Below are 44,966 nucleotides of genomic sequence, written 5' to 3'. Positions count from 1 at the left end.
GTACAATTCCATAAGGCACCTCCTTGGGTTGAGACTGGTTTGTTTCCCTGAGCATACCAGAAAAACCCTTTGCCGGTATGCTCAGGAGGTGCCTCTTATATGAGTATCAGGTCTCGGCTTCAGTCTTTCCAAGGGTTTCTGCTGCAAATTCAGGGGACTTTGCCTTGGGAGGAGACTGAGACGGGGGATTGCTTTGTTCTCTTCCTGCCTGTCGGTCGATTTTGTGATGGGAGAAAGACGTCCCTTTGATAGAAGTCACGCGATGGGGCGGATTCGCCCCACCGACGGGTCTCTTTTGATCATAGTCCAACTTCTCTCCTTTACTCCCCCGTCAACCAGCAACCGGTTCCAACCAAACAACCAAACTTCCCATAGCTGTAACCCTTACCAGAGGGGGATACCATGTCTGGGTCAAGTCCCAATTCCGGGCAATAAATCTGTTGAATTCAGAAGGAGATCCGTTTATAATCAAGGCTATCAGGGATCGTATGTCTGAAAGGGGGATTGCTTATGGCTAGAAGACTGGTTTTGTTTCTCTTTGTGATTGTGTGCATCGGTTTGGTGCTGGGGCAGCCTGGGTTTGCCAAAACCAAGGTGGCTTTTGCCCTGCTCTGGACCATCGACGACATGGGATGGACTACGGCTCACTACCGGGGTATCGAGTACCTCAAGAAGCAGTTGGGTGACAAGATAGAAGTCTCCTACACCGAGAAGGTGCTGGCCGCCAATGCCGAGCAGGTCCTGCGGGGATACGCCAAAGCAGGATACAACATCATCTTCGCCACTACCTTTGAACACATGGATCCATGCCTCATAGTGGCAAGGGACTTCCCCAACGTGGTCTTCGAGCACTGCTCCGGATACAAGAAGAACGACAAGAACATGGGCAACTACTTCGTGCGCATGTACCAGGCTGAATACCTGGCGGGCTACATGGCCGGACTGATGGGGTACAAGAACGTGGGAACCGTGGCCACCAACCCTATCCCGGAACCGATTCGGGGCATCAACGCCTTTACCATCGGGCTCCTTAAAGGGCTGAAAGAGGCGGGCATACCCCATGATCCCAAGAAGGTCAACACGGTGGTCTGGCTGAAGAGCTGGCGCGATGCTACAAACGAGACTCTCCTGGCGGAAACCCTGGCAGGCCGAGGCCACGACCTGATTCGGCAGATGGCCGACACCCCGGAGTCGAGTGTGGCGGCATGCAGAAAGGGCGTTCCCGCCATCGGATACGGCATCGATGTGAGTTCCCAGGCTCCATGCGCCCTCGTATCCACCGAGTGGAACTGGGGGGTCTACTACGTAGACGCCGTCAAACGGGTCATGGCGGGTACCTGGCGGCCTGCCGAGGTCTGGTGGGGATTCGAGAGAGACGGCATCAAACTCTCTCCCTTCCACCCCTCCGTACCCCAGAAGGTGAGAGAGAAGGTCCTGGCCGAGAAGACACTCCTTAAGGAGGGAGTGGACAACATCTTTGCGGGACCTCTCAGGGATCAGTCCGGTAAAGAGGTTATTCACTCCGGCCAAAAGGCGGCCGACGGAGACCTGCTCACCATGAGATGGCTCGTGGAAGGCGTATCCGGGCAGATACCGGATTAGAGACCCCCCCTTTTTTGAGGGGATCCCTGGCAGAAGGCTCCGGAGGCGCAGCACCTCCGGAGCCTTCTGCCAATGTACTGCGATTTCCAGGACGGTCGCAGCTTTCTCAAATTGGGAGGAGAGTCATGGAAATTCCTTTGAGCTCTCTCGAGACAGGGGAGAAGTATCTCTTTGAAATCCCTGATCTCGGCTTCAAAGCAGAACTCCCTTACGTCCTGCTCCGCGCCGCCGGGGGCTTCATGAAGATCGCCTCCCTCAATCTGGTGGGGATGATCGAATGGAACCGCATCTTCGGCCGCGCCCTGGCTCAGAGAATTCGAGAGAAGATCGGCAATCTCGAGGGCGTTGTCTTCCTTACGGCCGTCGAGAAGTCTCTCCAGCTGAGCCAGGTCGTCTGTGAGGAACTCGGTTTGCCCATCATGGCCGTGGCTTACAACCGGAAGAAGCCTCACATGGAGATCGAAGTAGGTAGAAGACGGCCCTCCATACAGGTCGGAGGGGGTTCTGTCACGAGCGGAGACAAGTATCTCGTCATATACGAGCGGGACTTCAACCTGCTGAGCGCTGCCAGGAACGGGGTAGTGATCATTGATGACGTGGTCAGCACAGGGGGTACGATCGCCGCCCTGGCCACAATCCTGGACGAGATCGCGGAGAGGAAATCACTGGACAAGGAGGTTTTGAGGATCCTGGGCATCTTCTGCGTGGCCCGTGAAGGCGAGATGAAACCCCTTTACAAGGGCCTCTCCTACAAGATCGATTGGCTGGGCAACCTTCCCGCTCCCCAGTTCCTGGCCGACGAATCCGGGGTTGGAGATGCCTGACACTTCTCCAGAGAGCCCACCGGCCATCCTCATGAAGGGGATTGTCAAGAGATTCCCGGGCGTCGTGGCCAACGACGCCGTTGATTTCCGGATCCTGAAAGGAGAGATCCACAGTCTGCTCGGTGAGAACGGCGCGGGCAAGACCACCCTTATGAACATCCTTTCGGGCTTTTACAGGCCCGACGCTGGGGAGATCCTCGTAGATGGCCGGAGGGTCCTCTTCCACTCTCCCAGGGATGCTCTGGATCACGGCATCGGCATGATCCACCAGCACTTCCAGCTTGTCCGCAACTTCACGGTAGCAGAGAACATCGTCCTCGGTATGCCTGGACCCGCCAGGCTCAGCATGGACCTCCTGCAAAAACGGGTGGCGGAGCTTTCCCAGAGATACGGCCTCGCCATCGACGGCCGTGCACGGATCTGGGAGTTGTCCGTTGGCGAGCAGCAGCGGGTTGAGATCCTGCGCATGCTTTTCCGGAAGGTGAGGATCCTCATAATGGATGAACCTACCGCCGTGCTTGCGCCTCAGGAGATAGAAAGGCTCTTTGCCACCATGAGGCGGATGAAGCAGGAGGGGAGATCCGTCGTCTTTATTACCCACAAACTCGAAGAGGTTCTCGAGGTCTCCGACTACATTACCGTCCTCCGAAGGGGCAAGGTCATGACCACTGTCAGGCCCGAGAAGGTGAGAGAAAAGGACGGTGTGGTGAGCACCGAACTGGCCCGCATGATGGTCGGCCGGGAGGTCATTCTGGAGGTGGGCAAGAAGTCGGTCAAGGCCGACCGCGTCCTCCTCGATGTTCAGGGTCTCTCTGTGAGGGGTGACAGAGGGGAACTCGCCGTAAAGGATATCTCCTTCCAGGTCAAGGTGGGAGAGATCTTTGCCGTGCTGGGGGTGGCAGGAAACGGCCAGCGGGAGCTCGTAGAGGCTCTCGTCGGACTCCGGCCCATAGAGAGGGGACGGGTCCTGTTGGAAGGCCGGGACATGGTCGGCCGCCTCGACAGGGTGGCCTATGTCCCGGAGGATCGGACCGGCCGGGGAAGCATCCCCGACATGAGCCTTCTTGAGAATTTCGCCCTTACCCAGCGGGACCGCTTCTCCAGGGGTCTGCTCTTCGGTTGGAAAGCCCTGAGGCAACACGCAGAGGACGTGATCTCCAGGTTTGAGATTGCGGCTCCCACCCTCTCCATGAAGGCCCGGCAGTTGTCGGGAGGAAATCTCCAGAAGCTCATTCTCGCACGGGAGTTTTCCAGAGAACCGTTTCTCCTCATAGCCGAGCAGCCGACCAGGGGGCTCGACATCCGCGCTACGGAGGAGGTATGGCGAGCCCTTTTGGACCAGAGACGGCGGGGAGGCATCCTCTTGGTCTCCGGTGATCTGAGGGAGGTTCTGTCGCTGGCCGATAGAATCCTTGTCATCTTCAGGGGAGAGGCCATGGATACCGTCTCCTGCCGTGACGAGGCGGACCTGGATGATATAGGGCCTCTCATGGCGGGAGTGAGAAAGAGAAGATGAGAATCACCCTCAGAAAGCGACTGAGTCCCTTGCCGTGGCCCAGGTACTTTATCACGCCTGCGTCGATCCTGGTGGCCCTGGTCCTCGGAGTCTTTCTCTTTCTCTGGATCGGGGTCAATCCTGCTCGGGCCTACCTGGAGATGGTGGCGGGTGCCTTTGGGAGTCTCTACAATTTCTCGGAAGTGCTCGTCCGCGCCACCCCCCTGATCCTCTGCGGCCTTTCGGTTGCGGTGGCTGGAAAGATGCTGATCTGGAATATCGGGGCCGAAGGTCAACTCGTCATGGGAGCAGTCGCAGGGGCCGGAGTGGCCCTGTTTCTCTCTCCGCACATCCCTTCCTCCCTGGTTATACCCGCCATGATTCTCGCGGGCTTTGCAGGAGGTGCCTTCTGGGGCCTCATCCCCGGTTTTCTCAGAGCCAGGTTTGAGGTCAACGAGATCATCACCTCCCTGATGCTCAACTACGTGGCGATCCTGTGGCTGGAACACCTGTACTTCGGGCCATGGCGCGACCCTGCAGGACGGGGTTTCCCGGGAACAGCCATGTTTGCGGAGGCAGCCTGGTTCCCCCGTTTCTTCGGGACCCGAATCCATCTGGGCCTGCCCATCGGCCTTGTGGCAGCCGCTTCGATCTGGTTCGTCCTGGCCTATACACGGTGGGGTTACGAGATCAGGGTGGTTGGAGCCAGTCTTAGGGCCGCCCGATATGCCGGGATGAACATCCCTCGGAATATCCTTTGGGTCATGCTGATCAGCGGCGGCCTGGCCGGCCTGGCCGGGATCGGAGAGACGGCCGGCATTCACTATCGGCTCCAGCAGGGGCTGGCCGTAGGCAACGGTTATGTGGGCATCGTGGTGGCTTGGCTGGCACGGCTCCGACCGGAGTCGATCGTACTGGTTTCGGTCCTTCTCGGGGGTCTCATGGTTGGGGGAGACCAGATTCAGATCAGCATGCATGTTCCCTCGGCTATAAGCCTTACCCTGGAAGGGGCGATCCTCTTCTGTGTCCTGGGCGGCCAGGTCTTTCACGATTATCGGCTTCACATAGAAAAAGAACCGCCCCAGAGCGGGGATCGGAGATCCGGGTTGAGCCAGGTGGACGGCACGTCTGAGAGCGGGAAATCGAGATCGGGAAGGTCCGGGTGAGCCATGGAATCCGGAGCGCTCTTTATCGCAAAGGTCACCATCACCTCTTCGATGGCCGTCCTCTACGCCACTCTCGGCGAAATATTCACAGAACGCTCAGGCATTCTCAACCTTGGAGTCGAGGGAATGATGCTCATGGGAGCCCTGACGGCCGTCGCAACCACCCAGTCCCTTCACTCTCTTTGGGCCGGAGTGGTAGCCGCCATGTTGGTGGGCGGAGTTTTTGCCCTTATCCACGGTTTCTTCTCCATCACCCTCAGGGTGAACCAGGTGGTCTCCGGTCTCGCCCTGACCCTTTTCGGCATCGGCCTGAGTAGTTTTCTCGGTAGACCGCTCATCGGAAAGGTCTCCTTGAAATTCGACGCCTGGGCCCTCTTCCCCCTGGACAGGATCCCCATCGTGGGTGAGATCCTCTTCAATCACCCCGCCCTTGTCTATCCGGCTTATCTGCTCGTCCCCGGAGCGTATCTCTTCTTGTACAAGACCCGCTACGGCCTCGAGCTGAGGGCCGTGGGGGAGAATCCCTCGGCTGCCGACACGGTGGGAATCAATGCTTCAGGTCTCCGATACCTCTACACCTCCCTGGGCGGATCCCTTGCCGGGTTTGGAGGAGCCTATCTCTCCCTGGCCTACACCCCTGGTTGGAAAGAGCAGATGACAGGGGGGCAGGGATGGATCGCCATCGCCCTTGTGATATTCGCCATGTGGGATCCCCTGAAGGCCGTGGCAGGAGCGCTCCTTTTCGGCTTTATCAACGCTTTCCAGTTCTATTGCCAGGCGGCCGGCCTCACCCTTGTCCCGAGCTACGCGTTGAGAATGCTCCCGTACCTGTTTACCATCGGCGTGCTGGTACTGATCACCCGGTGGGAGGCAGCCAGGAAAAGAGTCGGAGCCCCTGCAGCCCTGGGGGTCCCCTTCGAAAGGGAGCAGTGAAGCTCCCCATGGCAAGCCGCGGGGCATCCATGCGAAGGCGAGTGAAGCCGCTGGAGCCTCTTGAAGCAGACGATGTCTCTCCGGGGCTTGCTCTTTCCCCTTTCTGGTGTTATAGGAGGAACATCTTGAAATCCGATCTGCAGGGGGAAACAACAGAACAAGGGCTGGTGGAGAGACGGCGTGGAAAGGACCGCCGCCATAGGCCCACCCCGATGCTCAGCAGACAGAGCTTCTTCAGGGGAAGACGGTTCAAGGCCCGTCGAGAGGAGGACCGCCGGGGGGGATACTACGTCGACCGGTACGGGTGGTGGCCTTTCGTTCTTTTCATGCTGATCATCCTTCTCAATGCCCTGGATGGTCTTCTCGCCTTTTACACGCTCCGTGCCCTCGAAGGGGTCAACAATCTCCCCCTCAGAATCATCCGCGATATGGGGGCCGAAACCTTCATCCTTGCAGCCTTTGCCCTCGCCTCGGTGTGCACCCTTTTTCTGTTCATCCACAAGAACTTCCCTGTGGCACAACTGGCCATCGGCGCTGTCGTTCTGCTTCAGGCCCTTACCATCTCCGCCCAGTTGATCCTGATTCTCTTCTCTCATACCCCATGACCGGCTCCGAACCGGGGAGGGGGCGGGAGAACCCACCTGTTGTTTCAAGAACGTAATCCCAGATGCGTTTCGGCAACCACAGCCTCGGGCCATCCCCTCGGGATACCCTAGATCCCAATATTTTCGGTCAATTATCTCTGCCACGTTCTTGGTACGGCCATTGCTCAATTCAGGGATGAGCAGTGAGCGAGAAGGAGGAGACGAAGATGAGAAAGGGAGTGTTTGTCGTCTTCATACTGGCCTTGACGGTCCTCTCGGCACCCAGCCAGTCATGGGCCAAGCCGTGGAGGATAACCACCCGCAGCCGTTGCTGGCATTACGGCTTCATAGGGTTGATTCTGCACCAGACCCTGGATCCGGGGGGCCTCTTCCAGTCGGATCCAGACCTGGAGAGAAAAGTCACAGACCTGGAGAAACAAGTGGGCAGCCTCCGGGTTTCGGTGGAGGTGCTCCAGTCCGACCTCGACCGAGCCGGCCAAAGGATTGCAGAACTCCAGAAGCAACTCGAAACAGCGGAGCAGGCCGTCTCCGATTACGGAGAGGCCCTTGATCTGGCGCAGAAAACCATAGGCGAGCTGAACTCTCGCCTGGCTTCGGCAGAGGACAGCCTGGAAAGGGTGCAACCCCTTGTCGCCCTGGCCGATTATGTGACCGTGGTGGAGGACGAAAGCATCAACGGTCTCAAGGGACCCCATGTGATCTTCACGGGTGTCAACGTCCATGTCCGCAGCGGCTCCGGCTATACGGATGACGGCGGTAGCCCTCAGGGCCTGGGCAATGTCATAATCGGTTACAACGAAGAACCCGACAGTGGCCTCGATGCCGGAGGCGAGGACCGCTCAGGGTCCCACAACCTGATAATGGGTCCAAAACACCGCTACTCGGGTTGTGGAAACCTGGTTGCAGGGTCTGCCAATACCGCGAGGGGATCGTACACAGCCCTTGTGGGGGGGCAGTCCAACACGGCAAGCGGCGACATGGCAACAGTTACCGGCGGGCTCGGCAACACGGCCAGCGATTACTGTTCGACCGTCTCCGGAGGAAGGCAGAACAGGGCGGGCGCTTACTATGCCGCTGTCTCCGGAGGCCTGGGCAACCAGGCCGTCGGCTTCTACTCCAGTGTCTCGGGAGGCCAATCCAACACGGCCAGAGGTGTCGCCTCGACAGTCGCCGGGGGATCCTTCAACACGGCAAGCGGTGAGGCGTCGAGCATAAGCGGGGGCAGGGGCAGAGGCGTATGGGAGAGAAACACATGGCGGGCCGGCAGCCTTGTGGAAACCTTCTAGATCCCGGGCCGGGGTGATCCGGTTCAACCAGGATCACCCCGGCCGCCACCATCCTCCCTGAAAAAGACAATCGACGCATAACTCACCGAGTTTACATAGTCACCTGTGATATCGCCTGACAGGCGGTACCGGAGGAGCCTCCCCATCACATCCGGTCGAAGCATCTGAATAAGCACGGCGATCGGTCTAAACCCACAGATAGTGGCTCCGGTCCGGTTCCTGTAAGCCAGGAAACCCTGCCAGTCCTTTTTCAGAATCAGATCAATGGCCCCGTGATCGAGTCTGGATATGTTCTCTCTCAGGTGGTCCACAAAGGGCACGTATCCGAAGCGCGGCCCGAAGTGGGTGAAATCAGAACTGGCTATTACAAGCATGTCCGCTCCCCCGAGGGTTTTCAACTGCTCGCTCACCACCCGGTACTGGTCCCCCTCCAGCTCGCCGACCACGATAGGAACGAGAGTGAACTCCTTCAGGGTTCTCTGGAGAAATGGAAGCTGGATCTCGACGGCGTGCTCCCTCTCATGAGCCTGGGTGACGGTCCTGAAAGGAGATTTTGCGAGGAGAGAATCACAGGCATTCCTGTCCACCCTCACCCTGCCGAGCGGGGTTTCGTAAAACTCAACCCGTGGAATCGATACCCCCTCAAAGGAAACATAGTGGGAAGGGGCCAGGATAATCACCCGCCGAAAAGGTACGCCCGCCAGGTTCCTGTAACCCCACGCGGCGACCGCTCCTGAATAGGCATATCCGGCATGGGGAGAGATCATGGCCACCACTCTCTCCCCCTCCACGCTGGGAGACGCCTGTCTCAGAAATCCGTCCACCTCCTTCATGAGGGTCCCCCTGTCTGCGGGGTACCACGACCCGCTCAGAGCAGACGGCCGGACAGAGGGGGATCCGGAGAAAACAGCCGATCCAACGCCCAGGAGCAATGCCATCAGGCCTGCCACGGTGAAAAACCCTCTCATCTCCTTGTTCCCTTTTTCCGCCATTCTATTTGACTTTTCTCCCTTTTTCAATAAGAATTAAGAGATCGAAAAATCTCACGGGTGCGCGGAGTGTCCGAGTACCATCAAGGTCACAGGAGGCAGATATGAAAATCGGGGAGAGAGTTACATTTCCCTTCGGGAAGGGAGAGATGGAGGGCGTTGTTAAACGGGTCTTCGAGAAGACCGTCTATATCACGGCTGACTTTCCCAGGCACAAGGGCAAGATCGTCAGACGATCGATTTCCGACCTGAGCAAGGGGAAAACGAAGAGCTCAAAGGCAAAGTCAAGAAAGACCCAATGAGCCTGCCGGCGGGCAGAAAGTTACAGGGGCATGGACCAACGGGCATGGGCAGGGTCAGAGAGAAAGACCAGCCGAGCATTCCTCTGAAGCAGGCCCTCGGGCTTGAGGAGAGAGAGACTATCAGCCTGGTGGGGGCCGGGGGCAAGACTAGTCTCCTCTTTCTCCTGGCAAGAGAGCTCAGCAGCTCGGGATACCGGGTGATTACGACCACGACGACGAAGATCTTTGAGCCCGCTCCCGGGCAGACGCCTTTTCTCTCTCTCGGCGAAACGAGTGAGACCATCCTGAGGAGGGTTGCCAGCCACGGTCATATCACCGTTGCTTCCAAGAGGGTGGCCCATGGAAAGCTCCAGGGCATACCACCCGACCAAGTGGAGGAACTCCGGGAATCCGCTCTTGTCGACTACATCATAGTCGAGGCCGATGGGGCGGCCCAGAGGCCCTTGAAGGCCCCTGAATCCTATGAGCCTGTCATCCCCGGCTGCACCGGGACAGTCGTAGGCCTGGTGGGGGCCGATGCCTTCGGCGTGCGGCTCACCGAGGCCACCGTATTCAGGTCCCATATCTTCTCCCGAATCACGGGGCTGTCCCCTGGGGCGGAGATCACCTGCGAAGCGGTCTGTCTGGCATTCACCCATGCCGAGGGGATCCTCAAGGGGACGCCCCGGTCAGCCCGTGTGGTCATCTTCTTCAACAAAGTGGACCTCGACGGAGGACTCGCAAAGGGGAAGGAATTTGCCGCCAAGATCCTCGGTTTTCCCGGTTCCACGGTGGAGAGGGTCGTTCTGGGACACCTAAGGTCAGAGCGCCCCGTGGTGGAAGTTGTCTCCCGCGGATGGTAGAATTGAAAGGTCCCGTTTCAGTGACAGAACAAGGAACGCCCGGCTTTCCGGATATTTCCCGGCCAGGGGGGTGAAATGGTTTCGATTGAAGAAGAGATCGTCAGGGAACTCTCTCGGAACAGCGTTTCGGCTCTAGCTACCGTGGTCTCCCGCGCCGGGTCGGCACCTCGTGGGGTGGGTGCGAAAATGCTCCTCAGGGCGGACGGTTCATCCGCAGGTACGATAGGAGGAGGGAGTGTCGAGGCAAAAGTCGTCAGAGAAGCGGCACACGTCATCGAGACACGAGAGCCCAAGACCCTCCATTTCGAATTGAAGGCCAAGGACTTGGCCGAAGAGGGCGCCATCTGCGGGGGCGATGTCACCGTCTTCGTGGAACCTCTCGCGCCGGACAGTTCCGACCTTCTGGAGATCTATCGAACCATAGGGGCGATAAGGAGAAAAGGGGGGAGGTCGGTTCTGGTAACCCTGGTATCGGCCGACGATCCGCATTCCGCGGAAGAAACCGCCAAGGCTCTGTTCGGCGACAAGGGCCTCCTGGTCGGGTCTCTCCCAGATGATCAGGATCTGATCCAGAGGCTCAGGCCGGAGATAGACCGGGTGCTTGGGGAAAACAGGACCGAGGTCCTCACCGTCCAGAGGGCGGGCGGAGAGGTCCGGCTCCTCCTGGAGCCTGTCGTTTCGGACACCACCCTGTTCATCTTCGGCGGCGGTCACATAAGCACCTGCCTTGCTCCCCTGGCAAAAAACGTGGGATTCAAGGTGGTGGTCATCGATGATCGACCCGACTTCGCCAATCCTGACAGGTTCCCTCAGGCGGACAGGGTCCTGGTAGATGGCTTCGAGGGGCTCCTGGAAAAACTCGAGATCGATGAGAACTCCTATCTCGTCCTGGTGACGAGGGGCCACCTGCACGACAGAGTCGTCCTCGAACAGGCGCTTCGGACAGATGCCAGGTATATCGGCATGATCGGAAGCCGGAGAAAGATCAGGATGGTTTACGAAAGGGTCGTGAAGGACGGGATCTCCCCTGAGTCGCTTGAGAGAGTCCACGCCCCGATCGGACTCGATATCGGAGCAGAAACCCCGGAAGAGATAGCCGTCAGCATCCTGGCCGAACTCATTCAGGTGAGGGCCGGGAAATAACCGCCGTGCTCACTTCCCCTTCCCGATTCCCATGTAGAGAAACCCCGCCTTTTCGGCTCTCCTCCTGGCGATCACGTTCCTGCCATCCACTATCACAGGTGTCCGCATGAGCCTCTTTGCCTTTGAGAGATTCAGGCTGAAGTACTCCCTGTGCTTCGTGACGATGGCCATACAGTCGGCCCCTGAGAGGGCCGAGTCGAGGTCTCTTGTCAGGTCTACCTCCGGAAAATCCCGAACATGTGGATCATGGCCGACCACCTCCGCCCCTTTCGACTCCAGGTCCCTAATCACGGCATAGGCCGGTGTATTCCGCGTGTCGTCCGAGTCTTCCAGATAGGCCACTCCGAGGATCGCTATCTTGGCTTGCCTGAGGGAGACTCCTTTTGTCTTGAGTGCCTCTTCGACCATCTCGGCCAGGTGGCGAGGCATGTAGTCGTTGATCCGCCTGGCGAGGCAGATAAACTCGGTCTCCATGGGTTTCGAACCATACTGTTGCAGCCCGTAACGGAGAAGCCACGTGTCCTTCGGGAGGCAGTGCCCCCCTACCCCGGACCCGGGCAGATGCATGTGTCTTTCAGAACGGGAATTTATCAGTTCCCGGATCTCGAATACGTCCACTCCGAGATTCTCGCAGATCAGCCCCATCTCGTTGGCAAAGGCGATGTTCACGTCCCGGTAGGCGTTTTCCATGGTCTTGGACGTCTCCGCGGTCAGGATGTCGGTGGAATGGATCTCGTCCTTGACGATCTTCCTGTAGAGATCGACGGCCAGCTTCTCGCTCTTCTTGTTTATCCCTCCCACTATCCGGGGAAGGTTTTGGATATACTCTATCAGCTTCCCCGGCATTACCCGCTCGTAGGAATAGGCCAGATAGAAATCCCTCCCCGCCTTCATCCCCGACTTTCGTTCGAGAATGGGCTGAACCACGTTCTGGGTAGTCCCCGGAGCCACCGTGGACTCGATGATGACCAGAGATCCCCTCTTCATATACTGGCCCACGCGCCTGGATACCTCCTTGAGGGAGAGATAGCTCGGCGTGTGATCCGAACTGTCGGCGGGTGTCTGCACGTCGATCAGTATCGTATCCATTTCCCTCAGGACAGAGAAGTCGTCTGTAACCCGGAAGGTTCCCTTCTTGACGACCCGGGCGATCAGCTCCTCAAGACCCGGTTCGTTCCCCTCGATGGGAGACCTCCCCGAGTTCAAGACATCGATCTTCCAGCCCGACCTCTGGCTCCTCCGCTGCAGACCCGTGACGTCAAACCCCGGAACATCGGCCAGAAGTGCCGCGGCCGGAATGCCCACATACCCCATTCCGACAACCGCGATCTTTCTTTTGTCCATAAGGGCATTCCCCCCGGCCCTGCCACTTGTCGGAAGGGCCTTCCAATCCCTGTAGAATAATTCGAAAGGTCACATCGAATTCCAATGACTAATCGTCAAGAGTTCGAAATTTGTTGAGCGGAATCGTTAGATACTTTGGGGCATGAAAGACTCAAGGACGCAACCAGTCGACCGTACTCCTCTCTCTGTTATCTGACATCGATTGAAACTCTGAGATTTCTCACTCGGCGTTACGACCCTTTCCCCTCTTTCTCCATCAAGGCTCTCAGGATTTTTTCAGGCGTTATGGGCAGGTCCTTTACCCGCACCCCTATCGCGTCATAGATCGCATTGGCGATGGCCGGTGCCGAGGGGACGCACCCCGGTTCCCCGATCCCCTTGGCCCCGTAAGGGCCTTCCGGATCCACAGATTCGACAATGACCGGCTCAACGGGGATCACGTCCTTGGCAGTGAGGATCTTGTAGTCTCTGAAGTTGGGATTCATCACCCTTCCCTTTTCAAGGATAAGCCTTTCTGTCAGCGCATATCCAGTACCCATGGCGGCAGCCCCGTAAATCTGGCCCTCAAGCAGCATGGGATTGATGGCTCTACCCACGTCGTGGGCGGCGATGTATTTGAGGATCCTCACCTTGCCCGTCTCTCTGTCCACCTCCACTTCGACTCCATGAGTCCCGTAGGCATAGGTCATGGAGAGGTTTCCCTTGAACTCCCTGTCGAGGTTCTCGTTGTCGGGATCGTAGAAGGACTCGGCCATGATCATGGTTCCTCCCCGGCTGTAATGGGCCCCGCGAAGAATCTTGGCCAGGGGGATCTTCTTGTCTGGTTCCTTGGTGGAGTAAACCATCCGGTCCTTGATAACGAGGTTCCTCGGGTCCGGGTCGAGCCTGACCTCGTGCCGGTTCCCCTCTTCGTCCTTCCACCGATCCACATACCCCGCGGCTATTTCGAGAATCTTCTCCCTCACTTTTCGAGCAGCCATGAGCGCCGAGTTCCCAGCCACGAAGGTGGTCCGGCTGGCATGAACGCCCACATCCCATGGGCATGAATCGGTATCGTTGTCGGTGAGGTTGACATCCTCGGCGAGAACCCCGATTTCTTCGGCCACCATCTGGGCGATGACCGTCTCTGCACCCTGCCCTATGTCGGTGGCACCGGTAAAAACGTTCACCGTTCCAAAGTCATCGACCTTGATGATGGTTCCACAGCCGTCGGACTTATACACCCTGGCGCCCCCACCCACGTGGATCAGCGAGGCCATTCCCACACCGCGCCCGTCTTCTCTCCTCTCCCCCTTTCGCTTCTTCCATTCCAGGCGGGCGCCCACCTGCTCGATGCACTCTCTCAGGCCGCAACTGGTAACCCTGAAACGCTGGGGTGTAACCTCTCCGGGCTCATTGCTGTTGATGAGGCGAAACTCCATGGGGTCTATCCCGGCCTCCCATGCGAGTTGGTCCATGCTGCTGTCGATGGCGAAGGTCGCCTGGGGATTGCCATACCCCCGCATCGCCTGAGACCATGTGTTGTTGGTGTAGACACACGTGGCCTCATAGCGGACGTTCGGCACCTTGTAGAGAGAAGAGACGGGCATCATCATTACCGAGGGAGTCGTGGCCCCCCAGGAAGTGTAAGCCCCGTTGTCAAGAATCATGGAGACGTCCCTGAAGGTGAGCCTGCCCTTCTTGTCGCACCCCTGGGCGATGTCGGCGATGACCGGCTGGCGGGTGGAAGTGTAGCGAAATTCCTCCTCCCTGGTGTGAACGATCTTGACCGGTTTCCGAGTCGCGAAGGCAAGCAGAATGGCGATGTACTCAAAGGCATAGGTGTCGAGTTTGCTTCCAAATCCCCCGCCTATGGTGGGCTGGATGACGCGCGATTTGCTCCCCTTGAGACCCATGGCCCTCAGGGCCTCGTTGAAATCCCGCTGGGCCAGATATGGGATCTGGGTGTTTCTATACATGGTCAGGTTGTTTCTCTGGTCAAAATCGGCAATGACCCCCTCGGTTCCCATGCAACAATGGGTCACCCAGGTGAGGGTGAAACGATCCTCAACAACAAAGGCCGAACGCCTCCTCGCCTCTTCCACGTCCCCGGCCACTAGTCTCCATGGGAGCTTGAGGATGTTGCTCTTGTTCTCCTCGTGAACCAGCGGCGCATCCTCTCTCATGGCCTCTTCCGGGTCGAAGACTCCTGGGAGAGGCTCATATTCCACCTCTATCAGGTCAAGGGCCTCCCGGGCGATCTCAGGATCGATGGCAGCCACGGCCGCCACCTCGTCCCGGCATGACCGGACTTTCCCTCCCTTCAGGACCGTCTGGTCTTTCATGAATCCGAACCGAATGGTCGGGACATCTTCGGCGGTGATGACGGCCCGGACGCCGAGGAGCTTCCTGGCCCGGGAAGTATCGATCCTGACGATCCGCGCATGGGGCTGCGAACTCCGGAGGATCTTGCCGAAGAGCATCCCGGGGACTTTCAGATCCTGTATGTAGACCGACCTGCCCGTTACCTTGTCCTGAGCATCGAGTTTGGGGATTCGCTTTCCCACGCTGCGAAATGCTTCCATCACGGCCTCCCTGACTGTCTAGTCGCCCTCTCCGCCCACCTCAGGAACCTGCCCAGAGGACTCGCTGGCCGCACTAATGGCCCTGACAATCTGAACATAGCCCGTACAGCGACAGATGTTCCCCGCTATGCCGTGGCGGATCTCCTCTTCGTTCGGGTGGGGATTCTCATCGAGAAGCGCTTTGGCGGCCATTATCATCCCCGGTGTACAGAAGCCGCATTGAACGGCGCCATGATCCACAAAGGCCTGCTGCAGGGGATGGAGTTCGCCTGAGGACCTGCCCAAACCCTCGATGGTGGTCACCCGAGCACCCTCGATCTCCATAACGGGAAAAAGGCATGAATTGACGGCCTTGCCGTCGACAAGCACGGTACAGGCTCCGCATTCGCCCCTTTCACACCCGGATTTCGTGCCTGTCAATTCGAGGCGTTCCCTGAGAAGGTGGAGCAGGCTCCAGTGGGTCTCGACCTCCACCTCCATCTTGTCCCCATTCAACACAAAGGAGATCATCTTTTTCATCCCTGTCCCTCCAAAGAGCTAGCTCGCCCTTTCCATCGCGATCCGGGCCATCCTCGGCACGAGAACCCTTACCATGGCCCTGCGGTACCATGCCTCCCCCCGGACGGTGTCCCTGGCTTTGCACTCCTCTGCAGCAACCCGGCCCGCCTCTTTCAGAATCCCCTCGTCCAGTCTCTCCCCGGTAAGGATGGACTCGGCCCTCCTGGCCCGCATGGGCGTAGGGGCCAGAACACCCAGGCCTATTCTGGCCAGGGTGCAGGTCTCCATGTCCTCGGCCAGCGAGACGAGAACCGCCACACCCAGAAGGGGCAGTTCCATGGCGGCCCTCCGGGTGTGCTTCCAGTAGGCTCCCCCGGTACGGGGGGGGAGCTCGGGAACCACGAATTCCAGAAGGATCTCTCCCGGATCGAGCACGGTCTGTCCCGGGCCGACAAAGAGCTCCTCGAGGGCCATCTCTCTCTCCCCACTGGGGCCTCTGACCCGGACCCGCGCTCCCAGGGTAATCAAGGGGATGGCACCATCGGCAGAGGGGACCGCATTGACGATGTTCCCCCCTATGGTAGCAACGTTCCGAATCTGAACAGACCCGATGTTCTCGACAGCGTCGGCGAGGATGGGATATCTCTTCTTGATGAGGGGGGAGAGCTCCAGCATGCGGTGGGTGACCATGGAGCCGATTTTCAGCTCTCCATCATCGTAGACTATCCTGTCAAGCCCTTCAAGGTGATTCAGGGAGATCAGGTACCTGGGAGTGATCCTTCCCTCCTTGATCTTGACCATCACATCCGTCCCTCCGGCTATGTACTTCGCCTTCCCCCTGTGCTTTTCATAAAGCGAGATCGCCTCATCAATCGACCTGGGCTTCAGATATCCGAACTTTACCATGGATAACCTCCGAGTATCCCGGCGGACCCACGGGCCTTACGGGCCAATCTCCAGGACCCAACCCACCGCCTCCCGTCCCTGCGAATGCCGTCCGCCACTGCAACCACCACCGAGTCGGGATCCAGACCGTTATGGTCCTCATGGGTAAATCCATAGACCCCGCCGAGGCCCACGTGCCTGTAAACACCCTCGATCGCATCCCGCAGAGCCCTCCCGCTGCATTCGGCCTCCTTTATAGCCTCGACCAGGATCATAACCGAGTCCCAGACATATCCGGCAAGGGGATTCACCCAGTGGCCGTCTCCGTACCTGTAGACCTCCACGTATTGATGAAAAAAGTCCGCAATCATACGCTTTTGGCAGTCCCAGTCGTCCAGATCCTCCCAGACGAGCATCTTATTCGATACGAGAAGGCTCCCCCTTGCTGCAGGGCCTGCCATCTCCACATACCGCCGTGGGGAAATCTCGTGGCACTGAAAGAGGGGAAGCTCGACTCCCAGCCCTCGGAGGACCACCGCCACTGTAGCCGCAATGGGAAGGGAACACCACGATACGACCACCTGGGGTTCCGCCATTGCCAGGTCGGCGAGTGCCGACCTCACGTCCGAATCAGGTGTGAGGACACAGGTGGCCACGGTTTCGAGCCCGTAGGCCCCACTCCACCTCTCAAACCACTCCCTCGCCTCCCTGCCCAGGCAGTCAGAGGCGACAACGAGCGCCACCTTTGTCCAGCCCCTCTCCCTGAGAAATCCGCCCACCTTCCCGAGAGCGGTCCTGCTGCCCGGGGGAAGCCGGAAGATCCACTCATACCTTCCATACTTGCCGCCCTGAATAACGGCATCGTCCCACGTCAGCATCATCGCCGGGACCCGGGTCTCCTCAAAGAGAGGCTTGGTCATCATGGCAGAAGCCCAGTCAGTCGGTCCCAGAACAGCGGCGACCTTACCAATCGACACCAATTCTCTGGTTCCATCCCTTGCCAGGATCGGCTCTCCCTCCGTGTCGAAAACCGCCAACTCGACCAGCCTGCCGGCCACCCCTCCCCTGGCGTTCACCCGGTCGACGGCCATCCCGGCGACTCTCTCGGCCTCCCTGCCGATCTCCCCCGTGCTCCCACTGAGATCTGCGAGGAGACCCACCCTGACAGTCGGCTTTCCCAGGACCGCCCCGGAAGTAGCCAGAATCGTCAAAAAGGCAGAAACCCTAAGAAACGCACCGAGCCAGCTCACTGGATCTCCCTCTCACACCTGCCCCGATCCCCGGGCCGGCGGAGAACCGAGCAGTCTCCCTTCAGCCCCGCACCCTTCCCCTGGTTCACGACCCGCCCCGGCCTATCTTTCCCTCTGCCCCGGCCGCCCTTGGGGGAGAAGCGGTCCCGGCCAAGAGATACGGGCTACCGGTTATCGAACACCCGCTTGGATTTCCGCTCCGATCTGGGGAGCTCGCCGTAGTCTACGATCTCGACCCTGCCGCTCACAAGAATCTCCTTCTTGATCCGATCCTCGATTTCTCCGGCCAACTCGCGGTCACCGGAGGGATCCCTCCCCTTTTCCCGTTCCACCCTGATAGTCATGTAGTCCCTCCCGTCCTCCTTCCGCTCGAGCACGATCTGGTACTCCGATCCTACACCGCTTGTCTGGGAGAGGACATGATCGATCTGGCCGGGATAGACGTTGACGGCACGAATGATGAACATGTCGTCGCTCCGCCCCAGAAGCCGATCGTGCATGGGCAGAATGCTGCCGCAGGAGCACCGTCCAGGAATCAGCCTCGTCATGTCGCGTGTCCGGTACCGTACAAGGGGAGCGGCTTCCTTTCTCAAGGTGGTCACAACCATCTCTCCGGTCTCTCCAGGGGGGACTGGCTCGAGGGTTTCAGGATCGAGAAGCTCGAGGATGTAGTAGTCGGCCCAGTAGTGGATCCCCTCGTGTTTCGGGCAATCCAGTCCGGTCCCGGGCCCGTAGAGCTCCGTCATTCCGGGGATATCGAAGACGTCCTCAACCCCGAGAAGGTCCTGAATTCTCTGCCGCATGGCTGCGCTGTGCCGCTCGGAACCGAGGATGACCTTGTTCAGTTTGATCTTGGAGCGGATGCCCCTTCTCTCCACTTCCTCTGCCATCAGCAGGGCCATGGAAGCCGTGCTGCAGAGCACCGTGGTCCCAAAATCCTGCAGAAATCGGCACTGCAGGTCGAGGTTCCCCGGCCCGACAGGAATGACCATGGCCCCGAACCGCTCACATCCGAGCTGGAATCCAATGCCGGCGGTCCAGATCCCGTAGCCCACGGCAAGCTGGACCCTGTCCTCCAGGGTGAGGCCGGCCATCTCGTAGCACCTGGCAAACATGTGGGCCCAATCGTCGATGTCCTTTTGGGTGTAGCAGAGAACCTTCCTCTTTCCGGTGGTCCCCGACGAAGCATGGATCCGCACGACCCTCTCCATGGGAACCGACAGAAGTGGAAAGGGGTACCCCTCCCTCAGGTCGTCGGCCGTGGTAAAGGGAAGCCTCGACAGGTCATCGAGGGTCTGGATATGGCCGGGTTTCACACCGTACTCATCGAAGCGCCTCCTGTAGAACTCCGAATTGCTGTACACATGCCTGATCGTCCATCTAAGACCCTCTGTCTGGACCGCCGCCAGTTCGGCCTCGGATCGGATATCCGGCATGAAGGTCTTCTCCATCGATCACTCTCCCCCTTCACAGAAACGAAAAAGACCGAATCCCCGAGCACCTCTCAGGACTCCCACCCGATCCTTTCGTCTCCCGGAATGGGCCGGTTCGGCCGTCGTACTCGTCGTACTCACTGTACCATCCCTGGTATCACCAAAACAATCTGTGGAAAGATGATGAGAATAACGATAGAAACAACACAGGCCAAGAGGAAAAAGCTCACGCTCTTGAAGATCGTGCCAAGTCCTATCTCGGGTGCCAACGCCTTGACCACGTATATGTTGACACCCACCGGCGGCGTGATGGCCCCCATGGTCGTTACCATTGTCAGGATTATCGAAAACCAGATCGGGTCGAAACCGAGTGCCATTCCCAGGGGGAAAAAGATCGGTATCGTGAGAACCAGAAATCCGAGAGAATCCATGAAGCAACCCCCGATCAGATAGATCACCAGAACGATGGCCAGAATAACGAAACGAGAGACCGGAAGGTGCGCCGCAAAATCCGCTACCATGAAGGGCAGCCTGGTTACGGCCAGAAAACGGCCGAAAATGATGGCGCCTGCTACGAGAAAAAAGACCATGCAGGATATCTTCAGCGTGTCCCTGACAGAATCGATCAGACCCTTCCAGTTCAGCCTTCCTGTTGACACGGTTACGACAAGAGTGAAAAAGACCCCGACTGCACCCGCTTCGGTCGGTGTGAAAAGCCCTGCATACAACCCTCCTATTACCAGAACGAATATGGCTACCGCTTCGATGACCCCGGCAAGAGACTTGAGCTTCTCCTTGAAAGTCGTCTTTGGTCCGGCCGGGCCGAAGGTCGGGTTGATCCGGCAGAGAACAAAGATGGTGGCCACAAAGAGAACTCCCAGAAGGATGGCCGGCAGAATACCGCCCAGAAATAGCTTGACGATGGACTGTTCCGTTTGCAGGCCGATGATGATGAGGACCACGCTGGGAGGCATGACCGTGCCCAGAGTGCCACCCGTGACGACCGTACCGCTGCTCAGTCTGGTGTCGTAGTCGTACTTCTCCATCTGCGGGAGGGCGACGGTCCCCATTGTGGCTGCCGTGGCCGTATTGGAACCGCAGATGGCCGCAAAAAGTTCGTCTGCGCCGATGGTGGCGATGGCAAGTCCCCCCCGCCAGTGGCCGAACCATTTGTAGGCGGCATTGTAAAGCTTCTCCGCTATTCCGGAGTTGAAGGCCAGGTAACCCAGAAAAATGAAGAGGGGGACCACCGTGAGGCCGTATTTGGAAAAAGTAGTCCACAGGTCGGTCCCCACCATGTTGACAGCCGCTTTGAAGGATACCACGTACCAGAAGCCGCAGAAGCCCACGACACTCATGGCAAACCCAACCGGCATGCCCAGAAGGAACAAGACTGCCACAAGGACAAGGATCCCGAGGATTCCAGCCATGGTCAAGGTCACTCTTCGTCCCCTCCTCTCCCCGATACCGCCTTCAACAGGTCTGTCAGAAACACGAGGGAAAGCACAAGGAATCCAAAGGCCACGCCGTAGGTGAAGGGATAGTAGATGATCTGCAGGGTTTCCGTGACCTCCCCTGTCTCCCACAGGGTGGCTCCATACTGGGCTATCTTCCACGCTACAAGGGCGAAAAAGACCATGCAGATCGAGTAGTTCACGCTGTTGAGTATTTTCTGGGTCTTCTTTGAAAACCTGAGCACCAATATGTCGACGGCGATGTGGCCCCTTTTGACCTGGGTGTAGCCCAAGGCAAAAGCCGTTACGAGGGCTCCGAAATACCCCATGAGTTCGAAGGTGCCCCTCACCGGCATCCAGACAAGGCGGAAAAATATGTTGGCACAGGTGAGAAGGATCATTGCAGCGAGAAAGAAACCCGCCACCCACATGAGCATCAGATTCAGGAATCGCCTCGCCCTCTCGAGTGCGTCCATGTTTCCCCCAAAACCCCTTCTCCAGGGTCAGCCCCTAGGCCTCGGGCCTTCCGCACAAATAAAGGTTGCGGATTCCGGACCTTGCCGAGAAGATCCCCAATCCGCAACCCCGGAAGCTCCTCTACCGCTCAATGCCCTCACTCCCCAGAATACATTCTCGCAAAGGCCCTTATGTCCCCCACGATCTCCTTGCCGGGAAGACCCTTTGCCTCGGCTTTCTTGATCCATGCTTCCGTGATCGGCTCGAGCAGCCTGTCCCACCTGGCCTTCTCTTGCTTTGGAAGTTTGATAAATTCCACGTTATAGGTCTTCTTAGACCAGGCGACGGCCTTTTCGATCTGGTTGTCCATGTAGGTCCCGGTCCATGCGGCCTGCTGGGTTCCCAGACCCTCCATGACCTGCTGGACGTCCCTGGGCAGGCGGTTCCATGAATCCATGTTCATGACCACGGCAAAGGGGTAGATCACGGTGTTCGTCAGCGTCGCGTACCGGCACGTCTCGGCGAACTTGAAATCTTTCATCACCTCGAGGGAGGAGAACAGTCCCTGGACCACGCCCTTCTGCAGGGCTTCCACGGTCGCCGGCATGGGCATACCCACCGGGTTGGCTCCCCAGGCTTTCAGAATCTGTGCGGCTCCTCCTGAGGCCCGCAGATTCATCCCTTTCAGATCCTCCAGGCGCCGTACCGGTCTCTTGGACATGATATTGGAAGGACCGCACGTAAACATGGTAAGGACCTTGACCTTGGAGAAGGCCTTTGGCCTGTATTTCTTGTAGAGGTCCCAGAGCACGAGGCTGGCGATCCGGGAGTTGGGCAGCCCCAGAGGCAGGCTCGTGGCATTTGTAACCACAAAACGGCCCGGTTGATAGGCCATGCACAGGCAGCCGATGTCGGCCTGTCCCGCTATCACGCCATCCATCATGTTCTTGGCACCGAGCAGGGTCCCACCTGGATACGTATCGATGGATACCTTCCCGCCCGTGCGGCTTTCAACCTCCTTTTTCCACCGCTCCATTTGAACACACGGAAAGGTGGGAGCAGGCGGGAAGTTGGCATAGCTCAACCTGACAGGACCCCCTTGTGCCGGTGTGGCCAAAAAGGCAATACCCCACAAGAAAGCGGAAAAAACCAGTAGCATACACACCACTCCCGTTAACTTGGTCGAATTCTTTCTTTTCATGAGACACCTCCTCGTCTCCTTTGAATTAAGAGTCAATCCTCATCCCCACCTCCTCTCTGCTCCCTCCTCCCCGAGGCCGGATGATTTCCCCCCGGGCAGTGGCTCTACCACCACCCTGACCTTGTCTCCGTCTCACCTTGTAGCAGAATCGTCTTTGATCGTCAAGGGGAAAACGGGCGTTTCCTGACTTTCGGAGAAGACCCTTTTCTCCGGACGAGATTGTGGAAGTGGTGTCGTACCGATCGGGAATGTGCGTGATTCGTGTGCGTGTTCGTGGTGCGTGGGGCGTGTTCGTGGCTCGTGGTTCGTGTTCGTGGGGAAGGGACGGGAATTCCCCGCCCGCGAACTCCGAAAAGGTTACCACGAGACCTTGGGAGTGAAGGGGCAAGGGTGTTCTCCCCTTAAAGAGAGAAACAGCTGTAAAGTTAACTACTTAAACAATTCCCTTATCGAAAACTCAGGAAACTCCACGAAAAGGCGGAGGACCTTCCCCATTTTGAGGGCATCCATCGTTCCGGAGTGGCATTGCGGAAGCGGCGGACTACCCGCCGGGAGTGGACCGGCACCATGCTGAACGCAGCCGGAGGGAAAGGCAGAGCCGCCTGGGTGGAGACCTGAGGGAGGCATCAGCTACCCCCCACCCCCGAATCACGAGAGGACGGCATGGTGAGCTGGAGAGGTGCCTTGCTGAATCAATCCATAACAACCTTTCTTTTCGTACCCTTCCAGTACCTATCCCTCAAGGCTGCCTTGTAGATCTTCCCTGATCCTGTTTTAGGGAGTTCGTCCATGAACTCGACGGACTTCGGCTTCTTGTAGCTCGCCAGCCTTTCCTTGCAGAACTCTATGATCTCAGCCTCGGTCGCCTCTCGTCCGCTCTTCAAGGCGATGATCGCCTTGACGTCCTCGCCCCACTTCTCGCTCGGCACACCTATGACGGCGGCTTCCCGAACCGCAGGATGATCGTACAGAACCTCTTCGACTTCCCGGGGGTAGATATTCTCCCCACCGCTTACGATCATGTCCTTCTTTCGGTCGACGATGTAGAGGAACCCGTCCTCGTCCATGTACCCCATGTCGCCGGTGTGAACCCATCCGTCCCTCAGGGTTTCCGCGGTGAGTTCGGGCTTGTTCCAGTAACCCTTCATGATCCACACGTGTTTGGCCAGGATCTCTCCGACTTCATTGCACCCCAGTTCTTTGCCCTGGTCATTGACAATCTTGACGTCCACATCGATTGCCGGTTGACCGGCAGAGCCCAGTCGCGCCAAGTCCTTCTCGTCGCCGTAAGGGTTATGGTACTCGCGGCAGAAGCAGGAGATGAGCGGGCCTGTCTCGGTCTGACCGAAGCCCTGGACAAAGACCTGCCCGAATCTCTCTATACCCCGTTTCAGAAGCGCAACAGGCATGGGCATGGCCGCATAAAAGATCGTGTGAAGACTCGATGTCTCATACTTGTCATGATCGGGAAGATCGAGAATCATGGCGATCTGGGTGGGGACGAGTTCCGTGGTTGTAATCCGTTCTTTCTCGATGATCTCGAGGAATCTTCTGGCGTCAAAGCGCTCTACCAGGTAATTGGTGCAGCCCCTGTGAAAGATTGGAAACAGAAACGATCTCGGACCGATGTGGAAAAGCATCATGCCCTCCAGGTGCTTTTCGACCCGGCGGATCCCCACCTCGATGGCCATGCTCCTGGAGCACTCCTGCTGGCCCCTGTGGGTGATCATGGCGCCGTTCGGCCGGCCGGTCGTCCCGCTCGTATAGATGATATAGACCACATCGTCATCCTCGATTTCCACGTCCGGTTCCACCGGCGGATTCTCCTTCAATACCTCTTCGTATGCTTCCATGCCCTCTGGTCTGTCTCCGATACATATGTAATGCTTGACCCCGATTTTGGGCCGGATCTCGTTGATCGTCTCGACAAAGGGCGATTGAAGGATCAGCGCCTTGGCCCCGGAATCGTTGAACTGGTAGGCGAGCTCTTCTCCTTTAAGACGCCAGTTTACAGGGACGGTGATGAATCCGCCCTTCTCCGCAACACCGAAGACCTCCATGTATTCCGGCCGTGTGTATGACAGAATCGCCACCCTGTCGCCTTTGGCGAGCCCCTTTTTTCTCAGTGCACCGTACAGCCGGTTGATCCGCTGGTCGAACTGCCTGAAGGTTATCTGCTGGGTATCGGACATGTACGCGATTCTGTTAGGAAACAGCCTGGCATTTCTCCGGATGATGTCACCCAAGCTCATGGTAATGCCTCCCTACATCAGAATGGATTCCAACTCGGTTTCCCTTTATCGGAGCCCAGGTAGTCGCCACTGAACAACGGTCCTTCCGCTCTCTGAACGAACTTTCTGACCCGTTCTAAGCCTCCCGCCGCTCGACCTCCTAAACTCGGCCTCACGGCCTCAAACAATAGGAGCTCGCCCCTCTGGGGACGCTCCGCTCGGCAAGACGGGTGCCCCAGAAACTTCGTAATGTTCGCTCCGGGGCCATTCTCCAGTGGCGACTACCTAAACCCAAAGAAATCTCCCAGACCGAAAAAGAGTCCTACACCAGCGGCCATTTTTGTTTCAGTGAGACTCCCGACCTCTCAAGAAGGTTTCGGCTGAGATCCTCGACTCTTGCGTAGATCTCCTCCTCGTCAAGGCCCGTGATCCTCCCATGATCAAAGACGATCTTCCCCGAGATCATCACCGTGTCGATGCTCCTGTCACTCACCGAATAGACCAGGTTGTGCGTAACGTTAAGAAGGGGTCTCCATTCCGGATGATCCCTGTTGAAGAAGACAAGATCAGCCCTCTTTCCGACCTCTATCGATCCCACCTTCTGTTCCATTCCCAACGCCTCCGCGCCCCTCAGGGTTGCCATCTCCAAGACCGTCTCCGCCGGGAAAACCATCTCTTTCATGTGGAAGTCTTTATAGATGCAGGCGACGAGATTCATGAGCTTCAACATGTTTGAATGATCAGACGAGTTGGCACTATCCGCTCCCAGGGATACACAGATCCCTTGTGAGACCATCTCAGGGAACTTCGCATACTTGCTAATGCCTTTGGAATGCTTCATGGCTGCAGTCGGGCAATGGCTGATCTTCACATCGTGCTTCTTCAATAGATCAATCTCATGATCCTCCACATAGACCATGTGGGTGAGTTTGAGGTTCTTGTCAAGAATGCCCAGCTCTTCGAAATGGCTCAAGGGCTTGATCTTATCTCTGGTCTCCATGGAAGGGATGCTGGAGGAATGCATGAATCCCAGGCCCAGGCCGTGATCGTCGGCTATCCTCTTGGCTCCGATCATCAATCGATCCGAGGCGGTCCCCATACCCAGCAGCAGGGGCCAAGCCTGGATTCGCTCGTCTGAGAGCTTTCTTATCCTCTCGATCATCTCTTCATTGGCGCAGAGGGCCTGGTCTGTGGTCTGCTTCATCCTTTCAGGACCTGGAGGAAGATCCCATGTCCATCGGCCCAGGATCCCCCGGATGCCCACCCTCTGCATCGCCTCGGCAACCCGGTCCGGGTAAAAGCAGGTCCCTGCCTCACAGAACGCCGTCGTCCCCGTCTTGATCATTTCAATAAAGGCGATCATCGAGGAGTAGTATTCATCCTCCGGGGTGAGGGCGGAATAGATAGGCATGAGCCAATTGGGCATCCAGTCATGTGCGTCATCCGGGATCAGGCTCCGGACGATGTGCTCTGACAGATGGATGTGGGTGTCCACGAACCCTGGAACGATAACCATGTTCCGTGCGTCCAAACGACGTCTCCATTTGAATCTTTCTTTGACGTGGTCCGACTTTCCAACCGCCAGGATGGAATCCCCTTCGATCAGGACGGCCCCGTTCCGGATCATTCGCCTTTCAGGATCCATCGTGACAAGGAGTGCGCCATCGACTAACGTTCTCTCCACGGCCCGCCTCCTCTTGCCATGCCTGCTCTCGTCCTTTACAGGATCGAGGCTGCAGCAGGGCTCAGGGCTTCTCGGTCTCCCCAAGCTCGATCAGAATGCCCCCGGTCTTTTCGGGATCGAAGAACGCCACACGACCGTGAGGCGTCTCCACGGGAAAATTGGGCAAAGGGGTGACCCCCTGTGCTTTTAGTTCCGAGAGGGCCTCGTCGAAATCCTGTACCTCGAAAGCGACGTGATGAAACCCGGGTCCTCTGTTGATCGGTGAATCTTTCCACGACTCGGGCAGACCATGGTATGCGAGTTCTATCGTACCCCGGTCAAGACGGAAGAAGGTATTCTTTACGACCCCCTTCCCTCCGTCCAGATACATACTGGTGATTCCGGTGCTCTTCACACCGAACACCCTGGTAAGAGCGGCTTCTGCTGCCTCGATGTCCTCCACGTCAAAACAGATATGCTTGATCCGCGAGAATGGGTGCATGAGATGCCCTCACGTTTTTCCGGCATTTTCTTTCAAAGAACCTCGATGCCCCCGGAAACACAGAAGTGTTGAGCCGTAACCCCACTGGAATCGTCGCTCACGAGAAAGACCGCAACCCGTGCCACCTCTTGAGGAGTAATGAATCGCTTGATCGGGATCTGATCCTCATAGAACCTCTTCATCTCCTCGAAGCTCTTGTTCGTCGCCTGAGCCCTCTTCCTTATGACCTTGTACGCTCTCTCTCCTTCCGTGGGTCCCGGAGAGAGACAGTTACACCGGATGTTGTACTGCCCCACCTCTGCGGCAATGGTCTGGGTGACACCTCCGATGGCCCACTTGGTGGCGTTGTACGGTGTCCTGAGCGGATATGCATAGACACCGGCAATGGATCCGATATTCAGAATGTTACCCGATCTCTTGGGAATCATCACCCTGAGGGCGTATTTCGTACAGTAGAACAGACCGTTCAGGTTGGTTCCAATGACCGCCCGCCAGTCATCTCCACTCATCTCATGAATCGGGGAGGTCGGTCCCTCTCGAGACGCGTTGTTTACCAGGATGTCGAGAGTGCCGAAACGGTCCACCGTCTTGGCCACCATCGATTCAACTTCTTCTTCCCTGGAGATGTCTGTGACCAGGCTGAGAACCTCTCCACCTCTGCTTTTGATCTCTTCCTCGGCCTCCTTGAGTTTTTCCTTTCTCCGGCCGCAGATGGAGACACGAGCACCCTCCTCAACAAAGGTCAGGGCAATCACCCGTCCGATGCCGTCGTTTCCCCCTGTGATGATCGCCACTTTGCCCTTCAGTTTCATCGAACCCTCCTTTTGTCAAGCCCTTCGAACGACTCAATGCCCCCCGAAATAGGCCTTCTTTGTATGCTCGTTGCTGGCCAACTCCTCTCCGGTCCCGGAAAGAACGATTCTCCTATTCTCGATCACATACCCCCAATGGCTCATCTTCAAGGCATGAGAGACATTCTGCTCAACAAGGAGGATCGTAATCCCCTGCCGATTTATCTCGCGGACAACGGAGAAGATATTGGAGACGATCAGGGGAGCCAACCCAAGTGACGGCTCATCGAGCATGAGCAACCTGGGCATCGACATCAATCCCCTGCCGATGGCAAGCATCTGCTGTTCGCCCCCTGAAAGGGTTCTGGCGAGTTGCTTCCGCCTCTCCCCGAGCCGGGGAAACATTTCATAGACACGCTTCATGTTCTGCTCGCGCATCCGCCTTGCCCGGGGCAGATACGACCCGACCCTCAAGTTATCCTCCACCGAAAGGGAGGTAAAGATCTGCCGCCCCTCTGGAACATGGACGATACCCAGACCGACAATCTCGTGGGGAGGGATAGAGTGGATCGGCTTTCCCTCAAAGGAGATGGTCCCCCCCTCAGGCCGAATCAGGCCGGAGGCGGTCTTGAGAAGGGTGGTCTTGCCGGCTCCGTTCGCCCCGATGATGGAAACGATCCTCTCCTTTTCGACGGTTATATTGATCTCCGTCAACACCCGGAGCTGGCCGTATGCCACATTTATGTCCACAAAGTCCAACATACGCCGGCTTCAATCTCCTCTCAGGCCAGGGAATAGTCCTCCCCGAGATAGGCTTCTATCACCTGCTGGTCCTTGACCACACGCCCTGGATCTCCATCATAGATCTTCTCGCCGTAGTTGAGGACCACCACTTCATCTGACAGCGAAAGGACGGCGTGCATGACGTGCTCGATCAAGAGAATGGTTATGCCGCTGTTTCTTATCCTCTTGATCAGCTGAATCATGTCATTGCTCTCAGTGGGATTCAGGCCCGCCATCACCTCGTCCAGCAGAAGGAGCGAGGGCGCAAGGGCTATGGCGCGCGCCAACTCCAGCCGTTTCCTATCCTCGATCGTCAGGGCACGGATCGGGACCTTGAGTTTCCCGTCAAGGTCGAGGGACTCGACAACATCCAGCGCCTTCCGGCGGGCCTCCCCTATATTCGAGGTCCGGCTCAGTGCCGCAACCATGACGTTTTCCAGGAGTGTCATATCCAGAAACGGCCTGACCAGTTGAAAAGTGCGCCCGATTCCCAGGTGGGCGATACTCTCCGGGGGAAGGCCGGTGATCTCCTCGCCACAGAAAAAGATTCGCCCCTGGTCAGGACGGTAGAAGCCGGTGATGAGGTTGAAGAGCGTGGTCTTTCCCGCACCGTTGGGGCCTATGATCGACTTGATCTGTCCCTGGCTTACCTTGAGATCCATCCTCATCAGGGCCGTGAGACCCCCGAAGTTCTTTGTGACTCCCCTAACCTCCAACAACACCACTGCCGGTCCACCGTCCTTTCAACCTTTGGATCAGACCGAGTGCTCCATAGGGCATGAATCTGACCACTACGATGAGAGCCACCCCATAGGTGATCAGATGGAGTCCTATCAGGCCTCTCATCTGGAAGTTGTGCTTCAACACGTCTGCCAGCCACCGCGCCAGCTCCCCCATGGGTACCATAAGAAAGGCTCCCACAATCGGCCCAAACAGGGTTCCCATCCCGCCGATGATAGGAGCCAACACGATCTCCACCGAGAAATGGATTCCCATAAGCAGGTCCGGCCGGATATACATCCGGTATTGAGCGTAGAAGGTGCCTCCCAGGGCGATGGAAAAACAGGAGATACCCATGGCGACGAGCTTGTATCTGATCGCAGAAACGCCCAAGGATCTTGCAGCCTCCTCATCCCCCCTGATCGCCTTCAGGTAGAACCCCGTCTTCGAACGTTCCAGCAGGCGGGAGACCCAGACTATGGCTCCGGTCATTCCAAGGATGGTCAGGTAGAAAGGCCACTTCGCTTGGAACTGGTACTGGAGGGGGGCTGCCGGTCCCCTGAGGGTCGGCAGGAAGAGACCCACCGTTGCTCCCAAAAAATCGATGTGTTCGAAACAGAGCCTGACGATTTCGGCCATGGCCATGGTGATCAGCAGAAAGTAGGCGCCCCGAACGCGGAATCTGAAGCAGAGGAAACCCGCAAGCAGGCCCACTACGGTCGCGACTGCGGCACCGGCGAACATGCCGATCCACGGGGTCAGGCCGAGATGAGTGAAGAGCACGGTTGAGGTATAGGCTCCGATTCCCACGAACGTACCGTGCCCCAAGGAGAGCTGACCGGCGTATCCACCAATGATATTCCAACAGCTCCCGAGGTATCCGAACCAAAGGGCGATGATCATTATCTCGACCAGGTACCCGCCCATGTAAAGGGGCGCTGTCACAAGGCCGATACCGAGGATCACGTAAATGTAAAGCCTATTCCTCACCTTCCCTCCCCAGAAGCCCTTGAGGCCTGAACAGAAGAATCACGATGAGCAGGCCGAAGCTGAGCACCTGTTTCATTGACCCGGATATCAAGACCGCACCGAGCTCTTCGACAATCCCGATAAGCAGACCTCCCGCAAGAGCGCCGACGTAGTTCCCAACCCCTCCGATGATCACGATGACAAAACTCGTCATAGTGAAGAGTATTCCAGCACCCTGCGAGGTGGGGATAAAGGTGCTGACACAGGATCCTGCGACCCCCGCTGTGGCGGCTCCGATGGCAAAGGCGATACAGTAGATCTTCTTGACATTGATCCCCATGAGCGTGGCTGCTCCGCGGTTGTTGGAAGCCGCCCGAATGGCGCGCCCCAGTTCTGTCCACTGGAGGAATGAGAGGAATACGGCTGCAATGACGATAGAGGCCCCAAACGTCAGGATCTTCGCCACGTCGATACTCACACCCATAAACATGATAGAACTGAGTTTGTAAGAAGTATCCACGGTGTAGTAGTCCGGCCCGAATGCCATGAGCAGAACGTTTTGGATGATTATTCCGAGGCCCAGGGTAATCAAAACAGACATCTCTTCCGGCGCGTCGATGATCGGGTTGAGCACGTATCGCTGTATGAGGAACCCGAGGAAGAACAAGAGACAGACCGTGCCGAACAGAGAGAGGTATGGATCGATCCCGAACAGGCTGAAAAGCCAGTAGGAGAGATACATTCCGATGACCATCAGATTCCCGTGGGCAAGGTTTATGATTCTCAGGACGCCGAATATGAGAGAGAGCCCGAGCGCCATGGTCGCATAGACCCCCCCCATGAGGATTCCATTGACAAGAGCTTGAAGATAAAGCACCTCTCGGTCTCCTGGAAGATCGCCGGGGACCGCCCCCGGCCCAGGCCTAGCCGGAGGCGACCCGATTGAAACCTGTGGACGAGAGGTTATCCCCTCTCACTCCACTTCGGGACCGGGTAGACAACCCTTGCAGTAGCGAACTCTGAAGGATAGACGATCCTGCTCTTTCCCCCTTGCAGCTGCATGAGCCCGGCACCTGCCCCGATGTTGTCTCCCTTCTCGTCAAACTCTATCGGACCCCCGATCGATGTCTTCTTCACCAACTTGGTCGCCCTCAATGCATCCCTCAGGGCATCTTTATCCGTGGTTCCGGCCCGTTCAAGAGCATCGGCGATCACCAGGATTGCATCGTATGAGTGAGATCCGTTCATGTTGAAGGGCTTCTTGAACCGGGCCTCATACTCCCTTCCCACCTCGCGTGCGAATGGATTCACCTCGTCATGCCACGGAGTCACGTTGAAGGAATAGTCAGAGAGTTTTCCCTGCTTGTGATAACTCGGATCGGCAAGGCCGGAGGCAACGATTCCGAATACCCCGTCAACATCGAATCGCTGCTTGTACATCTCCTGGACGAGCATGATGGCATCCCGCATGCGGCAGTTGACAAAAAGCGCATCCGGCTTCAGGGCCTTTGCGTGACTCACCTCGCTTGCGACGCTCACGGCAAGCTCCGGATAGGTGATCTTCTTCACGATTTCCCAAGGCGCTCCCATCTTTTCACTCATAGGATAGAAGATATTGAACGAGGCCTTTGCGGTGAATTCGGATATATGGATCACCACAGCCCTCTTTATGGGTCTGTCGGCAGTAACCCCCATGATTCCCTTGATCCCGGTCCCTATGAGTTTGGAGAGGTTCGGGAATATTCTGAATGTATACTGAAAACCCTGCTTGGTAATGGCATCTGCCACGGAGATGTCTATCACGTAGGGCATTTGATACCGATCAGCCACCTTGCTGACAGCCATTGTGACGCCGCTCTGAAACGCCCCTGTGAGACAGGCGATCTGCCTTCGAATCAACTTCTCCGCAGCCATGGCGCCGACCTCGTTCTTGCTCTCAGAGTCTTCCACGAGAAGCCTGAGCCTGGCCCCGCCCATGGACTTGATCCCACCTGCCTTGTTGACGTGGTCGACCGCCAACTCGAGGCCCCAAACAGACATCTGGCCCGCCTCGGCAACAAGACCCGTGAGAGGATGGACCGCGCCAATGAGGATCTCCTTTGGAGCGCCTCGAATGATCGCGGGAAAACCGCCCATTGCCGCCCCGGCCGTGACTGCTCCGACTGACTTGAGAAAAGTTCGCCTTGAAACCTTCTGCCATTTCATTATCTTACCCTCCTTTCGAAAATCCCAAATACCCCTCGATGTGTTTCAACCCTCTTCGGTTGTTCCCTCCTCACTGCCATGTCCTCGATTCCTCACCTCCTTTGCTCTCAGATTCCAGCCTCTCACTCCTGCCCGGGCATCCAAGGCCCTCGCCCTAGATCGACCTTAGAACGGGCCGACTTTCCGCCCCGTTCCTAGGAAGAAAACGCCTCCAGGATCAACGCCACGCCCTGCCCCCCACCCGTGCAGGCGGTCGCCAGTCCATACCTCCGGCCTCTCCTGCGAAGCTCAAGCAGGAGCGTGAGGGTCAGCCTGGTTCCGGTCATCCCTAAAGGATGGCCAAGGGCAATCGCCCCGCCGTTGACATTGACTCTGTTCCTATCCAAACCGAGCTCTCTTTCCACGGCCACGTACTGGGCTCCGAACGCCTCGTTTACTTCGAAGAGGTCGATATCGTCGAGTTTCATGCCTGCCCTTTCGAGCACTTTCCTCGCGGCCACGGCTGCCCCGATCCCCATGATGCTCGGGTCCACACCGACAACCGCCCAGGAGACGATTCTCCCGAGAGGGCGAAAACCGTGTTCCCGCGCTTTTTCCATCGAACAGATAATCACTGCAGCCGCCGCGTCCACGATGGCGCTTGCATTCCCTCCGGTCACAAGGCTGTCTCCGCCAAAGGCCGGAGGAATCTTTGCCAGTGCTTCAGGGGTGGTTTCGGGCCGGATGTGGTCGTCGGCATCGACGGTCAAGGTCCCCCGCCTCGTCTTCACCACCACCGGAAAAATCTCCTCCTTCAGTCTCCCCTCCCTCGTGGCCGCGGCTGCCTTCATCTGGCTTTCGTAGGCGAATCGGTCTGCATCCTCGCGGGCAACCCCGTACATTCTTGCGAGCTTGTCGGCTGTCTGGGCCATATTCATCTTGCAGTAAGAGTCGTACAGGGAGGCCATGAGATAATCCTCTGCCTTCTGATCTCCGAGGCGGAACCCCTCCCTGGCCCCCCGGAGCACATAGGGAACCTGACTCATGTTCTCCATTCCCCCGGCAACGACAAAGTCAGACTCACCGAGCAGGATATCCTTGCCCCCCGTGATGATCGACTGGAATCCAGATCCGCAGGTTCTGCCCACCGTCAGAGCCGGGACGGTCTCCGGGAGCCCTGCACAAAGGGAGACGTGTCTGGCACCGTATCCACCGTCGGGGCTCGACTGGATACCATAGCCAAAGATAACCTCATCGATGAGGTCAGGGGGTACATTGAATCTCTCGAGGGCGGCCTTGGTGACCATGGCGCCCAGTTCAATGGCCGAGATGTCTTTGAATTTCCCACCGCCCGGAGCCCCCACATAGTCGGCCATCGGGGTTCTCACCCCGCCGATGATGACAACCTCCCCGGCTTTCATCTGCCTCTCCTCGACGCCTCCTTTACTTTCTCTTCAACTCGTGGACGATGATCATCCGCTGGACCTCCGACGAACCGGCGGCAACCGTCAGGATCTTCGCGTCCCTGAAATACCTCTCCACCGGGTAGTCCTTGATATAGCCGGCCCCGCCATACACCTGCAAGGCGTCTCCCGAAACCTTGACAGCCGTCTCAGTGGAGAAGAGCTTGGCCGAAGAGGCCTCAAACCGCGCCCTCTTGCCCTTGTCCAGGAGATCCGCCGCCTTGTAAACCAGAAGACGGGCCGCCTCAACGCTGACGGCCATTTCCGATATCATCCGCTGAATCATTTGGAATTCGATGATCGGACGGCCGAATTGCACCCTTTCCTGGGAGTAGGCCAAAGCGCTCTCAAAGGATGCCTGGGCAAGACCCAGGGCAATCGAGGACCAGCTCACCCGCTCCACATCCAGCCCCTCTGTCAGGTGTCTGAATCCCCTGCCCTCTTGTCCGCCCAGTAGGTTCTCAGAAGGCACCCTGCAAGCATCGAGAAAGACCTCGCCCGTGGGCGATCCTCTGAGGCCCAGCTTTTCGAAATTCCTCCCCGTGGCAAACCCGGCAAAACCCTTTTCCACGATAAAGGCCGATATGCCGTCAGGCCCCTTTTCCGGGGCCGTTTTCGCGTAGATCAGATAGAGGTCGGCAAAGGGTACATTGGTGACAAACGTCTTGGACCCGTTCAGGATGTATTCACTGCCGGACCTCTCGGCTCTTGTCCTGAGCGAGAGCGCGTCCGACCCGGCCGAGACCTCCGTGAGCGCCATGGCCCCCCACTTCTTGCCCGCGGCCAGATCCGGCAGGTACTTCTCTTTCTGCCCCTCCGTGCCGTAACGGTAGATGTTGTGGGCGCAGAGAATGGAATGGGGAAACAGGGCCACAGGGACGGACGCAGAGACCCGCGAGAGTTCCTCCCCCATGATAACCACAGAGAGATAGTCCGAGAAGCTTCCCTGATACTCACGGGGAATTCCCACCCCGGCATACCCCAGTTGGGCCAACCGCTCGAAGAGCTCGAAAGGAAACCTCTCTTCCCTGTCGATTGCATCGGCGATCGGAGAAATCTCCTTTTCTGCAAAATCCCTCACGGTCTGCCTAAGAAACGCGTGGCCCTCATCCAATTCGAAATCCACTGCCTTTCTCCTCGAGTATCTCCAGGTGGCTCAAAACCCTGTCCAATGCGAGCTCATCCGTTGCGCAACAGCACTCGACCCGCTTCAAAGGCGTCCAGATTGATCTTCCTGTGTTTCTCCGGGACGACCTTCCTGATCACCCCTTTCCATCTCCTTGCCGAAAAGTCGAGATAATTCGACAGGACCCCCAGGAGAACAGTGCTCACCACCAGGGGATTACCCAGCCGGTCGGCCACACCCAGGGCATCCACATCGACTACTTCGATCCCGTCTTCTCGCAGCATGGATGCGACGTCTTCAGGGTATCGGTCGATCCCCGAGGTAACCCGGGCAGGATAGATTCGCTGGCGGTTGAGGATGAGTCTCCCATCGCGGCGCAGAAAATGGGAGAACCTCAAGCCTTCAAGCTCCTCAAAGGCCAGGACGACATCGGCCTCGCCTATTCCGATAACCGGAGAATAGACCCTCCTTCCGAACCGTACATGGCTCGGAACAGTGCCGCCTCTCTGGGACTGTCCATGGGCTTCGTTCTTCTTGACGTCAAAACCGCTTGCCATGGCCACCTCTGAGAGAATGTTGCTCGCCAGGATGGCCCCCTGGCCTCCGACGCCTACAATCAATACGTTTTTTGTGCTGTTCTCCATGTCACCCCTCACTCACAGGTGATGGCATCCACCGGACAGATCTGGGCGCAAAAGGAGCAGCCCACACAGAGAAACGGATCGATGGCTGCCTTCTGTCTGCCTTTGGCGGTCTTTTCGTCTGAAACGATGATGGCCGGACAGTAGAGATTGAGGCACTGCCCGCAACCCGTGCATAGATCTGAAAGGACCCTATAGGGCTTCTCCTTCAACTTCTTCGGAAACATACGGCAGGCCTGGATTGGGATCACCACCGAGACGCCATCGAATTCGATGGCCTGCCTCAGCGCCTCAAGGGTCCTCTCAAAATCGTAAGGATCGACCTCATGAACGTCCTCGACTCCCAGGGCCTTGCAGATTTCGACGATATGAACAGGCGGATGCCGTTCCCCCTTCAGTGTCACCCCTGTGCCCGCGTGCTCTTGGCCTCCGGTCATTGCCGTTGTCCGGTTATCGGCAATGACGACGGTTATGGAGCTTTGATTGTATACAGCGTCGAGCAGGGCCGGCATTCCGGCGTGCAGAAAGGTCGAGTCCCCGATGTAGGCGAGGATGGCCTTGTTCCGATCTCCATTAATGGCACGGCTGAAGCCATGGGCAGCACCGATACCAGATCCCATGGCAAAGGCACATGAGAGCATGTTGTGCGGGGCGGCGATTCCCAAGGAATAGCACCCTATATCTCCCATGATGACAATCTCCCGGTCTTTCATTCCACGCTGGAGCCTCCGAATGGCATAGTAAACCGCCAGATGGAGACACCCCGCACACAGGGTCGGGAACCGCGCAATTGCCCCTGGCTGGGACGCTCTCGGCCTCACCCGTTTTTTCCCAAGTTTTCTCAGGACTTCTGCCAGGCCGTCACGCAGGGCCTCTTTGGAGAGGGGTCCCCCGTGCGATCTCAGGTCCTGCCCTCTCACCTGGAGGCCCATGGCCTTGATCTGGTCTTCGATAAAAGGCTCCAGCTCCTCAACCACGTATAGCTCTTTGACCTGAGCGGCAAACTCCCTGATCAGGGCCTCTGGAAGGGGGTAGGTGAATCCGAGTTTGAGGAAGGAGGCTTCTGGGAGAATCTCCTTTACGGACTGGTAGGGACTGGCACTGGAGACAATCCCCACCCTTCTGTCTCCCCATTCGATTCGATTGATCCTCGTTCGATTTGCAAAGGCCTCGAGTCTCTTCAATCGCCTATGGGCATTCTCATGCATGACCGTGGGATGAACTCCTCCCTGGGGCCGAAACTTGGGAGAGGTCTTCTCAAAGGCCGGAAGCCTCGTCTCCCTCCGCTTTCCAAGGCGCACGACCCCCATGGAATGGGAGACCCCATTGGTGGTCCTCAGAAAAACGGGCGTGTCGAATCGCTCACTGACTCGATAGGCTAAGGCGGTAAAATCCTTGGCCTCCTGGCTGTCGCTCGGCTCTAACATCGGAATATGGAAGAGCCTGGCATAGATGCGTGTGTCTTGCTCTGTGGGCGAACTCACGGCTCCCACGTCATCCGAGCTCACCAGCACCAGTCCTCCGTTGACACCCATGAAGCAGATCGGATAGAAAGGGTCAGAAGCCACGTTGAGCCCTGCATGCTTCATGACAACGATCGCACGCACGCCTCCCAGCGAAGCGCCGATGGCGACGTCCATGGCCACCTTTTCGTTCACCGACCATTCCGAGTAGATCTCGTCAAACCGACCGAGAAACTCCATGATCTCGGAACTCGGTGTTCCGGGATAGCCGACAGCAACCCTCACTCCTGCTTCGTAAGCTCCACGAGCGATGGCCTCATTTCCCAGCATGATCCGTCTCATGATTGGCCTCCATGAAGGCGACTGAAATCTCGTAACCGGCTCTCACTCTTCAAGACCTAACTCCCTTATGGCCCGATCCCTCAGGATGAACCGCCGAACCTTTCCGGACGACGTCATAGGGAAATCTCGGGTGAACAGAACGTACTTGGGTATCTTGAAATCGGCCAGGCGGCCCCGGCAAAAATCGATGATCTCTCGATCCGTGGTCACATGTCCTGCCTTTAACTGCACAAAAGCCACCCCTGCCTCTCCCAGGTCGTCATCGGGTACACCCAGGACAACGACCTGTTTGACCTTTGGGTGGGTGTACAGGACGTCCTCGACCTCCTCGGGCGATACGTTCAGTCCCCCGGGCATGAATACATCTCTCAACCTACCGGTGATGCGGATATAACCCTGCTCATCAATGACTGCCAGGTCTCCCGTGTGGAACCAGCCCTGGCTGTCGATGAGCTTCGCCGTCTCTTCAGGCATCTTGTAGTACCCTTTCATGACCAGGGGCCCCCTGGTACATAACTCTCCTTGCCGGCCGGCGGGCAGATCAGCTCCGGTCTTCACATCTACCACTTTCACCTCGTAATCAGGCCACAGGGGTCTCCCCACCGTCGCAGAGAGGATCTCCGGGGGATCTCCAGGCCGGGTCATGGAAGTGCCCACGCTGTTTTCCGTCATCCCGTATCCGTTGACCAGGGTTTTGATGCCCATTTTTGACTGGATCTCTTCAATGACCGTGACAGGGGCCGGTGCTGCGGCAATCAGCCCTGAACGCAGAGACGACAGGTCATACTTCGAGAAATTCTCATCCCGGAGCATCCTGACGTACATCGTGGGGCTGCCCGCGAAGAATGTGCACCGCTCCCTTTCGATCAGTTCCAGACACCTGCGGGCATCGAAAGTCTCAACCAGGACAGATGTGGCACCGCATATGGCAGGTGTCAGAATCCCCTGGGAATTCCCAAAATTGTGGCTGAAAGGGGCGGCAACACACAAGCGGTCGTCTTCTCTGAATCCTCCGATTCCATTGATAAAACCCAGATTAAATCTGAGATACTGCCGATGGGTCGTCATGACGCCCTTCGGATCCCCCGTTGTCCCGGACGTATAGGGGAGGTGGGCGATATCCTCAGGTTCCACCTTGGATTGAGCCATGACGACTTCGGGGTCAGTATCGGCTACGCCTGCCCCCATGAGGTCGGCGAAGTCGATAGTCCCTTCATACCGCTGCCCGCCAGATACTATGACGTTTTTCAAAAACGGGAGCCTTGGAGACCTCAGACCTCCTGGGGCGCATGCTTCCAGTTCCGGGCAGATCTCTTTCACCATGGCCAAATAGTCCGTCTTCTGGAAGCGGTCCATCATGATCAGGGTGGTCGAGTCCGAATGGCTCAGGATATACTCCAGTTCCTTGACTGAATAGCGTGTGTTAAGGGGAACAACGACCCCGCCGATCTTATCTACGGCGTATTCCGTATAAAACCACTGGGGGAGATTTGTGAAGAGGACGGAGATCTTATCCCCTTTTCTTACCCCGAGTCTCAGAAGCGAGGCAGCCAGCCTGTTGGCCCGCTGCCGCACCTCCCTGTATGTAATCCGCTCGTCTTTGTAGACAACCGCCTCGTGGTCGGGCCAGTTCTCAGAGGCCCTGTCGATCAGCTCCCCTAGAGTCCTCGCATCCTCAATCAACCCGATTCTCCCCTTTCCTCTGTTCTGCTCCTCCTGGAGGCTGAGTCCTGTCCCTGGAACTCCGGTGTTCTCTTCTCAAGAAAAGGCTTCATGGCTTCGACCCGCTTATCGTCCTCCAACCAGGTTGATCAGATCCCTACCGTTCATGAATCGCTCGAGGTTATCGCAGAAAAGATCGGCCGTCCTCATGACATACCGGTCCGTTCCCGTGGCGTTGTGAGCCGTGATGAAGAGGTTGTCCAGGCCCCAGAGCTCGTCGTCCTCTGCAAGCTCATAGGCGGTCGGGTCACCCCAGAATACGTCGATGGCCGCCCCGGCAATCCAATGTTCCCTTAAAGCCTTTGTAAAGGCTTCCTTGTCCAGTATCTCTCCCCGGGCAACATTCACGAGATAGGCCGTGGGTTTCATGAGCCCCAGTTCCCTTTCACCGATGAGCCCTCTGGTCTCCTCGGTAAGGCTGAGGGAGATGACCAGAAAGTCAGCGGCCTTCAGCACCTCGTCGAGGCCGCCGACAGGATAGATCCTGTCAGCGTACTCCCACTCCTTGACAACCTTGTCGTATCCCAGAACCCTCATCTCAAACCCGAGTTTGGCTTTTTTGGCGATCACCTTGCCGATATTGCCCAGCCCCAGAATCCCGATGGTGCGATCGTGGAGTTCCCTCATCTGTCCCAGCATGCGGTCCATTCTGCGGAGGCTCTGATTCTCCAGAGAGGCCTTGAACTTCTTGACAAAAAAGAGCAGATAGCCCATTACGACTTCGGCAATGGGTATGGAAACCGTTCCCGCAGTGGTGGTCAAGGGAACCTCCGGGGGGACCAACCCGGTTCTCAAAACATGCTCATACCCGGTCATGAGCACCTGAAACCATTTCAACGCCTTGATCCTGGCCATGGTCCGAGGATAGGGATTGAAGGAGGCAATGATGTCGACCTCTTCGACTCCCTCTGGAACCTGGCTCTGGTCTGTCTCGGTCAAGACCGGGTAAGGCAGAATCTTCAATTTGGGAAAACGATCCCTCACGATTCGGACGTACTCTTCGACCATGAATCCAGGTCCCCCGATCAAAACGGTCAACCTTTCTTCCCTCATTTCAGCGCTCCCCCTCCCGAGCGTTATCCTCTTGCCCTAAGAATCTCAAAATAGTAGGTCAATCCCTTTTCGATTTGCTCCCTGGAATAGAATCTCGGATCACCATGATCCCCCTCCAGGATGTACGCGGCAACCCCGGTTTTCTCCTGGACGATTCTCCTGATTTCAGGGATAGCCGTGGAAAACATCTTGCAGCTTCGATCATTGTGAAAGATGAAACCATTGAGGCGGTATTTCTCCTTCAGTTGAACAACGAGCTCAACCCTTCGATCCAGATGCCAGTCAAAGTAATGGACGTACTGTTCCACCCAGCTCGAAACCGGGTCCTTTGGATCCAGCCAGAAGTCCGCCCAGGGAAGGGTGTAGATCGTCGAAACCAGACAGGCCTTAAAAGAGACAAGCAGATCTGACAGCCATTTGAGCTCATGCCAGAGAGGAAGACTGTCCCAATAGAGGCGGTACTTCTCATTGTCGACTACCCCAATACCTCTGGTCACACGGTCGTCGATCTCAGCCTTCAAGGTCTGGTAGAACTCCAAGGCGACCATGGTACCCCTCTGGGCAACGATGGGAGCCATGCTGATAAACTGATCGAAAACCGAAATCGGGGATGGCACGTGCATGGCCGACTCGATGATCTCCTTCCAGAGCCGCGTGGTCTGATTCGAAATCTCTACGACTCGGCTCAGGTTCTCAGGATCCAGGGATTTTCCCGTGATCTCTTCCAGGAACCCGATGAGCTCGGCGATTTGGGATCTGACAAACACCTTGCAGTGCTGGTCGTCCGGCTTCCCTCCGGTGAAGGGAACATCGATGAGAAACAGGGGAACACCGAAATGCTCGCTCATCCTTTCGAACCATTTGGTCAGGGTGCTGCACTGCGCATTCGTTGTCAGGAAGAAGTCGGGTTTCGGCAGTCCTCCAACAGGGCTTTTCCCGGTGAAGGTGGAGCCCATATCGCACCGAGCGTAGCTGCAAAGACCAGGCTGGTATCCCAACCTCTCCAGGGGAGAGACCACTTCTGTGGTCATCTTACGGGCCTGGACAAAGACAGCATGGTTTTCCGGATAGACGGAAACGATATCCATGGCCAGGAGAAGCTCGGCAGGTGCAAAGACACTGACGTAGCCCACAGGCCTGCCCTGACGGGCCGCCTCTCTGGCCGCTTCGTAGTGGTTCGCATTGATATCCTTCAGGAGCCTGAGGGTTTGGATCTCAACACGGGAGGCTTTCATCCTTTTTCTCCCTCAACATTTCGGCAAAGGCCTCGAGCCTCGTCCTCACCTGTCCCAGGGATCCGGAGTGGAAATCCGTCTCCAAGAAAAGAACGGGGATCCCCATCTCGCCAAGTAGTCCTTTGATGAGAGGATAGTCAAATTCCATGGGATCACAATACATCAAAGGGAAATATACGACTCCCTCAATCTGACCGTCTCTCACTCTGTCGAGAAGGTATTGTCTCCAGCGGTCATCCTGATAATGGAACCCGCTCAGAGGAGCCTTTGAGAGCTGCCGGCTCACAAGACCCTCCATGGGGTCGACCGCCTCATCCACATCCTGGAGAAAACACCGGGTACCGTCATAGAAATGATCATCGACTACATCCATTCCCAGCTCGTCGAAAAGGGTGAGGACCGAGTGAGGCTCACCGAGACTACCAAGCAGAAACACCCTGACCGACTCCTCCTTCTCACAGGGCCTGCACTCCTCCTTCAGGCCCTCGAGCAGCCTGGCAAGGAGGGTGTTGTGGTCCTCCCGTGGCATCGTCATCGACGCCTTCACAACGGACAGATAGTCAGCATAGGGCAGGGGAATTCGCCCTTTTTTCCTCAGAGCGAACAACCGTCTCAGAAGCCGTCGGTTCTGGTTGTAGACCCCTATGGCGTGGCGCAGACTCTGGTCGGTAATTTCTCGGCCGAGGAAGACTTCCAGCCTCTTTTTCAGCCTCATAAACTCCGAAAAAAGGAACTGCTTGGCCGAATCCCCGCTCACCTTCTTTGGGAGCCACAGGGTATGATTAAAGAGATCCGGAAAGTTGGCCTCCCACACCTGGGAGAATGCCCTCGTAGAATCGCAAACGTAAGGAATCACCATGCCGTCGATGAAGTCCAGTTCCCTGCGCAGGGCCATCTCCAAAGGGTTTCTGAGAAGGGAGCAGATAAAGGAGGGGATATGACTCTCAGCCAGAGACGTTCCCCTGTCCACGCCCGTGACAGCCAGGGGCAAGGCGCCCGAGGCGTGGATGATTTCCTCTGGAACGTCCGGAAGGAGATGGGCGATGACCGTCCCCTGATTGGCTGACTTCCACTGCCGGGCCCTGGTGTGAGGGTCGGTTTGGGTGGCCACCAACTCGGCCAGAATCTGTTGAAAATCCATTACCCTGATTCCACGAGACGCAGCGGGCTTCGCGCTTCATAACCTCTTGTACGGATAGATGATAATCAGCACTCTCGCCTTTTCCTCCCCCAGACTTCTCCCGTTATGAGGAATATGCGCATCAAAATAGACACTGTCTCCCTCTGTGAGGGTATATCTCTCAGTGCCATAGAAGAACTCGATGGTTCCCCTCACCACGTAGAAGAACTCCTCTCCTTCGTGTTGGAGCACCTCTCCGGGCTCAAAATCCGGGACCAGGATATAGGGCTCCATGTTTTTCCCCTGCTTCTGATGGGCGAGTGGTTCGTACTGGTATCCATAGACCGTTTTCTGGTGGGGAGTTTTGGAGGAATGAACCTCGCTGAGCTCGTTCTTTCTGACAACCACGATATTCGGATTGCCCTCTTCGGTCGCATTCCCGGACAGGAGAAGGTAGGAAACATCGATGTTCAACCCCCGGGCGATTCGACCCAGAGTGGAAATGGGTGGGGCACTTTCAGAATTCTCTATGCGGGACAAATACCCCTCGGTCAATCCCGTCCTCGCGGCCAGCTCCTTCAAGGTGATTCTCTTGTTCCGCCTGATCCGCCTTATCTTTTCGACAATCCCTCTTTCCTCCAACTCGCTCTTCCCCCCGGGGTTTCCTGATAGAAACGTAGAGGTTGGCAAGGACTTTACTAGGAGTAAAAAAACTTGTCAAGAAAAAATTTACCCTGCCCCCCGGATTCTCCCTCTTTCGTTGTCCCCAAATCCAGAGCCCAGATCCTCAAGGATATCCCGCACAAATCAAGCGCTATGGGACTTTAATTTTTGTAAACAAAAGGCGTTTCCGGCTTTCGCAACAGGAATACCCGGCACTACACGATCCGCAGGCTGATAAGGCAGGTCTAGTTATCTGCGCCGGCCAGATATGGACTGACACTTCTTGTTTCAAACGAAAACGATCAGAATTGGCCATCAGTATCGAAGGGGTCAATATCGAAGGGGGCAAGTCTGCTCTTGACTCTTATTGCGGTAAGGAGCTGTAAGGAGTTGGGGACGCCTATGATTTTATGCTTTATTTCTTGTCAATTTGCATCGTCCAATGGACATATGCCAAGAAGAACGAGGATAGATCCTGCCGGTACCATCCATCACATCATCATCCGTCATCCCCAACCATGTCCATTGCCACTGTCCTTGGCCGCCACAAGGATCCCCAGACTGTCAAATCCCGAAGTCTGCTTTGCCACCGGGCCAATCGTGAACCGGGAATGAGCACCGTTGAGCTGTCACGTCGCATGAGGATTTCCTGTCAGGGGCCAGTAGGGCATCGTTGAGGGGTGAGAAAATTGCTGTTCAAACTAACTTCCGTCTGTGAAAGATCGCCAATAAGGTTTTGCATAAAATCATAGGCGTCCCCTAACCTTAGGCGTCCCCTAACCTCCGGAGGCGCGAATCCATCTTGAAGTAAACCCTTGTTAACCCATCGCCCGTATGATACACAGTGGGTATTACTTCGACAGGGTTACTCCAGAATCGTGCCATAGGGGAGAGGAGATTTCGGAGTGGCTTTCCGTGTATCACCCGCATGGTGGCCGGTCTTGGCTGTGGCCTCCCCGCTTATTGCCCTCTGGTTGATTAGCAGGAACCGGCAGTTTCAGACGGGCCGAATCCGAGCTGCAGAGCTTAACCAAAAACGCATAGGCGAGGCTAGGCCTCTTAATATGCCCGAACTCGATTCCTTAGAGATGACGGTACTCGTGGAATGGAAAGCCGAGGAGGGCTTCATCGGTGATGCCGGTGTTTCTTACCTCTTCAGAACCGAATTGGGCTCGATGCTATACGATGTCGGCTTTGGTCCAGCCCACCCGGCATTAGCACACAATGCTGCCAGACTAGGCTTCAGCCTCGACCAGATAGATGCCTTGGCAATTTCTCACCTTCACTGTGACCACATGGGTGGCATCCGTGCCCAGCGCACCCGGCAACTCACCGTGCCAGAAAATCTAAAGCCGGAAAAGCCCAAGCCCTGCTTCCTCCCTGATAGAGCAGAAGCCAAGGGATTCAAGGCTAAGTTGGTTGAAAGGCCACAGCTACTGGCTGCCGGAATCGCTTCAACCGGCCCTCTGGCCAGGAGTCTTTTCTTTCTCGGCCATACGGAGGAACAGGCGCTGCTTGCTCGCCTCAAGAACAGGGGCCTCGTGGTTTTCACCGGCTGTGGCCACCCGACTATTGAGGTCATACTGGAGATGGTGTCCCGTCTTTCTAATGAGCCTCTTTATGCCATAGGTGGCGGGCTTCACTTCCCTGTAACCACGGGTAGAGGTAACCGGGCAGGCATCCACTTGCAGAGGATTCTGGGCACGGGTAAGCCTCCCTGGCGCAAGATCACCGATACTGACTTGAGCCAAACCATTACCTCGATTAATAGGGCGAGGCCCAAGAGGGTTTATCTTTCGGGACACGATACCTGCGACCATGCCCTCGGCCGCATGAAGAGAGAACTTCAGGCAGAGACTGTGGTACTCAAGGCAGGGGCGACCTATCGTTTTTGACTCCCCAGGAGTAGGGCTATGGCTGATTATAGAGTTGAGAGATGTGAGAGATGGGGACGCCTATGATTTTATGCTTTTCTTCTTGTTCTTGTCAATTTCCATCGTCCGATGGACATATGCCAAGAAGA

General features: G+C 57.0%; 39 protein-coding genes. 11 read left to right on the top strand and 28 right to left on the bottom strand.

Going from position 1 to position 44,966, the window contains the following annotated elements:
• Positions 1 to 510 precede the first annotated feature (510 nt).
• From JRJ26_11045 to JRJ26_11015, 7 genes are all read left to right on the top strand, one after another.
• Positions 511 to 1,602 carry a BMP family ABC transporter substrate-binding protein gene (locus tag JRJ26_11045; GenBank protein MBW2058021.1) on the top strand — a complete coding sequence of 364 codons (1,092 nt, stop codon included), beginning with the start codon at positions 511 to 513 and terminating at the stop codon, positions 1,600 to 1,602.
• Between the two features lie 125 nt (positions 1,603 to 1,727).
• Positions 1,728 to 2,426 carry an adenine phosphoribosyltransferase gene (locus tag JRJ26_11040; GenBank protein MBW2058020.1) on the top strand — a complete coding sequence of 233 codons (699 nt, stop codon included), beginning with the start codon at positions 1,728 to 1,730 and terminating at the stop codon, positions 2,424 to 2,426.
• Positions 2,419 to 3,942 (top strand): ABC transporter ATP-binding protein, encoded by a 1,524-nt coding sequence (locus JRJ26_11035; GenBank protein ID MBW2058019.1) that lies wholly within the window; start codon positions 2,419 to 2,421, stop codon positions 3,940 to 3,942. Before JRJ26_11040 ends, JRJ26_11035 begins: the two co-directional genes overlap by 8 nt.
• Positions 3,939 to 5,087: an ABC transporter permease gene (locus JRJ26_11030; GenBank protein ID MBW2058018.1), complete on the top strand. Its 1,149-nt coding sequence runs from the start codon at positions 3,939 to 3,941 to the stop codon at positions 5,085 to 5,087. Before JRJ26_11035 ends, JRJ26_11030 begins: the two co-directional genes overlap by 4 nt.
• 3 nt (positions 5,088 to 5,090) lie before the next feature.
• Positions 5,091 to 6,020: an ABC transporter permease gene (locus tag JRJ26_11025; protein MBW2058017.1), complete on the top strand. Its 930-nt coding sequence runs from the start codon at positions 5,091 to 5,093 to the stop codon at positions 6,018 to 6,020.
• A 125-nt stretch (positions 6,021 to 6,145) separates the two neighbouring features.
• On the top strand, positions 6,146 to 6,625 hold the full coding sequence (locus JRJ26_11020; protein ID MBW2058016.1) for a hypothetical protein: 480 nt from the start codon (positions 6,146 to 6,148) through the stop codon (positions 6,623 to 6,625).
• Between the two features lie 206 nt (positions 6,626 to 6,831).
• Positions 6,832 to 7,911 (top strand): hypothetical protein, encoded by a 1,080-nt coding sequence (locus tag JRJ26_11015; GenBank protein MBW2058015.1) that lies wholly within the window; start codon positions 6,832 to 6,834, stop codon positions 7,909 to 7,911.
• A gap of 23 nt (positions 7,912 to 7,934) precedes the next feature.
• Here the strand turns inward: JRJ26_11015 and amrB are convergent, their stop codons facing one another.
• Entirely contained in the window at positions 7,935 to 8,903 is a 969-nt protein-coding gene (amrB, locus tag JRJ26_11010) for an AmmeMemoRadiSam system protein B (GenBank protein MBW2058014.1), read from the bottom strand.
• Between the two features lie 101 nt (positions 8,904 to 9,004).
• Between amrB and JRJ26_11005 the strand changes: the two genes are divergently transcribed.
• From JRJ26_11005 to JRJ26_10995, 3 genes are all read left to right on the top strand, one after another.
• Positions 9,005 to 9,202, top strand: a complete 198-nt coding sequence (locus JRJ26_11005; protein MBW2058013.1) for a hypothetical protein — start codon at positions 9,005 to 9,007, stop codon at positions 9,200 to 9,202.
• A gap of 44 nt (positions 9,203 to 9,246) precedes the next feature.
• Complete coding sequence (gene yqeC / locus JRJ26_11000) at positions 9,247 to 10,044, top strand: putative selenium-dependent hydroxylase accessory protein YqeC (GenBank protein ID MBW2058012.1); 798 nt, start codon at positions 9,247 to 9,249, stop codon at positions 10,042 to 10,044.
• 75 nt (positions 10,045 to 10,119) lie between these two features.
• Positions 10,120 to 11,187 (top strand): XdhC family protein, encoded by a 1,068-nt coding sequence (locus tag JRJ26_10995; GenBank protein ID MBW2058011.1) that lies wholly within the window; start codon positions 10,120 to 10,122, stop codon positions 11,185 to 11,187.
• Between the two features lie 9 nt (positions 11,188 to 11,196).
• Here the strand turns inward: JRJ26_10995 and JRJ26_10990 are convergent, their stop codons facing one another.
• From JRJ26_10990 to JRJ26_10860, 27 genes are all read right to left on the bottom strand, one after another.
• Positions 11,197 to 12,531, bottom strand: coding sequence for a nucleotide sugar dehydrogenase (locus tag JRJ26_10990; protein MBW2058010.1), 1,335 nt, complete (start codon positions 12,529 to 12,531; stop codon positions 11,197 to 11,199).
• Between the two features lie 230 nt (positions 12,532 to 12,761).
• A complete protein-coding gene (locus JRJ26_10985; protein MBW2058009.1) occupies positions 12,762 to 15,095 on the bottom strand; it encodes a xanthine dehydrogenase family protein molybdopterin-binding subunit in 2,334 nt (777 codons plus the stop codon).
• 18 nt (positions 15,096 to 15,113) lie between these two features.
• Complete coding sequence (locus JRJ26_10980) at positions 15,114 to 15,614, bottom strand: (2Fe-2S)-binding protein (protein ID MBW2058008.1); 501 nt, start codon at positions 15,612 to 15,614, stop codon at positions 15,114 to 15,116.
• 18 nt (positions 15,615 to 15,632) lie between these two features.
• Entirely contained in the window at positions 15,633 to 16,499 is an 867-nt protein-coding gene (locus JRJ26_10975; GenBank protein MBW2058007.1) for a xanthine dehydrogenase family protein subunit M, read from the bottom strand.
• A complete protein-coding gene (locus JRJ26_10970) occupies positions 16,493 to 17,728 on the bottom strand; it encodes an ABC transporter substrate-binding protein (GenBank protein ID MBW2058006.1) in 1,236 nt (411 codons plus the stop codon). Before JRJ26_10970 ends, JRJ26_10975 begins: the two co-directional genes overlap by 7 nt.
• A 164-nt stretch (positions 17,729 to 17,892) precedes the next feature.
• Entirely contained in the window at positions 17,893 to 19,179 is a 1,287-nt protein-coding gene (locus JRJ26_10965) for a phenylacetate--CoA ligase (protein MBW2058005.1), read from the bottom strand.
• Positions 19,180 to 19,298: 119 nt separating this feature from the next.
• Positions 19,299 to 20,603, bottom strand: coding sequence for a TRAP transporter large permease (locus tag JRJ26_10960; protein ID MBW2058004.1), 1,305 nt, complete (start codon positions 20,601 to 20,603; stop codon positions 19,299 to 19,301).
• A complete protein-coding gene (locus tag JRJ26_10955; protein ID MBW2058003.1) occupies positions 20,600 to 21,091 on the bottom strand; it encodes a TRAP transporter small permease in 492 nt (163 codons plus the stop codon). Before JRJ26_10955 ends, JRJ26_10960 begins: the two co-directional genes overlap by 4 nt.
• Positions 21,092 to 21,228: 137 nt before the next feature.
• The gene (locus JRJ26_10950; protein MBW2058002.1) at positions 21,229 to 22,230 is read right to left on the bottom strand and encodes a TRAP transporter substrate-binding protein; all 1,002 of its coding nucleotides are present in this window, start codon (positions 22,228 to 22,230) and stop codon (positions 21,229 to 21,231) included.
• Positions 22,231 to 22,964: 734 nt separating this feature from the next.
• Positions 22,965 to 24,524, bottom strand: coding sequence for a long-chain-fatty-acid--CoA ligase (locus tag JRJ26_10945; protein ID MBW2058001.1), 1,560 nt, complete (start codon positions 24,522 to 24,524; stop codon positions 22,965 to 22,967).
• A 301-nt stretch (positions 24,525 to 24,825) separates the two neighbouring features.
• Entirely contained in the window at positions 24,826 to 26,187 is a 1,362-nt protein-coding gene (locus JRJ26_10940; GenBank protein ID MBW2058000.1) for an amidohydrolase family protein, read from the bottom strand.
• A 61-nt stretch (positions 26,188 to 26,248) separates the two neighbouring features.
• Positions 26,249 to 26,668, bottom strand: a complete 420-nt coding sequence (locus JRJ26_10935; GenBank protein MBW2057999.1) for a VOC family protein — start codon at positions 26,666 to 26,668, stop codon at positions 26,249 to 26,251.
• A 32-nt stretch (positions 26,669 to 26,700) separates the two neighbouring features.
• Positions 26,701 to 27,480 (bottom strand): SDR family oxidoreductase, encoded by a 780-nt coding sequence (locus tag JRJ26_10930; protein ID MBW2057998.1) that lies wholly within the window; start codon positions 27,478 to 27,480, stop codon positions 26,701 to 26,703.
• Positions 27,481 to 27,513: 33 nt separating this feature from the next.
• Entirely contained in the window at positions 27,514 to 28,221 is a 708-nt protein-coding gene (locus tag JRJ26_10925; GenBank protein MBW2057997.1) for an ABC transporter ATP-binding protein, read from the bottom strand.
• Between the two features lie 20 nt (positions 28,222 to 28,241).
• Positions 28,242 to 28,910 (bottom strand): ABC transporter ATP-binding protein, encoded by a 669-nt coding sequence (locus JRJ26_10920; protein ID MBW2057996.1) that lies wholly within the window; start codon positions 28,908 to 28,910, stop codon positions 28,242 to 28,244.
• Between the two features lie 37 nt (positions 28,911 to 28,947).
• Positions 28,948 to 29,952 carry a branched-chain amino acid ABC transporter permease gene (locus JRJ26_10915; protein ID MBW2057995.1) on the bottom strand — a complete coding sequence of 335 codons (1,005 nt, stop codon included), beginning with the start codon at positions 29,950 to 29,952 and terminating at the stop codon, positions 28,948 to 28,950.
• Complete coding sequence (locus JRJ26_10910; protein MBW2057994.1) at positions 29,942 to 30,808, bottom strand: branched-chain amino acid ABC transporter permease; 867 nt, start codon at positions 30,806 to 30,808, stop codon at positions 29,942 to 29,944. Before JRJ26_10910 ends, JRJ26_10915 begins: the two co-directional genes overlap by 11 nt.
• 86 nt (positions 30,809 to 30,894) lie before the next feature.
• Positions 30,895 to 32,136 (bottom strand): ABC transporter substrate-binding protein, encoded by a 1,242-nt coding sequence (locus JRJ26_10905; protein ID MBW2057993.1) that lies wholly within the window; start codon positions 32,134 to 32,136, stop codon positions 30,895 to 30,897.
• A 194-nt stretch (positions 32,137 to 32,330) separates the two neighbouring features.
• Positions 32,331 to 33,536, bottom strand: a complete 1,206-nt coding sequence (locus JRJ26_10900) for an acetyl-CoA C-acyltransferase (GenBank protein ID MBW2057992.1) — start codon at positions 33,534 to 33,536, stop codon at positions 32,331 to 32,333.
• 22 nt (positions 33,537 to 33,558) lie between these two features.
• Positions 33,559 to 34,704: an acyl-CoA dehydrogenase family protein gene (locus JRJ26_10895; protein MBW2057991.1), complete on the bottom strand. Its 1,146-nt coding sequence runs from the start codon at positions 34,702 to 34,704 to the stop codon at positions 33,559 to 33,561.
• A 53-nt stretch (positions 34,705 to 34,757) separates the two neighbouring features.
• Positions 34,758 to 35,348, bottom strand: coding sequence for an indolepyruvate oxidoreductase subunit beta (locus JRJ26_10890; protein MBW2057990.1), 591 nt, complete (start codon positions 35,346 to 35,348; stop codon positions 34,758 to 34,760).
• 8 nt (positions 35,349 to 35,356) lie between these two features.
• Positions 35,357 to 37,150, bottom strand: coding sequence for a 4Fe-4S binding protein (locus tag JRJ26_10885; GenBank protein MBW2057989.1), 1,794 nt, complete (start codon positions 37,148 to 37,150; stop codon positions 35,357 to 35,359).
• A gap of 42 nt (positions 37,151 to 37,192) precedes the next feature.
• On the bottom strand, positions 37,193 to 38,833 hold the full coding sequence (locus tag JRJ26_10880; GenBank protein MBW2057988.1) for an AMP-binding protein: 1,641 nt from the start codon (positions 38,831 to 38,833) through the stop codon (positions 37,193 to 37,195).
• 105 nt (positions 38,834 to 38,938) lie between these two features.
• Complete coding sequence (locus JRJ26_10875; GenBank protein MBW2057987.1) at positions 38,939 to 39,925, bottom strand: D-2-hydroxyacid dehydrogenase; 987 nt, start codon at positions 39,923 to 39,925, stop codon at positions 38,939 to 38,941.
• A gap of 23 nt (positions 39,926 to 39,948) precedes the next feature.
• A complete protein-coding gene (locus JRJ26_10870; GenBank protein MBW2057986.1) occupies positions 39,949 to 41,160 on the bottom strand; it encodes a 2-hydroxyacyl-CoA dehydratase in 1,212 nt (403 codons plus the stop codon).
• Positions 41,141 to 42,301: a 2-hydroxyacyl-CoA dehydratase gene (locus JRJ26_10865; protein MBW2057985.1), complete on the bottom strand. Its 1,161-nt coding sequence runs from the start codon at positions 42,299 to 42,301 to the stop codon at positions 41,141 to 41,143. Before JRJ26_10865 ends, JRJ26_10870 begins: the two co-directional genes overlap by 20 nt.
• A gap of 36 nt (positions 42,302 to 42,337) precedes the next feature.
• Positions 42,338 to 42,922, bottom strand: a complete 585-nt coding sequence (locus tag JRJ26_10860) for a helix-turn-helix transcriptional regulator (GenBank protein MBW2057984.1) — start codon at positions 42,920 to 42,922, stop codon at positions 42,338 to 42,340.
• 926 nt (positions 42,923 to 43,848) lie between these two features.
• Between JRJ26_10860 and JRJ26_10855 the strand changes: the two genes are divergently transcribed.
• Positions 43,849 to 44,838, top strand: a complete 990-nt coding sequence (locus JRJ26_10855) for an MBL fold metallo-hydrolase (GenBank protein ID MBW2057983.1) — start codon at positions 43,849 to 43,851, stop codon at positions 44,836 to 44,838.
• The last annotated feature ends 128 nt before the right edge of the window (positions 44,839 to 44,966 follow it).

The organism is Deltaproteobacteria bacterium, assembly GCA_019308905.1.
Classification (GTDB): Bacteria; Desulfobacterota; BSN033; order WVXP01; family WVXP01; genus JAFDHF01.
The sequence above is the reverse complement of the archived record's forward strand: the minus strand, read 5'-3'. Positions and strand labels throughout refer to the sequence as shown.

Bases quoted from the DNA above. Each gene is read 5' to 3' on its own strand.
- JRJ26_10980 (MBW2058008.1), bottom strand. From the start codon at position 15,614: ATGAAAAAGATGATCTCCTTTGTGTTGAATGGGGACAAGATGGAGGTG.
- JRJ26_10870 (MBW2057986.1), bottom strand. From the start codon at position 41,160: ATGAAAGCCTCCCGTGTTGAGATCCAAACCCTCAGGCTCCTGAAGGAT.
- JRJ26_10900 (MBW2057992.1), bottom strand. From the start codon at position 33,536: ATGAAAGCCGGGGAGGTTGTCATCATCGGCGGGGTGAGAACCCCGATG.
- JRJ26_10955 (MBW2058003.1), bottom strand. From the start codon at position 21,091: ATGGACGCACTCGAGAGGGCGAGGCGATTCCTGAATCTGATGCTCATG.
- JRJ26_10890 (MBW2057990.1), bottom strand. From the start codon at position 35,348: ATGGAGAACAGCACAAAAAACGTATTGATTGTAGGCGTCGGAGGCCAG.
- JRJ26_10985 (MBW2058009.1), bottom strand. From the start codon at position 15,095: ATGGAAGCATTTCGCAGCGTGGGAAAGCGAATCCCCAAACTCGATGCT.
- JRJ26_10875 (MBW2057987.1), bottom strand. From the start codon at position 39,925: ATGAGGGAAGAAAGGTTGACCGTTTTGATCGGGGGACCTGGATTCATG.
- JRJ26_10935 (MBW2057999.1), bottom strand. From the start codon at position 26,668: ATGCACCCATTCTCGCGGATCAAGCATATCTGTTTTGACGTGGAGGAC.
- JRJ26_11040 (MBW2058020.1), top strand. From the start codon at position 1,728: ATGGAAATTCCTTTGAGCTCTCTCGAGACAGGGGAGAAGTATCTCTTT.
- JRJ26_11030 (MBW2058018.1), top strand. From the start codon at position 3,939: ATGAGAATCACCCTCAGAAAGCGACTGAGTCCCTTGCCGTGGCCCAGG.
- JRJ26_10885 (MBW2057989.1), bottom strand. From the start codon at position 37,150: ATGAGACGGATCATGCTGGGAAATGAGGCCATCGCTCGTGGAGCTTAC.
- JRJ26_11035 (MBW2058019.1), top strand. From the start codon at position 2,419: ATGCCTGACACTTCTCCAGAGAGCCCACCGGCCATCCTCATGAAGGGG.
- yqeC (MBW2058012.1), top strand. From the start codon at position 9,247: ATGGGCAGGGTCAGAGAGAAAGACCAGCCGAGCATTCCTCTGAAGCAG.
- JRJ26_10995 (MBW2058011.1), top strand. From the start codon at position 10,120: ATGGTTTCGATTGAAGAAGAGATCGTCAGGGAACTCTCTCGGAACAGC.
- JRJ26_10965 (MBW2058005.1), bottom strand. From the start codon at position 19,179: ATGGAGAAGACCTTCATGCCGGATATCCGATCCGAGGCCGAACTGGCG.
- amrB (MBW2058014.1), bottom strand. From the start codon at position 8,903: ATGGCGGAAAAAGGGAACAAGGAGATGAGAGGGTTTTTCACCGTGGCA.
- JRJ26_10945 (MBW2058001.1), bottom strand. From the start codon at position 24,524: ATGAGCTTGGGTGACATCATCCGGAGAAATGCCAGGCTGTTTCCTAAC.
- JRJ26_10905 (MBW2057993.1), bottom strand. From the start codon at position 32,136: ATGAAATGGCAGAAGGTTTCAAGGCGAACTTTTCTCAAGTCAGTCGGA.
- JRJ26_11005 (MBW2058013.1), top strand. From the start codon at position 9,005: ATGAAAATCGGGGAGAGAGTTACATTTCCCTTCGGGAAGGGAGAGATG.
- JRJ26_11045 (MBW2058021.1), top strand. From the start codon at position 511: ATGGCTAGAAGACTGGTTTTGTTTCTCTTTGTGATTGTGTGCATCGGT.
- JRJ26_10975 (MBW2058007.1), bottom strand. From the start codon at position 16,499: ATGGTAAAGTTCGGATATCTGAAGCCCAGGTCGATTGATGAGGCGATC.
- JRJ26_10925 (MBW2057997.1), bottom strand. From the start codon at position 28,221: ATGTTGGACTTTGTGGACATAAATGTGGCATACGGCCAGCTCCGGGTG.
- JRJ26_10930 (MBW2057998.1), bottom strand. From the start codon at position 27,480: ATGAAACTGAAGGGCAAAGTGGCGATCATCACAGGGGGAAACGACGGC.
- JRJ26_10950 (MBW2058002.1), bottom strand. From the start codon at position 22,230: ATGCTACTGGTTTTTTCCGCTTTCTTGTGGGGTATTGCCTTTTTGGCC.
- JRJ26_10990 (MBW2058010.1), bottom strand. From the start codon at position 12,531: ATGGACAAAAGAAAGATCGCGGTTGTCGGAATGGGGTATGTGGGCATT.
- JRJ26_11015 (MBW2058015.1), top strand. From the start codon at position 6,832: ATGAGAAAGGGAGTGTTTGTCGTCTTCATACTGGCCTTGACGGTCCTC.
- JRJ26_10920 (MBW2057996.1), bottom strand. From the start codon at position 28,910: ATGAGGATGGATCTCAAGGTAAGCCAGGGACAGATCAAGTCGATCATA.
- JRJ26_10865 (MBW2057985.1), bottom strand. From the start codon at position 42,301: ATGGATTTTCAACAGATTCTGGCCGAGTTGGTGGCCACCCAAACCGAC.
- JRJ26_11025 (MBW2058017.1), top strand. From the start codon at position 5,091: ATGGAATCCGGAGCGCTCTTTATCGCAAAGGTCACCATCACCTCTTCG.